The 57,671-nt window shown below is 34.8% G+C and carries 46 protein-coding genes (2 of these 46 cut by a window edge); 33 read left to right on the top strand and 13 right to left on the bottom strand.

Annotated elements, in window-relative coordinates:
• Positions 1-4,690, bottom strand: the 5' portion of a protein-coding gene (locus ACYSNV_RS00765; RefSeq protein WP_461760658.1) for an alpha-2-macroglobulin family protein. Its footprint begins 839 nt before the window's first position; 4,690 of the gene's 5,529 nt are visible here — the first part of the coding sequence; it begins with the start codon at positions 4,688-4,690; its stop codon lies off the left edge, out of view.
• 112 nt (positions 4,691-4,802) lie between these two features.
• Positions 4,803-5,243, bottom strand: coding sequence for a nucleoside deaminase (locus ACYSNV_RS00760; RefSeq protein WP_461760657.1), 441 nt, complete (start codon positions 5,241-5,243; stop codon positions 4,803-4,805).
• Between the two features lie 72 nt (positions 5,244-5,315).
• Between ACYSNV_RS00760 and ACYSNV_RS00755 the strand changes: the two genes are divergently transcribed.
• Genes ACYSNV_RS00755 through ACYSNV_RS00745 form a run of 3 tightly spaced genes read left to right on the top strand, consistent with a single transcriptional unit; the run spans position 5,316 to position 9,036 of the window.
• Positions 5,316-7,079 (top strand): 1-deoxy-D-xylulose-5-phosphate synthase, encoded by a 1,764-nt coding sequence (locus ACYSNV_RS00755; protein ID WP_461760656.1) that lies wholly within the window; start codon positions 5,316-5,318, stop codon positions 7,077-7,079.
• Positions 7,080-7,095: 16 nt separating this feature from the next.
• A complete protein-coding gene (locus ACYSNV_RS00750; protein ID WP_461760655.1) occupies positions 7,096-8,313 on the top strand; it encodes a DUF3078 domain-containing protein in 1,218 nt (405 codons plus the stop codon).
• A 12-nt stretch (positions 8,314-8,325) separates the two neighbouring features.
• Complete coding sequence (locus ACYSNV_RS00745) at positions 8,326-9,036, top strand: porin family protein (RefSeq protein ID WP_461760654.1); 711 nt, start codon at positions 8,326-8,328, stop codon at positions 9,034-9,036.
• Positions 9,037-9,665: 629 nt separating this feature from the next.
• On the opposite strand, the gene rpoN is transcribed toward ACYSNV_RS00745, so the two are convergent.
• From rpoN to ACYSNV_RS00720, 5 genes are all read right to left on the bottom strand, one after another.
• Positions 9,666-11,126, bottom strand: coding sequence for an RNA polymerase factor sigma-54 (rpoN, locus tag ACYSNV_RS00740; RefSeq protein WP_461760653.1), 1,461 nt, complete (start codon positions 11,124-11,126; stop codon positions 9,666-9,668).
• A gap of 118 nt (positions 11,127-11,244) precedes the next feature.
• Positions 11,245-12,678, bottom strand: a complete 1,434-nt coding sequence (asnS, locus tag ACYSNV_RS00735) for an asparagine--tRNA ligase (protein ID WP_461760652.1) — start codon at positions 12,676-12,678, stop codon at positions 11,245-11,247.
• Between the two features lie 249 nt (positions 12,679-12,927).
• Positions 12,928-13,491, bottom strand: a complete 564-nt coding sequence (gene frr / locus ACYSNV_RS00730) for a ribosome recycling factor (protein ID WP_461760651.1) — start codon at positions 13,489-13,491, stop codon at positions 12,928-12,930.
• An 8-nt stretch (positions 13,492-13,499) separates the two neighbouring features.
• Complete coding sequence (gene pyrH, locus ACYSNV_RS00725) at positions 13,500-14,219, bottom strand: UMP kinase (protein ID WP_461760650.1); 720 nt, start codon at positions 14,217-14,219, stop codon at positions 13,500-13,502.
• Between the two features lie 46 nt (positions 14,220-14,265).
• Entirely contained in the window at positions 14,266-15,060 is a 795-nt protein-coding gene (locus tag ACYSNV_RS00720) for a patatin-like phospholipase family protein (protein ID WP_461760649.1), read from the bottom strand.
• A 60-nt stretch (positions 15,061-15,120) separates the two neighbouring features.
• Between ACYSNV_RS00720 and ACYSNV_RS00715 the strand changes: the two genes are divergently transcribed.
• Both ACYSNV_RS00715 and ACYSNV_RS00710 read left to right on the top strand, forming a co-directional pair.
• Entirely contained in the window at positions 15,121-15,726 is a 606-nt protein-coding gene (locus ACYSNV_RS00715; protein ID WP_461760648.1) for a thioredoxin family protein, read from the top strand.
• A 143-nt stretch (positions 15,727-15,869) separates the two neighbouring features.
• Positions 15,870-16,247, top strand: a complete 378-nt coding sequence (locus tag ACYSNV_RS00710; RefSeq protein ID WP_461760647.1) for a hypothetical protein — start codon at positions 15,870-15,872, stop codon at positions 16,245-16,247.
• A 130-nt stretch (positions 16,248-16,377) separates the two neighbouring features.
• Here ACYSNV_RS00710 and truB read toward each other — a convergent pair whose 3' ends face one another.
• From truB to ACYSNV_RS00690, 4 genes are read right to left on the bottom strand one after another with little or no spacing between them, the layout of a single operon-like run.
• Complete coding sequence (truB, locus tag ACYSNV_RS00705; protein WP_461760646.1) at positions 16,378-17,091, bottom strand: tRNA pseudouridine(55) synthase TruB; 714 nt, start codon at positions 17,089-17,091, stop codon at positions 16,378-16,380.
• A complete protein-coding gene (locus ACYSNV_RS00700; RefSeq protein WP_461760645.1) occupies positions 17,091-17,897 on the bottom strand; it encodes an undecaprenyl-diphosphate phosphatase in 807 nt (268 codons plus the stop codon). The genes truB and ACYSNV_RS00700 overlap by 1 nt, the downstream gene beginning before the upstream one ends.
• Positions 17,898-17,929: 32 nt before the next feature.
• Entirely contained in the window at positions 17,930-18,157 is a 228-nt protein-coding gene (locus ACYSNV_RS00695; protein WP_461760644.1) for a DUF3098 domain-containing protein, read from the bottom strand.
• 9 nt (positions 18,158-18,166) lie between these two features.
• Positions 18,167-19,048, bottom strand: coding sequence for a cell division protein FtsX (locus ACYSNV_RS00690; RefSeq protein ID WP_461760643.1), 882 nt, complete (start codon positions 19,046-19,048; stop codon positions 18,167-18,169).
• Between the two features lie 176 nt (positions 19,049-19,224).
• Between ACYSNV_RS00690 and leuS the strand changes: the two genes are divergently transcribed.
• Complete coding sequence (gene leuS / locus ACYSNV_RS00685) at positions 19,225-22,038, top strand: leucine--tRNA ligase (protein WP_461760642.1); 2,814 nt, start codon at positions 19,225-19,227, stop codon at positions 22,036-22,038.
• Positions 22,039-22,116: 78 nt separating this feature from the next.
• On the opposite strand, the gene ACYSNV_RS00680 is transcribed toward leuS, so the two are convergent.
• On the bottom strand, positions 22,117-22,497 hold the full coding sequence (locus ACYSNV_RS00680; RefSeq protein ID WP_461760641.1) for an SPOR domain-containing protein: 381 nt from the start codon (positions 22,495-22,497) through the stop codon (positions 22,117-22,119).
• 217 nt (positions 22,498-22,714) lie between these two features.
• Between ACYSNV_RS00680 and ACYSNV_RS00675 the strand changes: the two genes are divergently transcribed.
• The 27 genes from ACYSNV_RS00675 (at position 22,715) to tsaB (ending at position 56,905) form a co-directional block, all read left to right on the top strand.
• Positions 22,715-23,992, top strand: coding sequence for a cytochrome c3 family protein (locus tag ACYSNV_RS00675; protein WP_461760640.1), 1,278 nt, complete (start codon positions 22,715-22,717; stop codon positions 23,990-23,992).
• Positions 23,993-24,031: 39 nt separating this feature from the next.
• A complete protein-coding gene (locus ACYSNV_RS00670; RefSeq protein ID WP_461760639.1) occupies positions 24,032-27,082 on the top strand; it encodes a TAT-variant-translocated molybdopterin oxidoreductase in 3,051 nt (1,016 codons plus the stop codon).
• 38 nt (positions 27,083-27,120) lie between these two features.
• A complete protein-coding gene (gene nrfD / locus ACYSNV_RS00665) occupies positions 27,121-28,530 on the top strand; it encodes an NrfD/PsrC family molybdoenzyme membrane anchor subunit (RefSeq protein WP_461760638.1) in 1,410 nt (469 codons plus the stop codon).
• Positions 28,531-28,536: 6 nt separating this feature from the next.
• On the top strand, positions 28,537-29,058 hold the full coding sequence (locus ACYSNV_RS00660; protein WP_461760637.1) for a DUF3341 domain-containing protein: 522 nt from the start codon (positions 28,537-28,539) through the stop codon (positions 29,056-29,058).
• A 7-nt stretch (positions 29,059-29,065) separates the two neighbouring features.
• Positions 29,066-29,617, top strand: a complete 552-nt coding sequence (locus tag ACYSNV_RS00655) for a c-type cytochrome (protein ID WP_461760636.1) — start codon at positions 29,066-29,068, stop codon at positions 29,615-29,617.
• A 28-nt stretch (positions 29,618-29,645) separates the two neighbouring features.
• On the top strand, positions 29,646-30,956 hold the full coding sequence (locus ACYSNV_RS00650) for a quinol:cytochrome C oxidoreductase (RefSeq protein WP_461760635.1): 1,311 nt from the start codon (positions 29,646-29,648) through the stop codon (positions 30,954-30,956).
• Between the two features lie 17 nt (positions 30,957-30,973).
• Positions 30,974-32,095: a cytochrome c oxidase subunit II gene (locus ACYSNV_RS00645; protein WP_461760634.1), complete on the top strand. Its 1,122-nt coding sequence runs from the start codon at positions 30,974-30,976 to the stop codon at positions 32,093-32,095.
• Between the two features lie 28 nt (positions 32,096-32,123).
• Entirely contained in the window at positions 32,124-33,920 is a 1,797-nt protein-coding gene (locus ACYSNV_RS00640; protein WP_461760633.1) for a cytochrome c oxidase subunit I, read from the top strand.
• A gap of 103 nt (positions 33,921-34,023) precedes the next feature.
• Complete coding sequence (gene ruvB, locus ACYSNV_RS00635) at positions 34,024-35,031, top strand: Holliday junction branch migration DNA helicase RuvB (RefSeq protein WP_461760632.1); 1,008 nt, start codon at positions 34,024-34,026, stop codon at positions 35,029-35,031.
• A gap of 25 nt (positions 35,032-35,056) precedes the next feature.
• Complete coding sequence (gene queG / locus ACYSNV_RS00630; protein ID WP_461760631.1) at positions 35,057-35,983, top strand: tRNA epoxyqueuosine(34) reductase QueG; 927 nt, start codon at positions 35,057-35,059, stop codon at positions 35,981-35,983.
• A 63-nt stretch (positions 35,984-36,046) separates the two neighbouring features.
• Positions 36,047-38,326 carry an NADP-dependent malic enzyme gene (locus tag ACYSNV_RS00625; protein ID WP_461760630.1) on the top strand — a complete coding sequence of 760 codons (2,280 nt, stop codon included), beginning with the start codon at positions 36,047-36,049 and terminating at the stop codon, positions 38,324-38,326.
• Positions 38,327-38,416: 90 nt separating this feature from the next.
• Positions 38,417-38,998 (top strand): Holliday junction branch migration protein RuvA, encoded by a 582-nt coding sequence (gene ruvA / locus ACYSNV_RS00620; RefSeq protein ID WP_461760629.1) that lies wholly within the window; start codon positions 38,417-38,419, stop codon positions 38,996-38,998.
• Between the two features lie 180 nt (positions 38,999-39,178).
• Positions 39,179-46,627: a T9SS outer membrane translocon Sov/SprA gene (gene sov / locus ACYSNV_RS00615; protein ID WP_461761066.1), complete on the top strand. Its 7,449-nt coding sequence runs from the start codon at positions 39,179-39,181 to the stop codon at positions 46,625-46,627.
• Between the two features lie 59 nt (positions 46,628-46,686).
• Positions 46,687-47,067 carry a glycine cleavage system protein GcvH gene (gene gcvH, locus ACYSNV_RS00610; RefSeq protein ID WP_461760628.1) on the top strand — a complete coding sequence of 127 codons (381 nt, stop codon included), beginning with the start codon at positions 46,687-46,689 and terminating at the stop codon, positions 47,065-47,067.
• Positions 47,021-47,452 (top strand): VanZ family protein, encoded by a 432-nt coding sequence (locus ACYSNV_RS00605; RefSeq protein ID WP_461760627.1) that lies wholly within the window; start codon positions 47,021-47,023, stop codon positions 47,450-47,452. The genes gcvH and ACYSNV_RS00605 overlap by 47 nt, the downstream gene beginning before the upstream one ends.
• A gap of 29 nt (positions 47,453-47,481) precedes the next feature.
• Positions 47,482-48,234 (top strand): deoxyribose-phosphate aldolase, encoded by a 753-nt coding sequence (gene deoC, locus ACYSNV_RS00600; protein WP_461760626.1) that lies wholly within the window; start codon positions 47,482-47,484, stop codon positions 48,232-48,234.
• Positions 48,235-48,340: 106 nt separating this feature from the next.
• Positions 48,341-49,243 carry a heme o synthase gene (cyoE, locus tag ACYSNV_RS00595; RefSeq protein WP_461760625.1) on the top strand — a complete coding sequence of 301 codons (903 nt, stop codon included), beginning with the start codon at positions 48,341-48,343 and terminating at the stop codon, positions 49,241-49,243.
• Positions 49,244-49,246: 3 nt separating this feature from the next.
• The gene (locus ACYSNV_RS00590; RefSeq protein ID WP_461760624.1) at positions 49,247-49,831 is read left to right on the top strand and encodes a cytochrome c oxidase subunit 3; all 585 of its coding nucleotides are present in this window, start codon (positions 49,247-49,249) and stop codon (positions 49,829-49,831) included.
• 44 nt (positions 49,832-49,875) lie between these two features.
• Positions 49,876-50,871 (top strand): cytochrome c oxidase subunit 3, encoded by a 996-nt coding sequence (locus ACYSNV_RS00585; protein ID WP_461760623.1) that lies wholly within the window; start codon positions 49,876-49,878, stop codon positions 50,869-50,871.
• Positions 50,872-50,890: 19 nt separating this feature from the next.
• Positions 50,891-51,244: a cytochrome C oxidase subunit IV family protein gene (locus tag ACYSNV_RS00580; protein ID WP_461760622.1), complete on the top strand. Its 354-nt coding sequence runs from the start codon at positions 50,891-50,893 to the stop codon at positions 51,242-51,244.
• A gap of 82 nt (positions 51,245-51,326) precedes the next feature.
• Complete coding sequence (locus ACYSNV_RS00575; RefSeq protein ID WP_461760621.1) at positions 51,327-51,983, top strand: hypothetical protein; 657 nt, start codon at positions 51,327-51,329, stop codon at positions 51,981-51,983.
• A 2-nt stretch (positions 51,984-51,985) separates the two neighbouring features.
• On the top strand, positions 51,986-52,609 hold the full coding sequence (locus tag ACYSNV_RS00570; RefSeq protein WP_461760620.1) for an SCO family protein: 624 nt from the start codon (positions 51,986-51,988) through the stop codon (positions 52,607-52,609).
• Between the two features lie 3 nt (positions 52,610-52,612).
• A complete protein-coding gene (locus tag ACYSNV_RS00565) occupies positions 52,613-53,158 on the top strand; it encodes a DUF420 domain-containing protein (RefSeq protein ID WP_461760619.1) in 546 nt (181 codons plus the stop codon).
• A 10-nt stretch (positions 53,159-53,168) separates the two neighbouring features.
• A complete protein-coding gene (locus ACYSNV_RS00560; protein WP_461760618.1) occupies positions 53,169-53,405 on the top strand; it encodes a hypothetical protein in 237 nt (78 codons plus the stop codon).
• 88 nt (positions 53,406-53,493) lie between these two features.
• Complete coding sequence (locus ACYSNV_RS00555) at positions 53,494-54,927, top strand: TolC family protein (protein ID WP_461760617.1); 1,434 nt, start codon at positions 53,494-53,496, stop codon at positions 54,925-54,927.
• A gap of 12 nt (positions 54,928-54,939) precedes the next feature.
• Entirely contained in the window at positions 54,940-56,217 is a 1,278-nt protein-coding gene (locus ACYSNV_RS00550) for an efflux RND transporter periplasmic adaptor subunit (protein ID WP_461760616.1), read from the top strand.
• 7 nt (positions 56,218-56,224) lie between these two features.
• Positions 56,225-56,905, top strand: a complete 681-nt coding sequence (tsaB, locus tag ACYSNV_RS00545) for a tRNA (adenosine(37)-N6)-threonylcarbamoyltransferase complex dimerization subunit type 1 TsaB (protein ID WP_461760615.1) — start codon at positions 56,225-56,227, stop codon at positions 56,903-56,905.
• Positions 56,906-56,919: 14 nt separating this feature from the next.
• Here the strand turns inward: tsaB and ACYSNV_RS00540 are convergent, their stop codons facing one another.
• A protein-coding gene (locus ACYSNV_RS00540) for a mechanosensitive ion channel family protein (protein ID WP_461760614.1) crosses the window boundary here: on the bottom strand, positions 56,920-57,671 show its 3' portion. It continues 10 nt past the right edge of the window; 752 of the gene's 762 nt are visible here — the last part of the coding sequence; the start codon falls outside the window, past its right edge; its stop codon occupies positions 56,920-56,922.

Below are 57,671 nucleotides of genomic sequence, written 5' to 3'. Positions count from 1 at the left end.
ACTCTACATTATTTAATAAACTTAATGCTACATCGTTTTGTGAGATTAGACTATAAGCTGCAGCTAATCGAATACGAGAATTGTTTGTTATTCTTGGGGTTTCACGTAGTCGGTTCATAGCCGCTAGATCTGGCTCAGAGGCTAAAGCTAGAGTATATAATCGATAGGCTTGATTAAAGTCGTTACCAATTTTTGGATCAAAGCTCCATTGTCTACTTTGACTTTTTTGATATTCTATCCATTTTTGCTTACTTCCAATAGGCAGAACATAACCTTGTTTTTCTGCTTCTAAGAAAAAATGGCCTATGTAGGTTGTGGTCCAATCATCTGCAGAGCTTGAGTTTGGCCAGTAGCGAAATCCGCCATTGCTGATCTGTCTTTGACCTAACTGATTTAATGCTGCTTTGACATTTGTTTGGATACTTTGTTTTTGCGACTCATTTAAATTTACAATGGCATTTAAAAAAAGTTGAGGAAATCCTGCTGAGGTTATTTGTTCACTACATCCATGTGGATAATGAATTAAGTAATTTAATCTTGAATTTAAGTTTATAGAAGGGAAATTCGATATAGTTAAATTAGCATGATTGGTGTTTTTTATGCCCAACAACTCCCAAGTTAGTTCTTGTGATTCCATGGGTTGAAGTACAATGCCATGATTGGTTGTACTAATAGGGTTAGGATTTAAAACATCTAATTCTATATTATAATTTGCTTGGTGTTTTTGTGATTTGGCTTGGATTTCAATTTTAGATATCCCAATTATATCTTGAACTTTTAATTCAAAATATACAATCTTCTCACCTTGTATCGGACCGGTGATGGTTTTGGTGTTTTCTCCTACGACTTTAAACTTATGGTCTGTTTTTAACTCAACACTTACTTGTTTTAGAGTTGGGTCTTGACTAAATATAGTTACTGGCAAGGTGATTGTTTCCCCGGTTACAGCTCTACGAGGTAGACTTCCCAATATCATTAAAGGGCTTTTAACCGGAACTGTTTTCTCTATACTTCCGTATGCTCTTTCTGATGTATTTGCCGCAACAACCATCGCTTTTACAGAGCCAATATATTTTGGTAATTTTATCGTGTGATTACCCGTTTTACCTGCTTGTAAGGTAAATGGACCTAAGAATACCACCACGGGATCAAATCGATTTGCATTTTTAACCTGGCCTACTGCAAGATCTTCATCTCCCCCGATACTAAAAATCTGATTAATTGTTCCTCCATATGCTCCTATTACTTGATCATAAATATCCCAAGTACGAACCCCAAGAGCTGCTTTACTATAAAATTTGTCCCATGGATTTGGGGTTTTGAAATTTGTCAAATCAAGTAAGCCCTCCTCCACAATGGCAATTGTATAGCTCATTTTTTGATTGTTTTTTTCTTTTACCTCCAGGGTGAACTCTTGCTCAGGCTTTAATTGCTCGGGCATTTTAATTATAGGTTCTAGTTTTGTTTTGGCATCATAGACTGAAATAGGTACAATGCCATATAGGCGTATAGGTGAGTTATTTATTGTAGAGCCATGTGGTTGAATTAAAGTTACATTAATATATATATTAGGTGCCATTTTTGAGGTTACAGGAAATTCAAAATTAGTCTCCGAATCTGTTGTTGACACCCAAAAGGTTTGCAAAACTCCGATACCATCCTCAATGGATATTAAGGCTCTACCTCCTGAACTAGAAGGAAAAGATAATTTTACAATTTCATCTGTAGTGTATTGTTTTTTATCCGTTGCTATATTTAAAATCGTAGCCTGTTTATTATCGGATTGATCATTTTTAGCCGACCAATATGGATAATCGACATAAAAGGATTTAGAACTTATATGGCCACTATTTACATCTAATGCAACTAGTTCATAATTTCCCCAGTCTTGTTCAGCGAAATTTACAGTATAAGAGGCCAAGCCATTTTTGTTGGCTTTAACCAAACGATTCTCAATTAAAGTATGATTTGACGAATTACTATAACTTGATATTCCTATTTCATTTTGATTCCACCACCAATATCCAGTTTTTCGATATAAAAACACTTCAATATCTCCGGAGATTCCAATGCCTGATTGATCAACTAACGCAAGAGAAAAATCTAAATTGCTATTAGTTGGGTAATAACCATATTTATTTGGTTGTGGGATTTTTATTCCAACGTAGGAATCAAAGGGGGATACCTGTATAGAGGATACATTTATAGACATGTCTCCCGCATTTTCGAATACTTTAGTGGTAAGTATTGCTTTTAGCATTCCAGCATTTTTTGGAGCTAAATCCGTTTTAATTTCAAAACTAAAATCTCCGTTGGAATTGGTTTTTCCATTGAAAATGTTTTGTTGCATATTGGCTGGAGTTTCCAGACTATTGTTGAAATCATACTTGTCAAAATTTTTAAATTTTGTTATTTGATTCAGATATTTAATATCCACTGTAGCTTGTAAATTTGCCGCAATGCTTCCCTGCAACCATTGAACAGAATAATTCACAGGTTGTTTTGTATTTGACAATAATAAGTGGTTCTCTTGATGATTTGTTATTTTTAATCTATTGGGTTTAATAGTCTCTACTTTAATTGTTTTATTAAATTTAATCCCCCCAACATTAATAGTGGCCTGATAGTTACCTGTTGGTGCTTCAGGGTATGTTTTTAATGTAAAAGCATATTGATCTGCGTTATTTTTCTTTTGGGTTGACTCCTGGACAACTTTGCCAAAGGGATCTGTAAGGGTAACTGTTATTGGGTGGTTATTAGGAAGAGGATTGGCCAAATCATCTAAAATAAATCCTAGATGTATACTATCCCCAGGTCTATAAACTCCACGCTCGGTATAAGTATAACCTTGAATTCCTTGTTCCAGGGTGGTTCCATCTACATCAAAATTACTCACCGATAATGCCGTGGCATTATCAATTTTAGTATAGGTGGTAGATTGATTATTTCTAGCAATGATAAAATATGGAGTGTTTTTGTCTAAATTGATAGTTAAAAGTCCATAACTATCGGTTTTAGCACTAGCGAGTAATTGTTGTTGATAATCATAAAATTCAATAGTTGCTGCACCAACTACCGAGCCAGTAATCAAATCATTGGTAACAACTGTAAATATATTATTGTTTGCCCTTTTTACAATAACTCCAAGGTCACTAGCTAGAATATTGGTAGAAGGGAAATCATAGTAGTAATAGTAACTAGGGTCACATGGATTGTCTTTTTGATTCCAATCATAATAGGTATAATCATAATAATCATAGTAATCTTGATCATCGTATTTAATATAGTAATCTTTACTTTTTGTTTTGTTAGGTACTTGTTCAGCTTTGGAATCGCTACATGGATACAAGGAATATTCTTGTTTAAAGGAAAATTCCACATGATAAATAGCCCCTGGTTGTGGTGTAATAACAGTTGATAGATCTAAGGCGTAGGAATTCCATTTTAATAACCCTTGCTTGGATGAATTTTCAAGAACCATTGTTGTCTGGGCAATGGGTTTGGCTACTTTAGTTAGATTATAACTTGTTTGATAATTGTTGTCTTGTAAAAATTGTAGGACATTGTTGGGATATATTCTATAGACTTTTACATCTACAGCTTTTAAAGTAGTGGCCTGAAAATTTAATTTTAAATTTGTTGAACTCGGTAAAATAGTTCCACTTTTAATTAATCTTACCTCTGGCTTTTGTAATTCAAACTGTACCGAATCGGTGTAAGTTGTATGTAATTTTTGGCCATTCACGCTTTCTATTCCTGGATGTAGAGTAACTAAGATGTCTTGGGTAAAAGGCACCTGAGTATAGAGTTTAACAGTGTTTCCCGAGGTGGTAAAAATTAGATTATCAAGGGCCGGATCTAAGGTAATAAGGCCTTGTAAATCCTGATTTTTAGTAATTGGATCGCTGAAATTTATTTGTATATTTTGATTGTCATCTGCAATTTTTCTAATATCAATTACTTGAAACATATCTATTTGTGGTATGTTGACTTCTTTAGAAAAAGTTTGTTTTGATCCAGCAGTAGTATTGTCAATTCGTATCTCTAGTGTACTTGGGGTATCAAGTCGTTGGATATCTGAAATAATGACATTAAATTCCTTAGATAAGGTTTGTTGGTTTTGGGTTATCTGAACTTCAAGTTTGGTCTTGCCTTGCATGGCTGTTACCATTTTAAGTAAATCGGATTTACTTATTAGATCACTTGTGAAAATTTTAGCGTTCAAATTATAGGTATTACTTGCAATGGATTGCAGACTCTGTATATCTAATGTTATACTTTGTGGCATGGTGGTGGCTACAAAGTTGAAGGTCGAATTTTTTAACTCGGATTTATCGATGTATTTATCCAAGTTTAGACTCATATAATAAGTTTGATTTTGCTTAAGAGCGTGTTTAGGTATAAATCGTATTACACCAGATTCTGTATAGATTAGTTCTCCAGGTACATTAGGAACTATCTTCCACATTTTATTGGGTAGAGTCTGATTTGCTTGCCAATTACCAAGATTGGAACTCAGGGCAATATCAATATTTGCGTGTGCCGATATAATTCCCGAGGTAAATGAAACAATATATTCTTTGAAATCCTGTGGGTTGGATACTTGAAAATCTTTAGGCTTTGATTTATCACACCCGGTTAATAAGTAAATAAGGGTGAAAATGGTAATACATAGTTTAAAAAACCTCATAGCAATATCTTTTTGTTATTACCCTTTGTAGGGTCTGTTTTGGACGTATTATATCTAATAATAAGTAGTTTTCTAGCTAAGATATTGCTTTTTAGTGGGATTTTATAAAATATTATTTTCGTTTATTTTGAAAAAAATCTTGCATTAGTTCACCACATTGCTGTTCTAAAACACCAAATGTGATTTCTGTCTTAGGATGTAATTGTCCACCCATGGCTCTGTAACCTCTTTTTGGATCTGAGGCTCCACATACTATTTTAGAGATTTGGCTCCAGTATAAAGCCCCCGCGCACATTTGACAAGGTTCTAGGGTAACGTATAAGGTGCAGTTTTTTAGATACTTAGCTCCTAGGTGATTAGCTGCTGCGCTGATGGCTTGCATCTCGGCATGTGCAGTAACATCTATTAATAATTCTGTTAAGTTGTGACTCTTGGCAATAATTTGGTTGTTGGCAACAATAACTGCGCCTACAGGAATTTCCCCATTATCAAAAGCTTGTTTAGCCTGGGTTAAAGCAATGTTCATAAAGTACTGATCGGCTAATATGTTCATAATATAGGATTGGTTAAATTAAAAGCCAAAAGTAAAAACAAAATCGTAATTTTGTTTTTATTTGTTATAACTATGTCTAAAACATTACTTAAAACTATTAATACCCCGGAAGACTTAAAGCAAATCCCAATTGCGGATTTACCTGTGGTGGCTAAGGAGTTAAGAGATTTTATTATCGATATCGTAGCTACAAAGCAAGGGCATTTAGGGGCCAGTTTAGGAGTAGTAGAGTTAACCATTGCATTGCATTATGTTTTTAATACTCCTGAAGACTTATTAATTTGGGATGTTGGGCATCAAGCCTACGGGCATAAACTTTTAACAGGACGAAAAGACCGTTTTAATACCAACCGCACCAAAGATGGAATTAGTGGTTTCCCAAAACCAAGTGAAAGTGTATACGATCCCTTTGGAGTAGGACACTCTTCTACAGCAATTTCAGCAACTTTAGGTATGGCCATTGCCTCGAAGTTAAACAAAGAGTTTGATAAAGATCATATAGCAGTAGTAGGGGATGCATCTATTGCCTCTGGCATGGCTTTTGAAGGCTTGAATCACGCCGGGGTTAGTCAAGCAAATATCTTGGTTATTTTAAACGATAATGCTATAGGCATTGATCCTAGTGTAGGAGCTTTAAAGCAATATTTAACAAATGTAAAGCTTGGGAAAAACCCCAAGGTAAATAATATGATTAAAAGTTTGAATTTTGATTATACCGGACCTATAGATGGCCATGATTTACCCAAGTTAATTGCCGAGTTAAAACGTTTAAAGAAAAAAAAGGGTGCGAGATTTTTACATATTATTACAACCAAGGGAAAAGGGTTGAAACAGGCCGAATTAGATCAAGTTAAGTATCATGCGCCGGGGAAGTTTGATAGTAAAACTGGTGAGATATTCCCCAAAACAGAGAGTGAGTTTCCTAGTAAATATCAAGATGTTTTTGGTCATACTTTAGTAGAGTTGGCTAAAGAAAATGAGAAAATTGTTGGAATTACTGCTGCAATGCCTACCGGAACTTCTTTAAAATATTTTATGCAGGCTTTCCCAGATAGGGGAATAGATGTGGGTATTGCCGAACAACATGCAGTTACCCTTGCAGCAGGTATGGCAACTCAGGGCTTAATTCCATTTGTAGCCATTTATTCTACTTTTCTACAAAGAGCCTATGATCAGGTCATACACGATGTGGCCTTACAAAATTTACCGGTAATTTTTTGCATGGATCGTGCCGGACTTGTAGGCGAGGATGGTCCGACTCACCATGGGGTTTTTGATATAGCGTATTTGAATTGTATTCCCAATATGACTATTGCTTGCCCTTTAAATGAACTGGAGCTAAGGAATTTGCTGTATTTTGCCCAAAGTGGAATACAATTCCCATTAGCTATTCGTTATCCAAGAGGAAAAGGTGTGATTGCAGAGTCGTGGGAAAAAGAATTTGAAAAAATTACTATTGGATGTGTTAAGGAGTTGCAAAAAGGAGATAGATTTGCAATCCTATCTACCGGAACAATAGGTAATAATATCATAGAGGCTTTTAAAGAGAGTAACAATACAGATTGGTCTCATTACCACTTTATGTTTGTTAAGCCATTAAATGAACAAGTCTTAGGTCAAATTTGTCAAGAGCATCAAAAAATTGTTACTTTCGAAGATGGGGTTATCAGTGGTGGTTTTGGAAGTGCGGTGGCAAGTTTTGTTGCCCAAAACTATCCAGATGTCCAAGTAGAAATAAAAGGGATACAGGATGAGTTTATAGAACATGCAACTGTTTTGCAACAACAAGAGCATTGTTTTATAGATACCCAAAGTATCGTATCAATAATTAATTAGTTATATAGTTAGAGATTTGAAAAGGTTTAGTATTTATCTGTTAGCCATACCAATTTGTTTTTTAGCAACAAATGTATGGGCTCAAGAAGTCAATTTAATTCCAGGTGTGGTGCCTGTTGTGGAACAAGATACTGTAAAAAGTGCAACTGGGGTAAACTTAGGGAATTCTGCCCAAAGTAATCCATTTAATCCAATTATGCGCTTTGAGCCACCCAAGGATTATAGTCCAGGTTTAAGTGTAAACAATCCAGATGTAGGTGATGTAGCCTACTTTAAACCTGAGATTTTTGTAAAGTCTAATAAACCCAAGATTTCGAAAGTGAATATTCATTACGATCCGAAAAAAAATTTAGAAGTTCTTCGTATCAACAATGATATTGTTGGCTATTGGGAGGGACATAATTTAATTGGGTTAGATTTTAATCAAATTGCCTTTGTAAATTGGTCTTCAGGAGGGGATAATTCAATTTCAGGTCTTTTAAAAGCTGATTTAGGGCGTAAATATATAAAGGGTCGTTTAGTTTGGGATAATCGATTAAATGTGCGTTATGGTGTAAATAAGCAAAGCGACAGAGAGTTGCGTAAAAGTGATGACGTAATCGATTTTAATTCTACCTTCGGATACAAGAGTACAGCAGTTTCGGATTGGTATTATGTTGCCAAACTTAACTTTAAAACTCAATTAACAAACGGATATAATTACCCAAATACAGATGAGCCTGTTTCTCGTTGGTTTGCCCCAGCATACTTATTTGTCGGGATTGGAGCCGAGTATGTGGCTCCTAAATCAGGTATGAAGTTTTACCTTTCTCCAATTACTTATAAAGCAACATTTGTTAATGATCAGCGCTTAGCCGATCAAGGATCTTTTGGTATGGAGAAAGCTGTTTTAGATGGCTTTGGAAATATAATCAAGCATGGACAAAGATACCGCGCAGAATTAGGTTTTTTGTTTAGTACCGAGTGGCGTAAAGAAATATTTAAGAATATTCTTTTTGAGCATAAGTTATCTTTGTATAGTGATTATGTAGATCGTTTTGGTAACATAGATGTTGCATGGGATGTTAAGATTGATTTAAAGGTAAATAACTATGTTCGAGCCAATGTTGGTACTAACCTAGTTTATGATGATAGTATCAAAACAAATGTAGATGTAGACGGACAACAAGTTATGAAAGGTCCTCGCGTACAATTCAAACAAGTTCTAGGGGTAGGATTAGTATATACTTTTTAATAAGCATTTTTTATGGTGAAGTCGACTTGGTTAGTACTTTTTGCTTTTTTTTACAGTGGATTGTTTTTTACATCTTATGGGCAAGAACTTGTATCTGAAGATCTCAATAATGTTAATGTGGATAGCGTTTTTGTAGATTTGAAATACCGTGAAGATCAGTTTTACTTTGGTCTTACTCACACTTTAACTCAAAGTAAGCCTCAGGGTTTCTCACCATATTCATTTTCCTTGGGTTTAAACGTTGGTTTTTTAAGAGATATGCCCATTAACAAGCAAAGAACTTTTGCCATAGCTCCAGGGATTGGTTTTTCTTATAATAATCTACGCTCTAACCTTGGTATAACACCAGATAAGGTCCATGTAATATTACCCGAGTATAAGAAAAGTTCTCTCTCGCTTCATTATTTGGATTTTCCTTTAGAGTTTAGATGGAGAAACTCCAATGCTACAAGTCATAAGTTTTGGCGTGTCTATTTAGGTATAAAGGCCAGTTATTTGTTATCTGATCGAACCAAGACAATCACCCAAGATTACTCAGTTATTTATAGAAAAGATCCAAAAATAAACAAGTGGCAATATGGTATTTATGCCTCAGCTGGGTTTAATACCTGGAATTTTTATGTTTACTATGGACTCAATGAAATTTATAAAAGTGATCTTTTTGCCAATGATGCGCAAAGAGTTAGGATGTTGAATTTAGGCTTGATGTTTTATATTTTATAATAGATAGTAAATCAGACCAATGAACACGCTAATTAAAATTTGGTAAGAATCATGCGCCTTAATAAGGAGCTGGTAACTAGCTTTAAAACCCAATAGCAATATAAAAGAGATTAAAAGCACTAAAGTTGTCTGACTAAAAGTGATATTTAAATAGACAATAAAACAGATTGAATTAACCCCTATAGCAACTTGCTGACTTATGTTTTGGTTCTTTAAAGTAAACCCAAAGAGTAGCAAATAGGTGATAAACAAGCCCCTGAAATAAAAATGTAATTCATAAGCGCTTGTGTTTTTTAGCATAAAGAAGAACAAACAAAAAAGCACTATACTGTAGATTAAGTAAAAGTACTTTTTAGCCTGTAAAGAGTTTGTTGTGCTTTGATTAATGTTATAACCTAAAGATTGTAGAAAAACATTTATTGTTATGGGTAACACCATAGTGGTTAAAAACACTTGACCAAGTGTTATATATATCTCAAGAGTCGGGAAAAAATTTCTAGCAAAATAAAAGTATATACCCGTTAATATAGTTGGTATAAAATAAGGCTGGTAGACCGTGGTGGTTAGGACTAATTTATTTAGCATAGAAAAAGTAACATTGTGCTACAAATAAAGTTATTTCTAAAAATTTAAATACGCTTTCTCATTCTAGCAACTGGTATGTCTAATTGTTCTCTATATTTAGCTACTGTTCTTCGAGCAATCGGATATCCTTTCTCTTTCAAAAGTTCTGCTAATTTATCATCGGGTAAAGGTTTGCTTTTATCTTCTTCAGCGATGATATTTTGTAAGATTTTCTTAATTTCTATGGTAGATACTTCTTCTCCTTGATCGTTGATCATAGCCTCTGAGAAAAAGTTCTTAATTAATTTAGTACCATAAGGTGTTTCCACGTATTTGCTATTTGCGACCCTAGAGATTGTCGAGATATCCAAGCCAATTATATCAGCGATATCTTTTAGAATCATAGGTCTTAATTTGGTTTCATCTCCGGTTAAGAAGTAATCTTTTTGGTATTCCATTATGGCATGCATGGTATAGAAAAGAGTTTCTTGTCTTTGTTTTATTGCATCTATAAACCATTTAGCACCGTCTAACTTTTGTTTAATGAATTGTACTGCGTTTTTTTGATCTGTACTAGATAGGTTACTTTCTTTGTAGGTCTGTAACATTTCTTGGTACTCTTTAGAAACATGTAATTCAGGCGCATTCCTTCCATTAAGAGTCAACTCTAATTCATTTTCAACTATTTTTATAGTGAAATCTGGAATTATATGCTCTACCATTCTTGTGTTTTCACTGTAAGCACTTCCTGGTTTTGGATTTAATTTTTCGATTTCATCAATGGCATGTCTAAGCTGTTCTTTAGAAATCGCATATTTTTGTAAAAGTTTGTCGTAGTGTTTTTTTGTAAAAGCATCAAATGAATTCTCGATAATATCTATAGCTAACTCAATTTGTTCTGAAGTTGTTTTGTTTTGTAATTGCAGCAATAAACACTCTTGTAAATCTCTTGCACCTACACCGGCTGGCTCTAATTGATGAATAATATTTAAAATGCGGCCAATGGTTTGTTCATCGGTATAAATTCCTTGGGTAAATGCTAAATCATCTACAAGATCTTGTAGATCTCGTCTTAAATAGCCCATATCGTCAATACTTCCCACTAAAAATTGTGCAATAATACGATCTTGGTCACTTAAAATAAAGGTGTTGAGTTGATTTAAAAGGTCTTGTAAAAAACTCTCTGAGGCAACTATAGGGGCCTGATAATCCTCGTCATCTTTGCTATAGTTATTTGCCTGTAGCTTGTAATCAGGCGTTTCATCATCACTTAAGTACTCGTCAATATTAATGTCATCCGCCTCTATATGCGAATTGTCAAACTCTTCATAATCATCTTGGGAAAACTCATCTTCACTTGTGTTGGAATCTGATTCTTTACCGGTCTCCAAAGCTGGATTTTCAATCAACTCTTCTTTTAACCTTTGCTCAAAGGCTAAGGTAGGTAATTGAATTAGCTTCATCAACTGAATTTGTTGAGGTGATAGTTTTTGCGATAGTTTTAATTGAAGACTTTGTTTTAGCATGGGAATCTATATGGATGTGAATTTAGGCAAAAAAAAAATGTTTACTTTAAAACAATTTCTTTTCAAAATTAAGAAAAAAATGTGATAAAGTAAACATTTATACTATCCTTAAGAATCTTTAAAACTCAGCGTTATTCGGGGTTCTTGGAAAAGGGATCACGTCTCTGATGTTTGTCATTCCTGTTACAAAAAGAACAAGTCTTTCAAAACCTAGTCCAAATCCACTATGAGGCGCTGTTCCAAATTTACGAGTATCTAAATACCACCAAAGTTCTTCTTTGTCAATACCCATTTTCTGTATTTTATCTAAAAGGACATCGTATCTTTCTTCTCTTTCTGAACCACCAACTATCTCACCAATTCCAGGGAAAAGTACGTCCATGGCTCTTACTGTTTTACCATCGTCGTTTAATCTCATGTAAAAGGCCTTGATTTCTGCTGGATAATCAAAAATGATTACGGGACATTTAAAATGCTTTTCAACTAAGAATCTTTCATGTTCACTTTGCAGGTCAATTCCCCAATCTGTAACTGGATATTTAAATTTCTTGTTTTTATTTGGTTTGCTATTCTTTAAAATATCAATAGCCTCGGTATAACTTACTCGTTTAAAGTTATTATCTACTACAAACTTAAGTTTATCTAACAATGACATATCACTTCGCTCGGCTTGAGGTTTATTCTTCTCCTCATCTTTTAAGCGTTGTTCTAAGAAAAGTAAGTCATCATGACATTTATCTAATGTGTAATTTATAACATTTTTAATAAAATCCTCGGCAAGATCCATATCTTGATCAAGCTTGATAAAGGCCACTTCTGGTTCAATCATCCAAAACTCAGCTAAGTGACGTGAGGTATTGGAGTTTTCTGCTCTAAAAGTTGGTCCAAAGGTATAAACTGATCCCAAAGCCATTGCATAAGTTTCAGCTTCAAGCTGTCCAGAAACAGTTAAGTTGGTTGTTTTTCCAAAGAAATCTTGGGAGTTATCTACCTTTCCATCTTCGGTTTTTGGTAAATTATTTAAATCAAAATTCGTAACGCGAAACATCTCTCCGGCTCCTTCGGCATCCGATCCTGTGATAATAGGGGCGTTAAAATAAAAGAATCCGTTTTCTTGGAAATATTTATGAACAGCAAATGCTAGGGTGCTTCGTACTCGCATTATAGCACTAAATACATTAGTTCTTATACGTAGGTGGGCATTTTCACGTAGAAATTCTAATGAATGTTTCTTAGGCTGGATAGGATATTCTTCTGGATTGGCCTCTCCATAAACCTTTAATTTGTTTACTTGGATTTCTACTGTTTGTCCGGCTCCTTGGCTCTCTACCAATGTACCTGTAATAGACAATGCTGCACCAGTGTGAATTTTTTTCAACAAATCAGCTGGAAACTTATCTAAATCAAGAACACATTGAATGTTTTTGATGGTTGATCCATCATTCAAGGCAATAAATTGGTTGTTTCTAAAGGTTTTAACCCAACCCTTAGCTTTGACTTCGTGCAATAGGTTTTTACCTGTAAGAAGATCGATAACTTTCGTATGTTTCATTGTGAATTATATTTTTATCTGGGTATCGTTTAAATTGAAAATATTAAATACCGGCAAATTTAATAAAAATCTATCGATATACGAAGATTATTGTAAAGAAGGCTCAATGGTAATTTGATTATTTTCTCTGTGATGATTTTATTAGATAACAACTTAATGTTAGCATTTTAGATTAATGCAAATAAAAGCATCTGTTTATTGTAAAAAATAAGAATAATAAAAAAAAATCCGCTTACTAAGCGGATTGATTTAAACTTTCATTATTTCTGCCTCTTTAGCAGCAAATATTTCGTCTATTTTCTTTACGTAAGCGTCAGTTAATTTTTGAATTTTATCCTCTGCTAATTTGCATATATCTTCTGAGGTACCATTTTTTTCCTCTTTTTTGATATCGGTATTGGCATCTTTACGAGCATTGCGAATTACAATTTTTGCATCATCCGCCTCTCCTTTAGCCTGTTTTGCTAGTTCTTTACGTCTTTCCTCTGTTAATGCAGGTACATTGATAATGATATTATCTCCATTGTTCATTGGATTTAAACCTAGATTTGCAATCAAAATAGCTTTTTCTATTGGTTGAAGCATTGCTTTCTCCCAAGGCGTAACACTTAATGTTCTTGCATCAGGTGCATTTACGTTTGCAACTTGTGAGAGAGGAGTTTGAGATCCGTAGTAATCTACAAAAACAGAACCTAACATTTGGGGAGAAGCTTTTCCTGCGCGAATGTTTAAGAAAGTTTTCTCTAAATGCGCAACTCCATTATCCATAGATTCTCTAGCACTGTCAATAATAAGTTCTAATTCTTCTGTCATAATTTTAATTAATTAATGTTTACAGATACAGTTGTACCAACGCTTTGTTCTCCTTGGCAAACTTTTAATAAATTATCCTGTTTATTCATGTCAAATACAACAATAGGAAGGTCATTTTCTCTACTTAAGGTAAAGGCTGTGGTATCCATTACATTGAGTCCTTTTGTTAAAACATCTGCAAAAGATATTTTTTCAAATTTAATAGCTGTTGGATCTTTTTCCGGATCTGCTGTATAAACACCATCTACTCTTGTTCCTTTTAAGATTACATCTGCACTGATTTCAACACCTCTTAAAACAGCTGCAGTGTCGGTTGTAAAATATGGGTTACCAGTTCCTGCTCCAAAAATAACAATTCTACCTTTTTCTAAGTGACGAACCGCTCTTCTTTTAATATAAGGCTCTGCTACAGCTTCAATCTTTAATGCAGTTTGAAGTCTTGTTTGCATTCCAGCTGCTTCTAGAGCTCCTTGTAAAGCCATTCCGTTAATTATTGTAGCTAGCATTCCCATGTAGTCTCCTTGTACACGGTCCATTCCTACATTTGCACCCGCTACTCCTCTAAAAATATTTCCTCCACCGATTACAATTGCAATTTCAACACCTAAGTCATGAACTTTTTTGACATCCATAGCATAAGCTGCTAATTTTTTAGGATCAATACCGTATTGTTGATCCCCCATTAGGGCTTCTCCACTTAATTTTAGTAGAATTCTTTTGTATTTCATCGAGATTATATTTTAAAAGTTTTGCAAATATAGAGATATTATACCACTATGAAATAGCTTTTTGCAATTTATCTTGTTTTGTAGCAAAGCTATCACTGGTATGTTGATAGCCTAGTTGATATATTTCATCCATTTTAGATTTATTTCTTTCGAAGGTTGAATATTTACTTAAGGTGTTTGGTTCAATTAGCCAGTCACATAATGTTCCTTGTTGTTTGTTATACATGGCTGACATTAGTTCATAGGCACGTAGGGTAACAGCTCTTATGGTTGTTAAATCTTTGCTTTCTACTTGTTCAATAGGACAGGCATTGATTCCAATTACATATTCGCATTTGGTTTTAAGTACGTCGGTTGGGAAATTGTTTAATACCCCACCATCACTATAAAGGGTGTCTTGTATCTTGTAGGGAGAGAAAATTCCTGGAAAGGCGCAGGAGGCTAGAATAGCATCGGTTATTTTCACCTGGCTATCAAATACATGTAATTTTCCAAGGGTAATATTTGTGGCTGTAATATGTGTTTTTATATCTAAGTCTTTAATCTTTTGGTTTCCAAATACTTGATTTAAGTATTTATCAAAGGCATATACATCAATAAGTCCAGGTTTACTAAAAGTAAAGTGAGACCATCGGAAAAGATTTACGGATTTAAAAAAGTCTAAAATTTCTAGGGGGCTCATTCCAATTGCGTAAAGACAACAAACAATTGCTCCGGCACTTGTTCCTGCTAATATGTTTGGTTTTATATTTTGCTCTTGTAAAAATTGCAACGCACCCGCATGAACTAATCCTTTATATCCGCCTCCGGACAAAACTAGTCCTATAGATGGTTTTTTCATAGTGTGATAATTTTCAGTTTTTAGAAATAGGTTATCTTTGATTTTTTAAATTTAATGAAAATGAAATACATTGACCCTACTATAATAGGAAAAAGTTTAACCTATTTAGATTTCCGTGAATTTGTAACTAATGCGTTGCAGAATAATCCAGAGGCTTTGCAATTAAGTGAAGATTATTTACAATATGCTATATTAAATCAATCTCGTTTACATCGTTTAGATAAAACATTAGTGTTAGATTCAGCTGCTAAGCAAGCTCTTGAATCTCTTGAAAAAGAATATATATGGCTTGTTATCACAGAGAGTTGGTGTGGAGATGCTGCCCAAAGTGTACCGATGTTAAATAAAATGGCAGAGTGTAGCTCTAAGATTCAAATGAGAGTTGTTTTTCGAGATCAAAATCTTGAGCTAATGGATGCTTTTTTAACAAATGGGGGTAGAGCGATTCCAAAGATGTTAATATTGGATCAGCAAACAAATCAAGTACTTGCGACCTGGGGTCCAAGACCTGTGGGAGCTCAAAATTTCGTGGATCAATACAAATTGGAGCATGGTGGATTTGATATGCAAGGTGCAAATGATCTGCAGTTGTGGTATACAAAAGACAAAGGTAAACAAGTAGAACTAGAGGTGGTTGAGATAATGAAAAGCTTGGAGAATCTATAAGCAAGGTTTTTCATGATAAAAACTATAGAAAATGACCTTTACTCAGTTTTTTACGGTATAGGGATATTTTATTATTGTTTAGAATCAAGTATGTAATACTTTCACGAAGTTTTAATAAAAATTAATACTTGGCTTATTTAAGTATGAAAGCTGTTTTTTACTCGATGCGCTGTTTGTTGGGATTTTCACTGCTGTTTTTTAGTTGTAGTAAAACCACTGAGCAAACTAACATTTATCAAACTTCTAATCCCACAGTATTGCCTTCTTATTGTGAGTTAATCCATGATCCATTAGGGGTTCATGAGAGTTCCGCATGTTATCCTGTTTTAGCTGTTGATAAGATGGGGCGTCGTTACAATGGCAAGGTTTTATTTAAAGGGGACTTCGGGGCTGGATATATTAATTTATCACAGGTAGATTCTGTTTTTATAAATGTTAGGTGCGCAATTGATGTGAGTTATATCGCATTAGATTTACAAGGAAATAAGTACCAGGTTTTTTTAAAAAGTGAAGATATTTGAAAAAAAACACCAGGTAGATTACTAAAGTTCTAATGATTTTAATAATCTACCTGACATGTTATTTCTATTGTAGTAAAAACACTTTTCAACTCACATTAGAGGTGTTTTTATTTATTTAAAAGAGTTTTAATTAAACCCCTGGACTATTGTTTATTTGTTGTTCAAATTCCTGTATACTTAGCGCATCATCCACTTGGTATTGTCCAATTTTTGTTCGTCGTAAACTAGTTAAGTGTGCTCCGTTGTTTAAAGCTTTGCCAATATCATGAGCCAATGAACGTATGTAAGTACCTTTTGAGCAGTCAACTTTAAAATCAATTCTAGGAAGTTCTATTTTCGTAAATTCTAGTGATTCAATGGTTATTTCTCGGGCTGGAATCTCTACTTCTTCTCCTTTTCTAGCGTGTTCATAAAGGCGTTTCCCATCCTTTTTAAGAGCTGAAAAGATTGGTGGGATTTGCATTATTTTTCCAATAAATAATGGCTTGATATTCTCTACATGTTCCCTAGTAATATCTGATATATCAAAGCTTTGATCAACCTGGGTTTCTAAATCATAAGAAGGAGTTGTGCCTCCGAGTTGGATACTTCCTGTGTACTGCTTTTGTTGTCCTTGTAATTCGGATATTATCTTAGTCATTTTTCCAGTACAAATTAAAAGTAATCCGGTGGCTAAAGGGTCTAAGGTACCGGCATGGCCAACTTTTATTTTTTTGAGCCCATAGTGTTTTTTTATCAACCACTTAATCTTATTTACCGCTTGAAAGGAAGACCAATGTAAAGGTTTGTCAATTAGTAGTATCTGACCAGCTTCAAAGGCTTGTTTGGTGAATTGTATTCCCATTATTTTAAATATCCAAAATAGATTAATAATATCACCCCAGCTATAATTCTATAGTATCCCCATGGCTTAAATCCATATTTACTTATTATATTGATAAAGAATTTAATGGCTAGAATGGCAACAAAAAATGCAATAACGTTTCCTAGTAAAAAAAGGTTAAGATTGGTAGGGTTATCCATTAAAATTTCATAACCTATTTTTCCAGACTCATATTTTTTTAGAGCTATAGAGTATACTGTTACAGCAAGCATAGTGGGTACCGCTAAAAAGAAAGAGAACTCGGCAGCTACTTTTCGTGATAAACCTTGTTGCATTCCACCAATGATAGATGCCGCGGATCTACTTGTACCTGGCATCATGGCCAAACACTGCCAAAATCCAATGGCAACGGCTTGTTTGATTGTAATGTCTTTTTCGCTTGTTGTTTTAGGGTTTTTAAAGTATTTATCAATAAATAATAGGACAAACCCCCCGAGAATTAGCATTATAGCAATATAGATTGTTTTTCCAAGTACGGCATCTATCTTATCATCTAATAATTTTCCGAATACTAAGGCTGGTATGACTGCTAGAAATAGTTTTAAATAAAAATTTGCACGCGTGAAGTCGAAAAATTTTCTCCAGTATAAGACCACTACTGCTAAAATTGCTCCAAATTGGATGGCGGTTTGAAATAGTTTTACAAATTCATCGTCCTGTATTCCATAATATGAGCTTACAAAAATCATGTGTGCTGTGGAAGAAACAGGTAAATATTCGGTTAATCCTTCAACGATTGCAAGAAGAATTGCTTGTATTAAATCCATGTAAAATTAGGTTGTTATAATATTTATGAGTGTTATTTTTTAAATACTGCGTAAATAGCTGTTGCGATTCCTATAAAAAATACTGTAGGAGCTAAATGTATTCTTCTAAAGCTGTATATGTCTTCATTGAATTGGGCCGGGTCATCGTTTGCCGAGCCTGACATTAGGATAAAACTTAATGCAATTATGGCTAAACTAACTAAAAGTATAATGTAGTTTTTTTTATGAAACAGTAGATTAGATTTTGTTGGATTTTCCATGAGATGTGATTAATAAAGTTGATCTGATTTTAAATTAAGGAATCTTTGGGTTGCGAAAAATGTACTGATTGTAGTAATTATAATTCCAACAAGTAGTAATCCTAAAGATACCACAACTAATGGAATATAGTCTTGCCTAGGGTTTAGGTTTAAATCAGGGAATTTATTGTTGATATAAAAGCTTATCCCTACAAGAGAGATAATGGCCAATAAGGCTCCAATTAATCCAAGTTTTACGCTATGAAATATAAAAGGTCTACGGATGAATTTCTTAGTAGCTCCTACCATCTGCATGGTCTTGATAGTAAAACGGCTACTATATATTAGTAATCTTAACGAGCTGTTTATAAGTAGCATAGAAACTAGTGTTAGCACTGCTGTTGCAATTAAAACCCATTTTGTAATTGTTTTTATGTTTTGGTTTACTAAAGTAACTAGTTCTTTATCGTAAGTCACTTCTTTTACTGCTTTGGACTTATAGAATTCTTGTTCGATTTTTGAAATACTATCTGTCTCTACATAGTTTCCTAGTAAATGTATGTCAAAGGAATCTTGTAAGGGATTAAAGCCTAGAAACTCTAAGAAGTTTTCTCCTAAATCCTCCTGGTGCTGCAATGCTGCATCTTGTTTGGATACAAATTTGTAATCTTTGATATAGGGAAGCGTAGAGAGCTTTTTGTCAAAATCTTTCAATTGTTTTTCATTTGCATTTTTTTCAAAAAAAACTGTCATTGGAATGTTTTCACGAAAATTATCTGATATTTTTTGAGAATGTATAACAAACAAGCTTAGGCTTCCTAGTAGAAACAGAACTAGGAAAATACTAAAAATAACAGAAAAATACGATGAGATTAATTTCCTTTTTTGATATTTTTCATACGAGCTAGCCATAATGTACTTTATAATTAAGGTGTAAAAATAGCAAACAAAAATGTTTTTATGGGATTATGAGCATTAAAGTTTTCTAATTGTTAGAAATATAGTTTATTTTTGCCCTTAAGGCGTATTTATTTTTTTTGATTCTGCCTAAAGACAATGTATTGTAAAATCTATTTATAGAAAGTAGTATGAAATATAATCCCCAAGAAGTTGAAGCTAAATGGCAGAAATTTTGGAGTGAAAACCAAACCTTTAAAACTGATAATGTTTCTAGTAAACCCAAATATTACGTATTAGATATGTTTCCCTATCCATCGGGAGCTGGTTTACACGTTGGACACCCTCTGGGGTATATTGCCTCAGATATATTCGCGCGATATAAGCGCCATAAAGGCTTTAATGTATTACACCCTCAAGGATACGATAGCTTTGGGTTACCAGCCGAGCAATACGCTATTCAAACGGGTCAACATCCAGCTCTAACAACAGAACAAAACATCGAACGATACCGTGAACAATTAGATCGTATTGGTTTTTCTTTTGATTGGAGTAGAGAGGTTAGAACCTCTAATGCGGATTATTATAAACATACCCAATGGATTTTTATCCAACTGTTTAATTCATGGTTTAATTTAAAGACAGATAAAGCTGAGCATATTGATACTTTGATTGAAATATTTGAAAAACAAGGTAACAAGGATCTTCAGGCTGCTTGTCAAGAAAACATGGAGATTTTCGATGCCAAACAATGGGCTGGATTTACAGAGAAACAAAAGCAAGAGGTTTTGTTAGGGTATCGCATGACTTATTTAGCAGAAACAGAAGTAAACTGGTGTGCTGAATTAGGGACTGTTTTGGCCAACGATGAAATTAAAGATGGCTTATCTGAACGTGGAGGATATCCTGTTGTTAGAAAAAAAATGAAACAATGGAGTATGCGTATTTCTGCCTATGCTGATCGATTATTACAAGGATTAGAAACTATTGATTGGACGGAGAGTTTAAAAGAGAGCCAACGCAATTGGATAGGTAAAAGTGTTGGTGCTTTGGTTAGTTTTAAAGTAAAGGATAGTGATAAAAAAATCGAGGTTTTTACAACAAGACCCGAAACTATTTTTGGAGTTAGTTTTATGACTCTAGCTCCAGAACATGAGTTGGTTAGCCAAATCACTACTCCAGAGCAAAGACAAGCAGTAGATAATTATATACAGGCTACTAGTAAACGTAGTGAAAGAGAGCGTATGGCTGATGTGAAAACTATTTCAGGTGTTTTTACAGGTGCCTATGCGGAACATCCTTTTACAAAAGAGCCTATAGAGATATGGATTGGTGATTATGTTTTGGCAGGATATGGTACAGGAGCAGTGATGGCTGTTCCCTCTGGAGATTCTAGAGATTACCTGTTTGCTAAACATTTTAATATTCCAATTAAAAATGTGTTTGATCAAGATATCAGCGAGCAGGCCTATAGTGAGAAAACAGGTTTTAAATTAATTAATTCTGATTTCTTAAATGGACTTTCTCATGAACAAGGTGTTCAGAAAGCTATTGAGGAATTAGAAGCTATTGGACAGGGTAGTGGCAAGACTAATTATAGGTTACGAGATGCTGTTTTTTCTAGACAAAGATACTGGGGAGAGCCTTTTCCTGTTTATTATAAAGACGGTTTGCCTCAAATGATAGATGCAGCTTATTTACCTGTGGTATTACCAGAGGTAGAAAAGTACTTACCAACACCAGATGGACAACCTCCTTTGGGGAATGCTAAAGATTGGGCTTGGGATAGTGTTGATAATAAAGTAGTATCAAACACACTTATTGATAATGTTAATGTGTTTCCATTGGAGTTAAACACCATGCCAGGGTGGGCTGGATCTTCTTGGTATTGGATGCGATATATGGATCCGAATAATTCACAAGAATTTGCAAGTAAACAAGCTTTAGATTATTGGCAAGCTGTTGATTTATATATAGGGGGAAGTGAACACGCCACTGGGCACTTGTTATATAGTAGATTCTGGAATAAGTTTTTAAAAGATTTGGGATATGCGCCAACAGAAGAACCTTTTAGTAAACTAATTAATCAGGGAATGATTCTTGGAACTTCTGCTTTTGTTTATCGAATAGAGGGAACCAATACTTTTATCTCTAAAGATATGATTACGGATCAGAAAGTTCAGCAGCTTTATGCTTATGTTGGTTTTGTTAATTCTTCTTCGGAATTGGATATCGATGCCTTTAAGGCTTGGAGACCTGATTTTGCTGACGCGGAGTTTATATTAAATCAACATGGCAAGTACATTGTGGGACATGAGGTTGAGAAAATGTCTAAGTCTTACTTTAATGTGGTGAATCCCGATGATATTTGTCAACAATACGGTGCAGATACACTTAGGCTATACGAAATGTTCTTAGGTCCTTTAGAACAAGCTAAGCCTTGGAATACTGCTGGTATATCTGGTGTGGCTGGTTTTTTGAAAAAGCTATGGAAGTTGTATGTGGATGACAATGGACTTCGTGTAGTAGACCAAGGTGCTACTGCAGATATGTATAAAAGTTTACACAAGACAATTAAAAAGGTGACAGAGGATATAGAAGGTTTTTCCTTTAATACATCCGTGTCTCAATTTATGATTTGTGTAAATGAATTAAGCCAGCAAAATTGTCACCATCGTGAAATTTTGGAACCTTTGACAATTTTAATTTCTCCTTATGCGCCACATATCGCTGAGGAGTTATGGTCGTTGTTAGGTCATAAAGAGTCTATTTCATTGGCGAAATTTCCTGAGTTTGAACAAAAGTATTTGGAAGAAAGTTCTAAGGAGTATCCAGTTTCCTTTAATGGGAAGATGCGATTTAAAATTGAATTAGGACTTGACTTAACTCAAGATCAGATTCAAGAAATTATTTTGGCAGATGAGCGCACCCAAGCTCAACTTCAAGGTAAAGAACCTAAGAAAATAATTATTATACCTGGAAAGATTATTAATATTGTAGGATAAAAATTTTTATCTAAATAAAAAGGTCCTTTTTTACAATTTGTAAAAAGGACCTTTTTTTTTTGACTGTTTACAGGTGAATTATTTACCTGGGCGAATTATAAATGAATTGGGGAAATTTTCTTTTATAATTTGTATGTTTTTTTCAGCTTCTAATCTAGTTTTATAACTTCCAACCATCACTTTATAAGATGGCGTACTGTAGATAATAGTGGCATCTGTTTCCGGGTATAACATTTTAAATTTTTGAAGTGCTTCTTGAGCTTGGGTGTTCTTACCATAGAAAACTTGAATTCGGTATTTGTCCACAGTAGATAGTGTCGAATTGTGAATTTTCTTGTTTTCAAGTAGATTAGTTATCGCTGTAGACTCATTTATAATAATTTTTTTTTCTTGTCCGTAGAATGTGGTAATGCTAAAAACTAGTGTGCTATACGCTAATAAAACTCTTAAAATTCTCATAATGAAAAATATTTTAGACAAAATTACAATTATTCTCTAAAAACAAGCAAAAAGCTTTTATTTAGAATGCGTATAAATTAGATTTAAAGGGCTGTAAAGGTTTTAAGAGTAAGGCATAAATTGTATTTTTGTCCAAGTTTGTAAATAAGGTGTATAAGATAGCGGTCTAATTGGCTGTTAAATAAGACCAAATTTAGTTGAAAATCATTTTATAACTATGAAAAAAGTGGGTAACCATAATTCGTTTTCAAAGATTTTATTCTTTTGTTTAGCGTTAATGCTATCGTTTACTACAATTTCGTTTGCTCAAGATGTAGCAAAAGGTAAGGAATTGTTTAATTCTAACTGTGCTGCATGTCACAAGTTAGATGGTGCTGCTACTGGACCAGCTCTTCGTGGAGTAGTTGATCGTCACGATGGAGACGTAGAATGGCTGCATAAATGGATTAAAAGTAGCTCTTCTTTGATTAAGTCAGGGGATTCAAGAGCTGTGAAATTGTTTGAGGAGTGGAATAAAGTGGTTATGAACGACTTCCCTGCATTGTCAGATGAGGACGTTGATAACATTTTAGCATATACTTCTCAACCTAAAGCTGAGCCTAAGGTTGCAGCAGCAGGAGCACAAGCACAAGGAGGTGGGGATTCCGATGGGGTTTCTAACGTTGTTGTTCTTGGGGCTTTAGTTGTTGTATTGCTACTTTTGGTGACAATGCTGTTCTTTGTACGTAAGGTGCTGAACAAGATTGTTGAAGCTAATGGTTTAACCGTAGAGGTTGAAAAGACAATTCCTTTATGTAAGGCTTTCGTTAAGAATCAATTCTTAGTAATTGTTTCGGTAATCGTAATGGTTTTAGTAGGGTCTTATTTTGCGTTTGGATATTTAATGCAAATAGGAGTAGATCAAGGATATGAGCCTGTACAGCCAATTCATTTCTCTCACAAGATTCACGCAGGTGATAATGGGATAGATTGTAAATACTGTCACTCTTCTGCTAGATCTAGTAAGACTTCAGGTATTCCATCTTTGAATGTGTGTATGAACTGTCACGAAAACATCAGTGAGTTTACTGGAGAAGAAGGTAAAGATTATGGTGTGTATACGCCAGACTTCTATACGGCTGAAATTCAAAAGTTATATGATGCTGTAGGATGGGACGTAGCGACTCAGAAGTATACTGGAAAAGAAAAACCAGTTAAGTGGGTGAGAATTCACAACTTGCCAGATTTCGCATACTATAACCACTCTCAGCACGTAAACGTTGCAGGTTTAGAATGTCAAACATGTCACGGTCCAGTTGAAGAAATGGAAATTGTTAGACAATATTCTCCATTGACTATGGGATGGTGTATAGACTGTCATAGAAAAACTGACGTGAAAATAGAGGATAATGAGTATTACGCAAAAATTCACAAAGAGTTATCTGAGAAATACGGTGTTGAGAAATTAACTGTAGCTCAAATGGGTGGATTAGAGTGTGGAAAATGTCACTATTAATATAATAAATCAAGAATAAGAAGCTAATATATATATACAATGGCATCAAACAAAAAATACTGGAAAAGTGTTGAAGAGCTGAACGAAAACAGTTCTATTGTTGAGACGCTTAGAAACAATGAATTCGTTGAGGAGATCCCAACCGATGAGTTTCTTGGTGATAAAGACGCGTTATCTTCGTCTTCTACTACTCGTCGAGACTTTTTGAAATATGTAGGGTTCTCTACTGCAGCGGCTACCTTAGCAGCTTGTGAGGGTCCTGTTGTAAAAGCTATCCCGTATGTTGTGCAACCTGAGGAGATTATTCCAGGTGTTGCGGATTACTATGCTACTACAATGGCAGACGGATTCGACTTTGTTAACGTTTTAATTAAAACTCGTGAGGGTCGTCCAATTAAAGTTGAGAATAACAAATTAAGTGGAGCTTACTCAGGTGCTAATGCTCGTGCAAATGCATCTGTACTATCTTTATATGATAGCTTACGCTTGAAGGGACCTAAGATCGGTGGAGCTAATGCTTCTTGGGACGAGGTTGATGCAAAAGTAAAAGCTAGCTTACAAGAGGCTAAAACAAAAGGTGGTAATATTGTGTTGTTAACCAATACAATGGCTAGTCCATCTACAGATAAATTGATAGCAGAATTTATTGCTGCTTATCCTACGGCTAAACAAGTAGTTTACGATGCAGTTTCTTCTACAGCATCTTTAGACGCTTACCAAAAAGCTTATGGAACTAGAGGTTTTGCTGATTACGATTTCGCAAAAGCAGACGTTATTGTTTCAGTAGGAGCAGATTTCCTTTCTGATTGGCAAGGTGGTGGATATGATGCTGCTTATGCACAAGGACGTATTCCGAAAAATGGAAAAATGTCTAAGCATATCCAAATGGAGGCTAACATGTCTTTAGCGGGTGCTAATGCTGATGTTAGAATTCCATTGACTGTAGCCGAGCAAAAAGCTGCATTAATTAAATTATATAACACTGTAACTGGATCATCGGTAAAAAGTGCTTCAACTGCACAAGATGAGAAAATAGTTAAAGCTGCTCAGCAATTAAAAGCTGCAGGTTCAAAAGGTGTTGTTGTTTCAGGTATTGAAGATGAAAATGCACAGTTAGTTGTTTTTGCAATTAATGAAGCGTTACAATCAGAAGCTTTTATGCCAGAGCAAACTAAGTATGTTAGACAGGGTAATTCAGCAGAAGTTGCTCAATTAGTTAAAGATATGAACCAAGGTAAAGTTCATACTTTAATTATGGCAAATGTTAACCCAGTTTACACTTTAGCTAACAGCGAGGCTTTTGTTGAAGGTTTAGCTAAGGTTAATACATCGGTTAGCTTCACAATGAAGGATGATGAGACAGCTTTGCATAGTACAATTGCAGCTGCAAGTCCTCACTACTTAGAGTCATGGGGAGATGTAACAATTCACAAGGGACATTACTCTGTAATGCAACCTACTATTCGTCCTTTATTTGATACTCGTCAATTCCAAGACGCATTATTATTGTGGACTAATAATAATACTTCTTATTATGATTACGTAAAAGCTGTAGGTACAAATATTGCATCGGGTGTTACTTGGAATAAATTAGTACATGATGGTTTTGCTAACTTAGATTCATTAACTAAGGTTAGTTCAAATATTGATTTATCTGGTGCAGCTACGGCATTGAGTAATTCTAAAAACGTAGAAGGAAAAGAGTTAGTTTTCTATACAAAAACTGGTATGGGAGACGGACAACAAGCAAACAACCCTTGGTTACAAGAGTTTCCTGATCCAATCTCACGTGTTTCTTGGGATAACTATGTTACAGTATCAAGAATAGATGCTGAAGAGTTAGGAATCAAGAATTACCATGTTGCCAATGGAGGTTTAAATGGTAGCTACGTTACTTTAACTGTTAATGGAGTTACTATTGAAAACGTTCCAGCTCTTATTCAACCAGGACAAGCTCCTAATACAGTAGGATTAGCTTTTGGATATGGTAAAAAAGCTGGTTTAAAGAAGGAGATGCAAGTAGGGGTGAATGCTTACTCTTTATACAACAATTTCGATGCTGTTCAGTCAGTTACTATCGAAAAAAGTAAAGGGGATCACGAATTTGCTTGTGTACAATTACAAAATACATTGATGTCTAGAAGTGATATCTTAAAAGATACTACTTTAGATATTTACAATACGGTAGAACCTGTAAAATGGAATATTCCTGCAGTTGTTTCTTATGATCACCAAGAGGTGAAAGCCAATACAATTGATATTTGGGAATCATTTGATCGTAATACAGGTCATCACTTTAACTTATCTATTGATTTAAATGCTTGTACTGGATGTGGAGCATGTGTTATCGCATGTCACGCTGAGAATAACGTACCGGTAGTTGGAAAAGATGAGATTAGAAGAAGTAGAGATATGCACTGGTTACGTATCGATAGATACTATTCTTCAGAGGCTACATTTGCTGACGATCTTCAAAAGAAGAAAGATACAAGTGGATTTGGAGAGTACCGTGAAGCATTCCAAGAATTGGAGCACCCTGCAGATAACCCGCAAGTGGCTTTCCAACCTGTAATGTGTCAGCACTGTAATCATGCTCCTTGTGAGACAGTTTGTCCAGTTGCTGCTACATCTCATGGACGTCAAGGTCAAAACCAAATGGCTTATAACCGTTGTGTTGGTACTAGATACTGTGCTAATAACTGTCCTTACAAAGTAAGACGATTTAACTGGTTCTTATATGCTCAAAATGATGCATTTGATTACAATATGAATGACGATTTAGGTCGTATGGTATTAAATCCAGATGTGGTTGTGCGTTCAAGAGGGGTAATGGAGAAATGTTCTTTATGTATCCAAATGACTCAAGCAACAATTTTAAAGGCTAAGAACGAGGGTAGAGCCGTTCGTCCTAATGAGTTTGAAACAGCTTGTTCTTCTGCTTGTTCAAGTGGAGCAATGGTGTTTGGTGATGTTAACGATAAAGAATCAGATATTACAGAATTAGCTGAATCTACTCGTGCTTACCACTTATTAGAGCACATTGGTACAAAACCAAACGTATTCTATCACGTGAAAGTTAAAAACGTGTAATTAAAAGTATTATTAATTAAAGAAACATATAAAGGATTATGTCGTCACATTACGAAGCACCCATTAGAAAACCTTTAGTTATTGGTGAGAAAACTTATCACGATATAACTGTGGATGTGGCTAGACCTGTAGAAGGAAGAGCAAATAAACTTTGGTGGAGAGTTTTCATTATTAGTTTGATTGCGTTTCTATGGGGAGTAGGTTCTATGGCTTACACAGTAGGTACAGGAATTGGAACTTGGGGATTGAATAAAACTATTGGATGGGCTTGGGATATTACCAATTTCGTTTGGTGGGTAGGTATTGGTCACGCCGGTACACTTATCTCAGCTGTATTATTATTATTTAGACAAAAATGGAGAATGGCCATTAACCGTTCAGCAGAGGCTATGACAATTTTCTCTGTTGTTCAAGCAGGTTTATTCCCAATTATACACATGGGACGTCCATGGTTAGCGTACTGGGTTTTACCATTACCGAACCAATTTGGGTCATTGTGGGTTAACTTTAACTCACCATTACTTTGGGACGTTTTTGCGATTTCAACTTATTTATCCGTATCATTAGTTTTCTGGTGGACGGGTCTATTACCTGACTTTGCTATGTTACGTGATAGAGCTATTACGCCTTTCACAAAAAGAGTATATGGTATTTTATCTTTCGGATGGTCTGGTAGAGCAAAAGATTGGCAACGTTTTGAAGAGGTGCATTTAGTGTTAGCAGGTTTAGCTACTCCTTTGGTACTTTCTGTGCATACGATTGTATCTTTTGACTTCGCTACGTCAGTTATTCCAGGATGGCATACAACTATTTTACCTCCGTATTTCGTAGCTGGAGCTATTTTCTCTGGATTTGCGATGGTAACTACGTTATTGATCATCATGAGAAAAGTATCTAATTTAGAAGATTATATTACAGTACAACATATTGAATTGATGAATATCATTGTAATGATTACTGGTTCAATTGTTGGGGTAGCATATATTACGGAATTATGGGTAGCTTGGTATTCGGGAGTTGAGTACGAACAATACGCATTCTTAAACCGTGCTTCTGGTCCTTACTGGTGGGCATATTGGTTAATGATGACGTGTAACGTAATTTCTCCGCAAGTTATGTGGTTTAAGAAAGTAAGAACAAGTATCATGGCTTCTTTCATTATTTCTATTGTTGTTAACATTGGAATGTGGTTTGAGCGTTTTGTGATTATCGTTACTTCTTTACACAGAGATTATTTACCATCTTCTTGGACAATGTTCCAACCAACTTTTGTGGATGCAGGTATTTATATCGGTACTATTGGATTCTTCTTTGTATTATTCTTATTATATTCAAGAAGCTTCCCTGTAATTGCGCAAGCAGAGGTAAAAACTATCTTAAAGTCTTCGGGAGAATACTATAAGAAAGAAAGAGATAATAAAGCGAATCATCAATCTTTAAATCATTAATTCGTTATGAGTAATAAAGTAATTTACGCTATATACAATGATGATGATGTATTGTTAGATGCAGTAAAGGAAACTAGATCTGCTCATCATCATATTGAAGAGATTTATACTCCGTTCCCTGTACACGGCCTTGATAAGGCTATGGGATTAAAACCAACTAGATTAGCTATTTGTGCATTCTTATTCGGATTAGTAGGTTTAGCATTTGGTACAACTATGATGTACTACATTATGATTGTAGATTGGCCTCAAGATATTGGGGGAAAACCAAGCTTTAGCTTCATTCAGAACATGCCTTCATTTGTACCAATTATGTTTGAGATGACGGTGCTTTTTTCTGCTCACTTAATGGTTATTACTTTCTTTTTAAGAAGTAAATTATGGCCTTTCAAAGAAGCGGAAAATCCTGACGTTAGAACAACAGATGATCACTTTTTAATGGAAGTTGCTCTTAAAGGTGATGAGGATGCTGCTGTGGAGTTCTTCAAGAATACTGGAGCAGTTGAAGTAAAAGTAATTGAAAAGTAATTGTAGAATGAAGAACATATATAAAATAGTAGCTTTAGTAGGAGTATCTGTATTGAGTGCTTCTTGTTTTAATAAAGAGCGTCCTAACTATCAGTTTATGCCAAATATGTACCAAGCTGTACCATACGAGGCTTATTCTGAAGTGCCTACAACTGTTTTTGCAGATGGGATGGAAGCTCAATTACCAGCCGAAGGTTCAATCCCTAGAGGATTTGAGCCAGAGGTTTACCCTAATACACCAGAAGGTTTAGCATTGGCAAGATTAAATCTGAAATCGCCATTGGCAGATACGCAGAAAAATCTAGAGAAAGGTCAAGAGTTATATACAATTTATTGTTCTGTTTGTCACGGATCTAAAGGTGATGGTAAAGGTACTTTAGTTAAGAGAGAAAAATTCTTAGGGGTACCTAGTTATGCAGATCGTGATCTAACCGACGGTGGGATTTACCAAGTGATTACTTATGGTTTGAATTCTATGGGTTCTCATGCTAATCAATTAACACAACATGAGCGTTGGTTAGTAGCAGATTACGTTTTAAAATTGAAATCAGAATTATAAATTGTAAAACTTATTTGAAAGTTTAGATATGTATACATTATCAAAAAATTTAAAAACCTTCGCAATGGTCCTTATGGTTTTAGGATTAGTAGGGATTGCATATGGGTTTTTTAGTGCACCAAAGACAACTGCCGAAGTAGAGCAGATCCTTACGGAGCAAGCACACCATGATGGTGATGCTCACTCAAGTGAGCATACTGGATCTGTTTCACAAGCAGATCAAGCTGCTCATGAACAGCATTTAGAGCATGTTTTATCACAATTACAAAACAAGCCTTGGGCTGCTGTTTATACAGCTTGTATATTTGTGATGTTTGTTTCTTTAGGTATTCTTGCCTTCCAGGCTATTAATCAGGCAGCAAGTGCAGGATGGTCTCCAATACTTTTTAGAGTAATGGAAGGTTTATCAGCTTACTTGTTACCAGGGTCAATTATCTTTTTTATAATCTTAGTAATTTCTGTTCTAGGAGGTAACCATTTGTTTATTTGGGCTGATCCTGAAGTAGTTGCTAATGATGTTATTATTCAAGGTAAAACAGGTTACTTAAATGTTCCGTTTTTCTTAATTCGTGCAGTTGTGTACTTAGTAGGATGGAACTGGTACAGACTTTATTTACGTAAGCAATCCATTGGTTTATGTGAAACAGGAGATTTATCTTTCCATAAAAGAATCTTTAAAGCTTCTGCTTTATTCTTAGTATTCTTTATTGTTTCTGAATCTATGGCATCTTGGGATTGGATAATGTCAATTGATACACACTGGTATAGTACTTTATTTGGATGGTACGTTTTCGCTAGTTTCTTTGTAACTGCTATTACTACTATTGCATTTGCTACTTTGTACTTAAAAGGACAAGGTCATTTAAAAGACGTAAACACTAGTCACATCCATGATTTAGCTAAATTTATGTTCGGATTAAGTATTTTCTGGACTTACCTTTGGTTCTCTCAGTTCATGTTACAGTGGTATTCTAATATTCCAGAGGAAGTAACTTACTTTATTTTTAGAATTCAAGAATTTAACTTACCTTTCTTTGGTATGTTATTATTAAACTTTGCTTTACCTTTGGTTTTATTGATCAATACAGATTTCAAACGTTTAGGTTGGATTATTGTGATGGCAGGTACTTGTATTATCATAGGTCACTATCTTGACTTCTTTATGATGATCATGCCTGGTACAGTAGGAGGTTCTTGGTTTATTGGTGTTCCTGAAATAGGTTCATTAATGTTCTTCATAGGTTTGTTTATCTATGTTGGATTTAGTACTATTGCTAAGGCTCCACTTGAGATCAGAAATCATCCACTTATGGGGGAAAGTAAACATTTTCATTATTAATATATAAAGATAAACAGATGACAAGTTTATTAATAATAGCTGTAGTTGTATTATTAGGAGTTGCTATTTGGCAATTGACTAAGATATTTGATTTAACTCAAGTAGGGTCTGGTTCTAAGGATGCATCTTCAGAAATCGCTAATGACAAGGATAATAACATTAATGGTTATTTGAATTTCGCTTTCTTAGGATTTATCTACGTCTTTACTATCTTTAACTTAGTGGAGTATGGTAGTTTTCCTTTAATGAGTGATGCTGCTTCAGAACATGGTAAAACTGTAGATAACCTGATGTGGATTTCTATGGGACTAATCGGTTTCGTGCAAATTGTAACTCAATTTCTTTTATACTGGTTCTCGTTCAAAGGACGTGGAGTAGCAGGTAGAAAAGCTTTATACTTTTCAGACAATGACAAGTTAGAGGCTGTTTGGACAATTATTCCTGTAATTACTTTATCAGGTTTAATTCTATATGGACTTTTTGCTTGGAACGACATTATGTTTGTTGACGAGGAAGAGGATGTATTAATTGTAGAGGTTTACGCTAAACAATTCGGATGGGATGTTCGTTACTCAGGTAAAGACAATGTTCTTGGAAAGGCTAACGTTAGATTTATCGAAGGAGTTAACGTGGTAGGTGTAGATATGTCTGACCCTAACTCTTTGGACGATCAGATGGCTAAAGAATTACATTTACCTTTAGGTAAAAAAGTAGTTTTAAAGTTCCGTTCTCAAGACGTTCTTCACTCTGCTTATTTACCTCACTTTAGAGCACAGATGAACTGTGTTCCAGGGATGGTAACTCAGTTTGCTTTTACTCCAACTATTACAACACAGGAGATGAGAGCTAAAGAGGATATGATTACTAAGGTGAACAATATTAATAAAATTAGAGCTGAGCGTAGTCAAGAGTTAATAGCGAAAGGTGAAGAGGCTTTAGATCCTTATGAATTCGATTATTTAATCTTATGTAATAAAATTTGTGGTGCTTCTCACTACAACATGCAAATCAAAGTTGTTGTAGAAACTCCAGAGGAGTTTGACACTTGGGTTAATGCTCTTCCTACTTTAGGAGAGCAAATCGCTCAAACAAAAGAAGATACTAACACATCGGATGAATTTGCTCAAGTTGTAAAGTAAAACACTCGTATTAAAATCTAATTATACTATGTCAGCAGTAGGACACGAAATAATTCATGATCATGACCATGATCATCACGATAAAGGGAATTTCTTTACTAAATATGTTTTTAGTTTAGATCATAAAATGATTGCTAAGCAGTACCTAATCACGGGTATTATTATGGGGATCGTTGGGATTATGATGTCTCTTTTATTTAGAATGCAAATCGCTTGGCCAGAAGAGTCTTTCACACTTTTTAAATGGTTATTAGGCGAAAAAATGGCTCCTGATGGAGTAATGAAGAATGACGCTTACCTTGCATTGGTAACAATGCACGGTACTATTATGGTATTCTTTGTATTAACTGCAGGTTTAAGTGGTACGTTCTCGAACTTACTTATTCCTTTGCAGATTGGAGCAAGAGATATGGCTTCCGGGTTTTTAAACATGTTATCTTACTGGATATTCTTTGTTTCTGCAGTAATTATGATTATCTCATTATTTGTAGAAGGAGGACCAGCTTCATCAGGATGGACAGTTTACCCACCACTTAGTGCTTTACCACAAGCTATTCCTGGTTCAGGAAAAGGTATGACACTTTGGATTATTTCCATGGCACTGTTTATTGTATCCTCTACAATGGGGTCTTTAAACTACGTTGCTACTGTAATTAATTTAAGAACTAAAGGAATGTCTATGACTAGACTTCCATTGACAGTATGGGCTTTATTTACAACTGCTATTATCGGTATTGTTTCTTTCCCAGTATTATTGTCAGCGGCTTTGTTATTATTCATGGATAGAAGCTTTGGAACTTCTTTCTTCTTATCAGATATTTACTTAGCTGGTGAGGTTCTTCACTATCAAGGTGGATCGCCAGTTTTATATGAGCACTTATTCTGGTTCTTAGGTCACCCTGAGGTATATATTGTAATTTTACCTGCAATGGGGCTTACTTCTGAAGTAATCGCTTGTAACGCTCGTAAACCAATTTTCGGATACCGTGCGATGATTGCCTCTATATTAGGTATCGCTTTCTTATCTACAATTGTTTGGGGTCACCACATGTTCGTATCGGGAATGAATCCATTTTTAGGTTCAGTGTTTACCTTTACAACACTGTTAATTGCAATCCCTTCAGCAGTAAAAGCTTTTAACTATATTACAACTATTTGGAGTGGTAATATTCAAATGAACCCTTCCATGTTATTCTGTATTGGATTCGTTTCAACATTTATCACTGGAGGTTTAACAGGTATTATCTTAGGAGACTCTACATTAGATATTAACGTTCACGATACATATTTCGTAATTGCTCACTTCCACTTAGTAATGGGTATATCTGCTCTTTACGGAATGTTTGCTGGTATTTACCACTGGTTCCCTAAAATGTTTGGTAGAATGATGAATAAAAACCTTGGTTATATTCACTTCTGGGTAACTGCGGTTTGTGCTTATGGGGTGTTCTTCCCAATGCACTTTATCGGATTAGCTGGTTTACCACGTCGTTATTATACAAATACTGCGTTCCCATTATTTGATGAATTCTATGATGTTAACGTTTTAATTACTGTATTTGCTTTAGTAGGAGCTGCATTCCAATTAGTATTCTTATGGAACTTCTTTTACAGTATTTTCTACGGTAAGAAAGCTCCTCAGAACCCTTGGAGAGCAAATGGTCTTGAGTGGACAACTCCAGTGGAGCACATTCATGGAAACTGGCCAGGAGAATTACCTGTGGTTTACAGATGGCCTTATGATTATAGTAAGCCAGGCTTACCAGAGGATTTTGCGCCTCAGAACATGCCTTTATTAGAAGGTGAAGAAGAATTACATCATTAAGATATTCTTTGTAAATATTATACAAAAAAAGGTCATCCACTATGGGTGACCTTTTTGATTTATATGGTATTTTATTGGTTGGTATTTTATTTATCTTTGTACTATGAATGAAAATTTAGATCCTAGCAAAAAGCATCTCTCCTTAGAGGAAATTGATGTTGAGAAACAATTAAGACCATTGTCTTTTGATGATTTCGCTGGTCAAGAAAAGGTTTTGGAAAATTTGCAGATTTTCGTAGAAGCTGCAAACAGACGTGGTGAAGCTTTAGATCATACTTTGTTTCATGGACCTCCAGGTTTAGGAAAAACTACTTTGGCCAATATCTTAGCTAATGAACTAAATGTTGGAATTAAAATAACCTCGGGCCCGGTGTTGGATAAACCAGGGGACTTGGCCGGATTACTTACCAACTTAGAAGAAAGAGATGTGTTGTTTATCGATGAGATCCATAGACTTAGTCCTGTGGTGGAAGAGTATTTGTATTCTGCCATGGAGGATTTTAAAATTGATATTATGATTGAAAGTGGTCCTAATGCTCGTTCTGTACAAATTCATTTAAATCCATTCACTTTAGTGGGTGCTACTACACGTAGTGGGCTTTTAACAGCGCCAATGCGCGCTAGGTTCGGTATTTCTAGTCGTTTACAATATTACAATAAAGAATTATTGGCAGGAATTATAGAACGTAGTTCATCTATTCTTGGAGTACCCATTGAGATACAGGCAGCCATAGAAATAGCTGGTCGTAGTCGTGGTACGCCTCGTATTGCTAATGCTTTGTTACGCAGGGTACGAGATTTTGCGCAGATAAAAGGTAATGGGCGCATCGATCTGGAAATATCTCGTTATGCTTTAGATGCTTTAAATGTTGATAGTTATGGATTAGATGAGATGGATAATAAGATTTTATTGACTATTATAGAAAAGTTTAAAGGTGGTCCCGTGGGACTTTCTACTTTAGCCACAGCAGTTTCTGAAAATGGTGAAACTTTAGAAGAAGTATATGAGCCGTTTTTAATCCAAGAGGGTTTCATTGTAAGGACACCACGTGGGCGTGAGGTGACTCAAAAGGCTTATACACATTTAGGATTAAATTATCCTGAGAAATAATTTTGCCACAAGATTAAAGATAAAAATGGGTAACCAAAGGGAGTTTTATAGTCAGTTAATAAAAAAGGAGGCAAATAGGCTTGGTTTTGCTTCATGTGGGATTTCAAAGGCGGATTTTCTAGAAACGGAAGCTCCCCGTTTGGAATCTTGGTTAAAGCAAAATATGCATGGTCAGATGAGCTATATGCAAAATCATTTTGATAAGCGTTTAGATCCTCGTTTACTTGTTGATGGGGCAAAGAGCGTTATTTCTCTTACCTTAAATTATTATCCCCAGGAAAAGCAGAATGAAAGTAGTTTTAAAATTAGTAAGTATGCCTATGGGGAAGATTATCATTTTGTTATAAAAGATAAGCTTAATGAGTTACTCGTTTTTTTGCAAGATAATATTGGTCAAATCAATGGGCGTGCGTTTGTGGATTCGGCTCCCGTTCTGGATAAAGCTTGGGCCGCTAGAAGTGGTTTGGGTTGGGTTGGTAAGAACAATAATTTAATTAATAAAAAGGTAGGTTCATTTTTTTTTATAGCCGAGTTAATTGTTGACTTAGATTTGTCTTACGATACAATAACAACAGATCATTGTGGTACTTGTACCAAATGTATAGAGGCTTGTCCTACCGGTGCCATTGAGAGTCCATATATTGTTAATGGAAGTAAATGTATTTCCTATTTAACCATTGAATTGAAAGACGAAATACCTAAGGAATTTAGTGATAAATTAGATGATTGGATGTTTGGTTGTGATGTTTGTCAAGATGTTTGTCCGTGGAATCGCTTTGCTTTACCTCACAATGAGCCTAGATTTTTACCTAATCAAGCAATTTTGGACAACGATAATTCGCAGTGGAAGGAACTAACCAAAGAAACTTTTAATATTATTTTTAAAAAATCGGCAGTTAAAAGGTCCAAGTTTGATGGATTTATGAGAAATATACAATTTTTGGAGCCTTGATTTAAGGAAGCTTGATTATTAGCTAAAAATACTATCTTTGTTTTAAACGTAAAACTTTTTTTTATGAACAAAGATAATTTCCGTAGGGAAGCATTAGATTACCATGCTAAACCAACTCCTGGAAAAATTCAGGTAGTCCCTACAAAAAAATATTCTTCACAAAGAGATTTATCTTTAGCCTACTCTCCAGGGGTAGCAGAGCCGTGCTTAGAGATTGCTGCCAATGTTGATAATGTATATAAGTATACGGCTAAAGGAAATTTAGTTGCAGTTATTTCAAACGGAACAGCAGTTTTAGGGCTTGGTGATATCGGGCCAGAGGCCTCTAAACCAGTTATGGAAGGTAAAGGTCTTTTATTTAAAATTTTCGCAGATATTGATGTTTTTGATATTGAGGTAGATGCTACCGACGTGGATAAATTTATAGAGACAGTAAAGAATATTGCTCCAACTTTTGGAGGTATCAATTTAGAAGATATCAAAGCACCTGAGTCTTTTGAGATTGAAAGACGTTTAAAGGAGGAACTTGATATACCTGTTATGCATGATGATCAGCACGGTACAGCTATTATTTCTGCTGCTGCGTTATTAAATGCTGTAGAACTTGCCAATAAGGACATTAAAGACGTTAAGATGGTAATTTCTGGGGCTGGATCAGCTGCGATTGCCTGTGCGAAGCTTTACGTTGCTTTTGGTGTGAACAAGGATAATATCCGTATGTTTAACAGTAAAGGAGTACTTAAAAAATCAGATGATCGTATTTCCGAGATGCAAAAAGAGTTTGCTGTGGATACAGACATATCTTTAGCAGATTCACTTGTGGATTGTGATGTTTTCATTGGTTTGTCCACTGCAGATGTTTTAAAACCTGAGATGTTGTTAACCATGGCTGAGAATCCTATTGTTTTTGCCATGGCAAATCCTTCACCTGAGATTGATTACAACCTAGCTATTGAAACTCGTAAAGATGTGATTATGGCAACTGGACGTTCCGATTTTCCTAATCAAGTTAACAATGTGCTTGGATTCCCATTTATCTTTAGAGGAGCATTAGATGTTCGCGCAACCAAGATTAATGAGCAAATGAAAATGGCCGCCGTAGTAGCTTTGGCTAAGTTAGCGAAAGAACCAGTACCAGAACAGGTAAATATAGCCTATGGTGCTACTAAGTTATCCTTTGGTAGAGAGTATATTATTCCAAAACCTTTTGATCCACGTTTAATTAGCATTGTTCCACCAGCGGTTGCTTTAGCTGCTATGCAAAGTGGTGTTGCTAAGGCTCCAATTACAGATTGGGAAGCATATAAGCAAGAGCTAAATTTACGTATGGGAAGCGATAATACCCTTGTTCGTATGTTGATAAATCGTGCCAAGACTTCTCCAAAAAGAGTTGTTTACGCAGAGGCTGACCATTTAGATGTATTAAAAGCAGCACAAATCGCCTATGACGAGGGAATGACTATTCCTATTTTGTTGGGAGATAAGGCTACTATCTTAGAACTTAAACATGAAATCGGATTCTTAGCCGATGTGGAGATTATAGATCCAAAGAGTGATGCGGAGAAGCAAAGAAGATCTAATTTTGCAAAATCTTACTGGCAAACCAGACAACGTAAAGGTATTACTTTGTACGCGGCTGAAAAACTGATGTTTGAGCGTAATTATTTTGCAGCAATGTTGGTTAACGAAGACCATGCAGATGCTCTTTTAACGGGATATTCTCGTGCTTATCCTACAGTGGTGAAGCCAATATTAGAATTAATTCCTAAATCTCCAGGAGTTAGTAAAGTTGCAACTACTAACTTAATGATGACAAAACGTGGACCTATGTTTTTAGCTGATACAGCTATTAATCCAGACCCAAGTGCTCAAGATATAGCAAAGATTGCAGCTATGATTGACAAAACAGTTAGAATGTTTGGCATGGATCCCGTTATTGCATTGTTATCTTATTCCAATTTTGGATCCGCTTCCCAGGAATCACCTCGTAAGATGAGTGAAGCTGTAAATATCTTACATGAGCAATATCCAGATATGATTGTAGATGGCGAAATTCAAATAGATTTTGCGCTGAATAAAGAGATGTTAAAAGATAATTTCCCATTCTCTAGACTTGTAGATAAACAGGTTAATACCTTAATATTTCCAAATTTAGACGCGGCAAACATCACTTATAAAATGCTTAAAGAACTAAATAAGGCTACCTCAATAGGGCCTATAATTTTAGGATTAGAAAAAGCTGTGCATGTTTTCCAACTGGGAGCAAGTGTTGACGAAATGGTTAATATGACTGCCGTTGCCGTTGTAGATGCCCAAGTTAGAGCAACTCGCAAAAAGAAATAAAAATAAAACATACTAGTTTTACCTTGCTATGGGCATATTGTCAAAAGAATTGATTTTTATTAGTATTTTTGACTTTAAATAAAAGTTAAGATGATAGCACATATTGAAGGTAAATTAGTTGAAAAAACACCCACAGAGGTAGTAATTGATTGCGGGGGAGTAGGATATTTAATTCATATTTCCCTGCATTCATATTCTCAGATTGGCACCTGTGAGCGATTACGCCTTTACACTTACCTACAAATAAAAGAAGATGCCCATACTCTTTTTGGTTTCATCGATAAGATAGAGAGAGAGTTGTTTAAATTACTTATTTCTGTTTCAGGAATTGGAGGTAATACAGCTCGTAATATGCTATCTTCTATTAGCCCTCATGATCTTTTAAGTGCCATAGCCAATGCAGATGCTAAAACAATTCAATCCGTTAAAGGTATTGGAGTTAAGACAGCTCAGCGAGTTATTTTAGACTTACAAGAAAAAGTTATCAAATTATATAACATAGACGAAGTTTTACCAACTATTAACAATACAAACATAGATGAAGCGTTATTAGCTTTAGAGGTTTTAGGTTTTACAAGAAAGGTTTCTGAAAAGGTAGTAGCTAAAATTGTCAAACAAGATCCTCAAGCCTCTGTTGAAGTTATTATAAAATTAGCTTTAAAAAACTTGTAGAGATTGAAAGGGTATACACCTAATTTTAAATTAATATGTTGTGTAACAGTAATTCTTTTGCTTTGGACTTGGAAGAGTTTAGGGCAGAATATCCCTATTCTTGAAGTTGAGCAAGAAAATTCACAAGGACAAGAAATAATTTCCTCTGAACAACAACAACAGTCTTTGTGGGAACAAGAAATGCAAGAACAGTGGGAGGAGTTTGAGCAATCACAAGATACAATTCAAAGAAGGTATGATCCCGGACAGGTGCGTTTGCCAGATCCTAGTTTTATTCGTGAATCCTATAGTTATAATCCTGTAACTCAAAGGTATTATTATGCTAGGGGATTTGATTCTTATGATATTTCTCTTCCTGCAATTCTTACTAAAGAAGAATTTGAACAACTTGTAATTCGGGCTGAAATACGCAAGTATTTTCAGATGAAGTTCGATGCCATGCATGGGCGTTTAGATGACGAGGAAGCCTTAAGGGATATGTTGCCTCGTTATTATGTGAATTCAAAACTTTTCGAAGGTATATTTGGATCTAATACTATTGATGTTAAGCCATCGGGGTCGGTTGAGTTTGATATGGGAATTCGTTTAACCAAGCAGGAAAATCCAGTTATTTCGCCACGAAACAGACGCAATATGATGTTTGATTTTGATCAACGTATCAGCATGGGATTACACGGAATGGTTGGAACTAGAATGGGAGTTAATATTAACTACGACACCCAAAGTACATTTGATTTCCAGAACATGATGAAGTTGGCCTATGAGCCAGATGAGGATGCTATAATAAAAAAGATTGAGGTTGGTAATGTTAGTATGCCTATTAGTGGCTCGTTGATTCGTGGAGCTCATAGTTTATTTGGTGTACGTACAGAGTTACAATTTGGACGAACCACGATAAGTGGAGTTTTCTCTGAGCAAAAAAGTGAAACTAGTACAGTAGTAGCTCAAGGAGCTGGTACTTTAGAAGATTTTGAATTATATGCATTAGATTACGACGAGGATCGACACTTTTTCTTATCGCAATATTTTAGAAATAATTACGATAAATCCTTACAGAACTATCCCTATATAAACTCCAGGGTTCGAATCACTCGCGTGGAAGTGTGGGTAACCAATAGGTATAGTAGAATGGGGAGCACAAATAACAACTCTAGAAATTTAATAGTAATTCAAGATCTTGGAGAGGGAAAAAACCCTAAAGGCAATGGAGATCGAGTGGTTTCAAATTCAGATCCTAACTTTTTTGTGAATTCGGCAAGTAATGCTTATCCAGATAATGGTAATAACTTATACGACCCTAATAAAATTGGGGTAGCTGGATATTTTTTAAATTCTGCTATTAGAAATAGTACTTCAGGAACTCAAGGATTTAATGTACCTGTGCAAGAGGGAAGAGATTTTGTGAAGTTGGAGAGTGCTAGAAAGCTAAACAGTAATGAATATACCTATCACACACAACTTGGATATATTTCATTAAACCAACGTTTATCCAATGATGAAGTTTTGGCAGTAGCTTTTCAATATACAGTGGGAGATAAAGTTTATCAAGTAGGAGAGTTTGGAACCGATACACAAGTGGCTCCGGAGAACTCAGGGAGCGTTACTCCAGGTAATGATAATGTGTTACTATCTCAGGGTATTGTAGTAAAAATGCTTAAGAGTAGTTTAACCCTTACCCATGCTCCGGTTTGGAATTTGATGATGAAAAATATATATCAAATACCTAATGCTTCTTATGTCACTGCTGAAAAATTTAGATTTAATATTTTATACACAGATCCAAGTCCTTTAAATTATATTTCGTCTGTGGATGGTAATGCATTACCTGAAGGAGTCGAGCGAACTCCATTATTAAATGTATTCCATTTAGATCAATTAAATTCGGTTAATGATCCTCAAAAAGGAGGGGATGGATTTTTCGATTTTTTACCTAATGGAAATCTGCAAAATATTTATGATCCAAATAATCCAACATCTTCATTTACTGGGAATAATAATAATTCTGGGTATGGCTCTGGCTATGGTGGTAATAATGGATTTGGTAGTAATGGAAACTTGAACAATAACCAAGGTTATGGATCAAATCCCGGATATGGAAATTCCAATTATGGGTCAAGTGGTAATAATTCCAATAGAAATAGTTTTGATGGAATTACTATTGATGCTGTTAATGGGCGAATTATTTTTACCACTGTAGAACCATTCGGACAGTATTTGTTTCAAAAATTAGATGAATCGGCTTTAGGTGGTAATTCGGACGATTATTATAATGAAGCCTCTTATAATGCTAATCAGAAAAAGTATGTTTTTGCCGAGTTGTACCGAAGTACCAAATCTACGGCTATTAGAAATCAAAGTAGTAAAAATAAATTTCTTTTAAAGGGTAAATTCTCAAGTCAAAACGGTGAGGGTATACCTATTGGGGCATATAATGTAGCCCAAGGATCTGTTGTGGTAAAAGCCGCAGGGAGAGTTTTAGTAGAGGGAATTGATTATACAGTGGATTACAACAGAGGAAGGGTAATGATTCTAGATCCATCCTTACAAGGTTCAAATACCCCTATAGAGGTGTCCGTGGAGAACAATACGATGTTTGGTCAACAAACAAAACGCTTTTTTGGACTTAATGTAGAACACAAAATAAGTGAAGATTTGATTTTCGGTGGAACTTTCTTAAGACTATCTGAAAGACCAATGACTCATAAGAGTACCTATGGGCAAGAAGCTGTGAATAATACTATCTGGGGACTGCATGCACAATATTCCACTGAGGTGCCTTTTTTAACTCGAATGGTAAATAAACTTCCTAATATAGATACTGATGTGGAGTCAAGAGTTTCCTTACGAGGAGAGTTTGCATATTTAAAGCCTGGAAGCTCTAAAATTGATCAAATGAATGGTGAGGCAACTAGTTATTTAGATGATTTTGAGGCTGCACAATCCAATATTGATATTAAAGGTAGTTTAGCATGGAAACTTGCATCTGTACCGTTGGGATTTTTTACCGAACAGTCTACCGATGCGGAGAATACTATTGGAAATTACTCCCTTGTAGATGGCTTTAGACGTGCTAAATTATCTTGGTATATGATTGATCCAACATTTTACGTAGGATCTCGTCCTAACGGAGTGGATGAATATGATTTGAATTCAAGTAAAACAAGACGTATTTATAGTGAAGAGCTTTTTCCAACCAAGGATATTGCTTATGGCGAAAGTCGTGTAATTAATACTTTAGATTTAACCTATTATCCTTCAATTAGAGGTCCGTATAATTTCAACCCAAAATATAGAAACACCAATGGTAGTTCTAATTTAGATTCTTCTAGGAACTGGGCGGGAATTATGAGAGGATTAAACGCTACTAATTTTGAGCAAAGTAATATTGAATTTGTTCAGTTCTGGATGATGGACCCTTTTGTTGGTACATCAGTAGATCGTTTCTCCAATGAGTATTTAACCGACAAAGGAGAAGTACGATTTAATTTTGGTTTAATCTCAGAGGACGTGTTACGAGATGGTTATAAACAATACGAGAATGGATTGCCTGGAAGCTCACAAAATCCTGTAACTACAATTGAAACAATTTGGGGTAGAGTTCCCGCGGCTCCTTCTTTAATTTATGCCTTTGATGTAGATGCTTTAAGTCGCGAGTTACAAGATGTAGGTTTAGATGGATTAGATGACGATCAAGAACGAATATGGTTTAAAGATTTTGCTCATTTGCAGGATCCAGCTGGAGATAATTTTGTTCATTATTTAGATGCTCAAGGAGGTATAATAGAACGATACTTTAACTATAATGGTACCCAAGGCAATAGCCCTGTTTCCGGTTCAAGGGGTGGGGATAATTTGCCTGATACAGAAGATATTGATTCGGATAACACGATGAATACCATTAATGCTTATTTGGAATACGCAATTCCTGTTCATGCTAATTTAAAGGTAGGAGACCCTTATGTTGTTGATGTACGTGAGGAACAGGCACAACTTGCTGATGGTAAATTAGAACGTGTTCGATGGATTCAATTTAAAATTCCTATTGATAAAAATGGGAAGGCCAAAGGAGATATAGCCAATATGGGCGGGTCAGATGATGCTTCTTTTGAGGATTTAATTCGTTCGATGCGTTTTATGCGTATTTATATGACAGGATTTAAGACTCAAATAACATTGCGTTTTGCAACTTTGGATTTGGTTCGTTCTAACTGGAGAAGATCCGATAGGGATATGCAAATAGGGTCCAATGGTCAATTACCCGATGAGTCACAACCAGAGAAGATATCTAATACAGGTTTCGATGTTTCGGCTGTTAATACCCAGGATAACTTTGATAGAAAACCTATACCATATGTTACTCCACCTGGGGTACGAAGAGAACAAGCCTATATAAATAACACTTTAATAAATCAAAACGAGCAGTCTTTATCTATTCGTTTATATCCAAAAAATGCAAATGCACAGCCAAATGGATTAAGACCAGGTGATGCCCGTGGAGTATATAAAGGATTTAATGTAGATATGAGGCAGTATAAAAAACTTAGGATGTTTGTGCATGCTGAGTCTTTGGCAGAATCCTCATCTAAACGCTTATTGGATGATCAAGCCTATGCCTTTATTCGTTTGGGTAGTGATATTACTGATAATTATTACCAAGTAAGAATCCCTCTTAAAGTTACAAATCCTGGAGCAAGTACTCCGGAGGAAATTTGGCCAGAGATTAACGAGTTTTTAGTTGATCTAGATTTGTTAACAAAGATTAAGATTCAAAAAATGAACGACCAACAACAATCTGGTAGTACCAACAATGGGATTAATATCTTCTATGAAAAAAGCGCTGAAGATTTAGGGGGTGATCGTCCAGATATGTATGTTGGAATTAAAGGGAATCCGAATTTTGCTAATGTGCGAATGATGATGCTTGGTATCCGTAATGAGAGTCTTACGGATTTAGCTGGAGAGTTCTGGTTTGATGAATTAAGATTGTCTGATATGGATAATAAAGGGGGATGGGCTGCTACAGCTAGTATAGATGCAAATATTGCTGATTTTGCTACTATTTCTGCTACTGGGATGCGTTCTACATCAGGATTTGGTGCTTTAGAACAAGGACCTGAACAAAGAAGTAAGGAAGATTATAAATCATATAGTTTGGTTACTAATGTGAATTTAGGGCATTTACTTCCAAAGAAATGGGGAGTTGTAGTGCCATTTAATTATGCCGTTAGTGAAGAGGTTGTTACCCCAGAGTATGATCCGGGGAATTTGGATTTGAAACTAAGCCTAGTAAAAAGTAATGCAAAGAGTTCGGCTCAGGCCGAAGCTATTGAGAAAAGAGCTATTGATTATACCAAACGAAAAAGTATTAATTTTATTGGGGTAACTAAGCAACGAAACTCAGATAGAAAACCAACTCCAATAGATGTAGAAAACTTTACCGTATCTCACTCTTATAATGAAACAAAACATCACGATTATGAGATTGAATCAATGCTAGAGCAGCAAGTTAGAACAAGTTTAGATTATGCGTACTCTTTTAGTCCTAAAGTAGTTGAGCCTCTTAAAAAGGTAGGTTTTTTACAAAATGAATATTTTGCACTTTTTAGAGATTTTAATTTTAACTATCTACCTTCGAATATAAATTTCAGTAGCAATATATTACGCCAGTTTAACAGACAGCAATTCAGACTCATTGAGGTACAGGGAATAGGCTTAGATCCGTTATATCGTCGCAATTACTTTTTTAATTATAATTATGGTTTTAATTTTGATTTGACTCGCTCTTTACGTTTAACATATGTTGGAGGTAGTAACAATGTGGTGAAAAATTATTACGAGAGTAAAACTGGAATTGTGGATAATAATAATACAATCTGGGATGATTACTTTGATATTGGAACACCAAATCAGTTCACTCAACAGTTAAACCTTACCTATGATTTACCTTTTGACAAGATTCCTTTTCTGTCCTTTATCAGGTCTTCCTATAACTTTACAGGGACCTATAACTGGCAAAAAGCTTCTGAGTCTTTTTCTCAGGTAGAACTAGAGGGACGATTTTATAGTTTAGGTAATACAATTCAAAACTCCAGAACTCAGGCTTTAAATACCTCTTTCTCCATGGAGGCATTATATAGATATATTGGTTTGGTAAAAACTGACAGATCTAGACAAAACAGGGTTAATAATAACACTAAAAAAGCAGCTATTGTTCCTGGACAAAAAGTGGTACAAACAAATCCTGTTACTCAAAATAAAGAGTCGGTGGCAGGGAAATTTAAAGATGTTTTTATTGGATTAATTACTTCAATAAAAAACATTCAAATTAATTACAGCGAGAACAGCGGTACCATGCTACCAGGATTTATGCCTGATGTAGGATTCTTTGGTACGAGTAAACCAACCCTTGGTTTTATATTTGGTGGACAAAGCGATGTTCGTCAAATTGCAGCTCAGGGTGGTTATCTAACAGATTTTCCGAATTTAAGTGACCCTTTTCTTCAAATCTCTAATAAGACATTAAATATAAATGCCACTTTAATGCCTATTCCTGATTTGATTATTGATGTGTTTGCTATGCGTAGTAAATCTGACAATTTCTCAGAGCAATTTACAGTGAGTGATTATAATTATATTTCTCTAGCTCCTTACAATTATGGGAACTTTAATATATCTACAAACCTTTTGGCCACATCTTTTTCAAGTTCATCATTGAACTCTTCTGCGGCTTTTGATAAAATGTTAGACAATCGTTTAGTTATAGCCAATCGCTTAGCCTTGCAAGATGGTATAGATATATTGAATCCAGCTAATTTGGATCAAAATGGATATCCTATAGGTTATAGTTCAAAAAGTCAAGCAGTTATTTTGCCAGCTTTTTTGGCGGCTTATTCTGGATCTAATGCTTCTTCTGTTTCAACAGGGATGTTTAGAGATATGCCATTGCCGAATTGGAACTTAAAGTACAACGGATTTATGAAAATTGGCTTTATTCGTGAAAATTTCAGACGATTTTCAGTATCCCATGGATACCAGGCTACTTATAGTTTAGGCTCCTATACTACCAATATTGCGTTTTATGATAAAGATGATTCTAATGATTTAACTAAAGATAAACCTGTGAAGGATATCATTAATAATGCAACTTTGTACGAGCAATTTAATCCACTTGTAAGAATTGATTTAGAAACTCGCTCGGCCATTCGTTTTTTGGCTGAGGTTAGAAAAGATCGTATGTTATCTTTGAGTTTTGATAATAATTCATTGACAGAAACTCATGGTCAGGATTTTATTCTGGGATTAGGATACCGCATAAAAGATGTAGGTTTTAATTCTTCTTATGCCAACAATGGTATGGGGGGTAGAATATCTAGTGATGTTAATATAAAAGCAGATATAACATTAAGTAAGCGCGAAACTTTAATACGCTATTTAGATTATCAGAATAATCAAATGGGAGGTGGTCAAAACACTTGGTCACTTCGTTTAACGGCTGATTATATGCTGAGTCAGAACTTAACGGCTATTTTCTTTTATGATCATTCGTTTTCCAAAGCTATTATTTCCACAATGTATCCAATTACTAATATCAGGACTGGAATAACTATTCGATACAATTTTGGAAATTAATCATTACAGACTTTAGTTTATTGTAATATTATTATACATTTGCTAAAAACTAAATTAAAATGAACATACCAGCTAATTTAAAGTACACAAAGGACCACGAGTGGGTTTCTATCGAGGGTGATATCGCAACAATTGGAATTACTGACTTTGCACAAAGTGAGTTAGGAGATATCGTTTATGTTGAGGTGGAGACATTAGATCAAAATCTAGATAAAGACGAAATCTTTGGATCAGTTGAGGCAGTAAAAACCGTATCAGATCTATTTTTACCATTAACAGGTGAAGTTATTGAGTTTAATGAAGGATTGGACACAGAGCCAGAATTAGTAAACACAGATCCTTATGGAGCTGGATGGATGATAAAATTAAAGATTTCTGAGCCTTCAGAAATTGATGGTTTACTTTCAGACGAGCAATACAAAGAGATCATTGGGGCGTAATATTATTTTAGGTATAGCTCTTTTGTGGACTATACTTGTTATAATTTTATGTTTAGTAGAGGCAGAGAACTTAAACTCTGAATCTATTTTTGATGTTCCATATAAAGATAAAATCGCACATTTTGTATTTTACTTTACTTTTAGCTTTCTGTGGTTGATGTATTTATTAAAAAGTCAACTAAAAGCAAGTAAAAGTATATTAACATTTCTTATCTTTATGGTTGCGGTCTTACTAGGGGGAAGTATTGAGTTTGCTCAGTATTATTTCACAAGTAGTAGGAGTGCAGAATGGGCAGATTTCTTTGCTAATTGTTTAGGGAGTTTCTTTGGAATACTACTCTGCTTAACAATAACAAAAAAAAATAACAAAAAAAGCCCCTGTTAAGGGGCTTTTTGCTTTAATACACAGTAATTATGTTAGAGAAAGATTTAAAGGAATTTATGGATTCTACTTACTTAAAAACACCACAACAAGCGGGGTTGTCGGTAGAGGATAATAACCAACAAGTGAAAGATTTGGTTAATGAGGCTGTATCTCACGGATTTAAATTGGCAATGATTCGCCCCGAGCAGGTATCCATGGCAAGAGAACTTATTGATAATGCCAAGAGTTCTGTGTTAGTCGGTACGGTGATTGATTTTCCTTTGGGAGACGCAGGATTGCAAGAGAAATTAGATCAAGCACAAAAAGCCATTGCTGATGGAGCTGATGAACTTGATTTTGTGGTTGATTATAACAGCTATATCAAAGGGGATTTAGCAAAAGTAAAACAAGAGGTGAAAAAGTGTACCGCTTTAGGCTTAAAAGCCTCTAAAGTGGTTAAATGGATTATTGAAACTGCGGCTTTAAATGAGCAACAAATTGCAGGACTTACCAAATTAATTAAAGAAGAAGTAATTGAGAACTTCCCACAAGAAGTTTTTGAGAAAGTATATGTGAAATCTTCTACCGGTTTTTTTAAAACACAAGATGGTAAACCCAACGGCGCTACTTATGAAGCAATTAAAATTATGCTAGAAAACGCAGGACCACTTCCTGTTAAGGCCTCTGGGGGAATTAAAGATCAAGATACTGCAATTAAAATGATTAATTTAGGTGTTAAAAGATTAGGAACTTCATCAGCAAAAGTCATTGTAGATGGTTTTGGGCAAGCAAATTCTTATTAAACCTTAAATAAAGGTTATAATCAAAGTAGGTATGCTTGTTTTTAAGGTTTGTTTTAAAATTTGAATTATATTTGCACTGCAATTAAAAAAATAAAATTAAACAGCTTTGAGTATAACTTCAAATAAAAACAACTCTGTATCAGTGTTGAAGGAATTTAAGGAAATGACCAAGATGGGTCTTGCTTTTAGTGTGGTTTTTTCCACCATAGCAGGTTATATTATTGCCGTTCCTGACTTAAGAAGTATCAATTACTGGGTAATTCTTGCCCTTGCAGTCGGTGGATATTGTATGGTAGGAGCTTCCAATGTCTATAATCAAATAATTGAAAAAGATTTGGATGCGAAAATGGATCGAACTAAAAACCGACCAATAGCCTCGGGAAGAGTTTCACCTGGTGCAGCATTTGTTTTAGCGGTTATTTTAACCTTAATAGGAATCGGGATATTATTTGCTGTGAATCCAAAAACAGCAATGTTTGGAGCGATTTCTATTTTTTTATATGCATGTGTATATACTCCATTAAAGACAGTTACTCCTTTATCTGTGTTTGTGGGTGCCTTCCCAGGAGCAATCCCTTTTATGTTAGGATGGGTTGCAGAGACAGATAATTTTGGTATAGAAGCTGGGACATTATTTTTGATACAGTTTTTTTGGCAGTTTCCTCATTTTTGGGCTATAGGATGGTTTTTATATGATGATTATAAAAAAGGCGGATTTTCAATGTTGCCTACCGGACACAGAGATACAAAGACTGCTATGCAAATTATTTTGTATACCATATGGCTAATAATAGTTTCTATATTACCAGCCACCGGGTTAACTGGACGATTATATTTATCGCCAATAGCTGCATTGCTTGTGTTTTTAGCAGGACTATGGATGTTATGGGCAGCTATTAAATTATATAAAACAAGAACAGCAAAAATGGCACGTTCTCTGATGCTTGTGAGTGTTACTTATATTTCGCTAATTCAAATTATATATATACTAGATAAAATTTTTAGATAACCAATGGATACTTTAACTCAACACGAAGAATACCTTAAAAAAGGTAAAGCCTTAAAGATAATGTTACTATTTGCAATAGGAAGTATTGCAATGGTATTTGCAGGACTTACTAGTGCCTATGTGGTTAGTGAATCTCGCCCAGATTGGTTAGAAAATTTCGTTCTACCATCCGCTTTTTTATACAGCACAATTGTAATTCTAATTAGTAGTTTGACATTTCACATGGCATATCGTGCTGTTTTGGTCAATCAACAAACAAAAGCGACAGTTTATTTACTTTCTACTTTGATATTAGGATTCTTATTTGTTTTTTTGCAGTTCGAAGGCTTTGGAGAAATTATTTCGGAGGGATATTTTTTCACTGGAAGTGAGAGTTCAGTTACAACTTCATTTTTATATGTCATTGTAATTGTTCATATTGCACACCTTGTAGGAGGTATGATTGCACTTATGGTTGTAATTTATAATCATTTTAAACAAAAATATAATGCACAGCAACACATTGGTATTGAGCTGTGTGGGTGGTTCTGGCATTTCTTAGGATTGTTATGGATTTACTTGTTTTTGTTTTTTACATTCTATAAGTAAAAAAAATAAACTAAATTTGAGAACTTTATAACTAACAACTTTTTATGGGAGCGACAGTTACTACAGCAGCTACTAAAGAAACAACATGGGGTGGAGGAAATGAGCCCTTTAAAGTAAGCTACGGTAAAATGATGATGTGGTATTTCATATTATCAGATTCATTAACCTTTTGTGGATTCCTTGTAGGATATGGCTTTACAAGATACAAGTTTATGAATTCTTGGCCAATCGCGGATGAGGTATTTAACCACTTCCCTTTCTTGCACGGGGTAGATGCACCAATGTACTATGTGGCATTGATGACCTTTATCTTGATTTTTTCATCTGTTACTATGGTTTTAGCTGTAGATGCAGGACACCAAATGAAAAGAAATAAGGTTGCTACTTACATGTTTATGACAATTATTGGAGGATTAGTTTTCCTTGGGTCACAAGCATGGGAGTGGAAAAACTTTATCAATGGAACATACGGTGCTGTTGAAACGAAAGGAGGTGCGATTTTACAATTCGTAGGTGCGGATAATAAACAAATTGCATTAGGTGATTTTGCTATTTTAGACAAAAATAGAGATGAGAGTACTTTAACAAGAAATGAAGGTTTCTGGTTTATGAGTGGACCTTCAGTTCCTACTTACTCTTTAGAGGAGGTTACTAAGGGATTCTTAGCTAATCCAGATCTTAAAATTAGAACTCAGTTTACTATTGAAGATCCAGCCACGGGACACAAATCTAAGGAGGTTTTAACCAGAGAGGAGTCAATTGCTCGTCTTAAGGATGGAAAGATTGTAGTTGAGGGAGCTAACCTTATTCGTAACGAATATGGTCACAGAACCTTCGGAGACTTTTTCTTCTTTATTACTGGTTTTCACGGATTTCACGTTTTCACAGGTATTTTAATTAATACTATTATCTTCTTTAACGTTCTAATGGGAACATACGATAGAAGAGGAAGTTATGAAATGGTTGAAAAAGGGGGATTATACTGGCACTTCGTTGACCTTGTATGGGTGTTCGTATTTACATTCTTCTATTTAGTTTAATTTTAAAAATATTATTGAAATGGCAGCAGAAGGACATCAATCAAATACAAAGAAAATCTGGAAGGTATTTATTATCTTATCACTTATCACAATTGTTGAGGTAGTATTAGGAATATATAAACCAGATATGTTACATCATGTACACCTTTTTGGTCTTAGTGTGTTAAATTATATCTTCATTATTTTAACAATTTGGAAAGCATATTATATCATGTGGTCTTTCATGCACTTAGAAGGTGAACCTAAAGGCTTTAGATGGTCTGTAGCAGGGATTTTATCTTTCTTATGTGTTTATTTAATTACATTAGTTTTAATCGAAGGAAACTACGTATTTGACGTTTATCAAGAATCCCAAATAAGATGGATTTTTTAATAACATATTATAATATTAAAAGGCGGTTTATTGACCGCCTTTTTTTATTTTTGTCTGTTACAGTAAGTAATTAGTTTATAGAATGAAAAAATACCTAGTTTTATCTTTGTTATTTATTATGCCTATTAGTGCATATTTGTTTTTTGCTACGGGTGTGAATCAATTTCAAAGATTACCAATTATCACAGAGGGGGTATCTGAACTCCCCCAAGGTAGTTCTTCTTTAGGAAATGATCCTAAATTAGAGGGTAAAATTACCGTACTTGGCTTTCCAGGTGCTCATTTATTTAAAGATAGAGGAGACGCTTTTAATTTGAATCAAAAGATATACAAGAGATATCAAGATTTTGAGGATTTCCAATTAATTCTTGTTCTTCCTAAAGGTAGTGAGCAACAAGCGCAAAAGGTGGTGGATGAGCTTTCGCCTATATCGGATATGTCTAACTGGAATTACTTATTTCTAGAGCCAGAACAAATCAAAGAATTTTATAACTCTCTTGGATTAGTTGGCAAATTAGATGAAGATTTGGCTAGCACAAATATTTATATTATTGATAAGAATCTTAATGTTCGTGGGCGTAATGGTAAAAATAAAAAAGGGGATTTTGAATATAAAGAGGGCTATTCTACTATTTCAGCAGCTGAACTTCATAACGATATGATGGATGATGTGAAGGTTGTCCTTGCTGAGTACCGAATGGCTTTAAAAGAATATAAACGTATTAATAAAGATAAATAAGTATGAAAGATAAGTCGTATATCTGGATTTCACTGATAATCCTAATTTTTGGAATTTGGGCTGTGCCGATAATAATTGATAAGTTTAAAGGCGCCGATTTACATGTTATGGGTAAGGCTCCAGGTTTTGAATTAACCAATCAAAATAATAAGCTGGTTACTCAAGATGATTATAAAGGAAAGGTTTACGTGGTGGAATTTTTCTTTGCCAATTGTCCAACTATTTGTCCGATTATGAATCAAAACATGTTAAAACTACAAAAGGAGTTCTATGGTAATATGAAGTTTGGAATTGCTTCTATCACCATTGATCCTACCAATGATACTGTAGAGGCTTTAAAAAGTCATGCGGATGATTTAGGAGTAAAGAATCCCTATTGGTATATGTTAACAGGAGATTCAAAGTATATTTACGATCTAGCTGCTCAGTTTAATTTATATACAGGTGTTAATCCAGAGGCACCGGGAGGATTTGAGCATTCGGGATTATTTGCTTTAATTGATCAGGATGGAAACATTCGCTGTAGAGAGGATGAGTTTGGTAATCCAATTTTGTATTACGATGGAACAACAGATGAAGGCTTAGAGATGATTAAAGAAGATATTAAGTTATTATTAGGTAAATAAAAAATGCAAGATTCAAAAGATTTAGAAAAAAAATATAATAAATGGATATGGACTTTATCCATTGTTATTCCAATTGTTGTGGCTATTTTATTTGGTGTAAATCTACAAAAATTAGGTTACGATGTAAAGCCACTTAGTTTTCTGCCTCCTATTTATGCTACTATAAACGGTGTTACTGCCGTATTGCTAGTTTTGGCAGTTCGAGCAATAAAAAATGGTAATGTGAAAGTACATGAGAATTTAATTAAGGCGTGTATAGCTTGTTCAGTTGCTTTTCTAGCTATGTATGTTGCTTACCATATGACTAGTATAGAAACAAAATATGGTGGTCAGGGAATTATTAGATACGTGTATTTTTTTATTTTGATTACCCATATTTTATTATCAATTATTATTATCCCATTTGTTTTAATAACTTTTGTACGAGGAATTGCAGGTTCGTATCAAAGGCATAAGAAACTGGCTCGTATTACTTACCCAATGTGGTTATATGTGGCTGTAACCGGGGTGATTGTATATTTGATGATTTCCCCATATTATATTCATTAAAATTTAAGCTATGATCAAAAAGTCTAAATGGTTTTTATTAGTTGGTTTTTTAGCAACTATTAGTGCTAATGCTCAGTGCGCCATGTGTAGAGCAGCTTTAGAGACCGAAGAGGGTGGAGTTAAGGCTGAGGCTGTTAATGACGGGATTGTTTATTTAATGATCTTTCCATATCTGCTAGTTGGATTAGCCTTCTTTTTCACCTATAGAGTTTATAAAGGTAAATCAATAGCTAAAAAAAGTTCATAAACCGCTACTTCTAGCGGTTTTTTTATTATTTTACATCAAGTGTAACAAAAGTGTATTTTGTGCGTCTTATTAGTAAAATGATCTAATTATGATAAGAACCTTTATTTTAGCTTTTTTGTGCTTGCTAGGTGGTCATTACAACGGTTTAGCACAATCTGAAAAGCAGGTAAAATGGGATTTACAGCAGTGTATTAATTACGCGGTAGAGAATAATATCCAAGTTAAACAGCTCGAATTGGAGCAAGAAATCGCCATTGTTAATAAGCAAAGTGCATCTTATGATTTTTTACCTAATCTTAGTGCTGGTTCCCAACACTCTTGGACTATAGTGGATAAATCTAATCCGAGGGAAAATTTTATTAATAGTCAAACCATGCAAGGAACAAGTTTTTCTGCAGGTTTATCTCTTGATATATATAAGGGTATGGAGAAGCAGCATCGCATGGTTAAATCGCGCTTAGATGCTCTGGCTTCAAGTTATTCAACCCAAAAGATTAAGGAAGATATTTCCTTGAATGTTATTAATTCTTATCTACAAATTTTATTCAATAAAGAACTGGTTTTAACCAACGAGAAACAATTGAATTACGATACAAGTCAAATGCAACGTACCGAGATTCTTGTAGATGCCGGTACGGTCCCTGCAGGAGATTTATTAGAGGCAAAAGCAACTGTAGCAACTTCAAATCAACGATTGATTATTTCTCAAAACGAGTTAGTGATGGCTAAATTGAACTTAGCCCAGCTTCTTCAAATTAAAGATTACGAGACCTTTGATATTTCTGATGAGCAATACGAGATTCAAGTAAGTGATGTTTTATCTTACTCTCCTTGGGAGATTACAAATCGTGCCTTTGAGAGTTTAACCGATATCAAGTCAGCAGTAGTTAAGCAAGATATTGCTCAGCGCAATGTGCAAATAGCCAAGAGTGCCATGCAACCTACTTTAAGAGGGTTTTATAACCTGGCTACCCAGATTTCTTATCAAGATCGTGTGGTTGGTCAAAAGGACCTAGGAGTACAAAGTACCATTGGTTTTGTTGAGGGTACCAATCAAGCTGTTTTAACCCAAAGTTACGGGCCAGTAATGGCAGGTCCAGATGCTTTTTTTGACCAGTTTAAAAATAATTTGAATTCTAATTTTGGGTTTGCTTTGTCAATACCTATTTTTAATGGTTTTAAAGCAAGAAATAATATTCGTATAAATAAACTTGTATTAAAGCAAGTGGAAAATGAAAAAGAACAGGCTGTTTTAAAATTAGAGCAGTTGGTTTTTAAAGCCTATACCGACACCCAAAGTTCTTTAAATAGTTTTGAGGCAAGTCAGGCGACTTTAGAATCGCGAAACAAGAGTTTTGAATATGCCAACGAGCGTTATGAAGTTGGTTTAATAAATATCTTTGAGTTAAATCAAAATCAAATGTTGCTTGTAAATGCTCAAAGTGAGGTGTTAAAAGCTAAGTATGATTACATATTTAAAACAAAAATTTTAGAATATTATTTTGGTATCCCTCTTTTTTAAAAAATGAAAATAATGAAGAAAAAGCATATTATATGGATAGTTATAATTCTTGTAGTAATTATAGCAATTGGTTTTAGTGGTGTATTTGACAAAAATGAAAAAATCATCAATGTAGATGTAGTAGAATTAGAAAGTAAAACTATTACTCAGATAGTTACAGGTACTGGAAAAATTCAACCGGAAATAGAAATTAAAATTTCCTCAGAAGTTTCTGGAGAAATTATAAATTTGCCAATTAAAGAAGGACAAGTTGTTCAAAAAGGTGATCTATTGGTGGAAATTAATCCCGATATTTACGAGTCTTCGGTAGATCGTAATAAAGCTCTTTTAGCAACGAGTGTGGCAGGATTATCTATGGCTGAGGCGCAATTAATTGAGGCCAAAGCAAATTATAATCGTAATAGTAGCTTAATTGAAAAGGGGGTTATTTCAGGATCGGAATGGGATAAGATTGTTTCTGCTTATGAGTCAGCCAAGGCCAATCATAATTCCGCTTTTTATAATGTAGAGAGTGCAAAGGCAGCTTTAACCGAGGCTCAAAGAAACCTTCTTCGAACAACTATCTATGCTCCAACTTATGGTACAATATCAAGGGTAGATGTAGAACTAGGTGAGCGAGTATTAGGTACCCAGCAAATGGCAGGTACCGAACTTCTACGTATAGCCAATTTATCTAAGATGGAAGTGGAGGTTGATGTAAATGAGAATGATATTGTTAAGATTAAAGAGGGTGATCCGGTTATAATAAATGTAGATGCATACAGTAAAAAGGAGTTTAAAGGAGAGGTTACTAGTATTTCTAATTCCGCTTCTAATACAACTTTAGCCTCAGATCAGGTAACAACTTTTAAAGTAAAAATAAAAATTTTAGAGGACTCTTATCTAGATTTAATTGATAAAGATGTGGAGAATTATTCTCCTTTTCGACCAGGTATGACTGCTGCAGTTGATATTATTACCCAGGTGAAAAAAGATATTTATGCTGTACCAATTTCAGCCGTTGTAGTTAAGACGGTGAATGATACTATAACAAAGTCAAGTGGTAAAGATGCTTTAGAAAGAGAAACGGCTCAAGAGGCAGTTTTTGTCAAACAAGGGGATATCGCAAAAATTAAGTTTATTAAAACAGGAATTCAAGACTCGCAATATATCGAGGTGATTGAAGGACTTGAGCCAGGCGACCAAATTATTACAGGTCCATATACGGTGGTTAGTCGTACTTTAAAGCAATCCGATAAGGTAAGTAGTCAAAATAAAGACAATACGCAAAATGACCAAAAGGTCGAATAATTAAATAATGATTACAATATTAAACATAGAAACAGCAACTAAAAACTGCTCGGTTAGCTTATCTGTAGATGGTAAGTTAGTTGCGGTAAAACAAATAGCTGAACAAAATTTTTCGCATGCTGAAAAACTACACGTATTTATTCAAGAGTTATTACAGGAAAATAAATTAGTTTTTAGTGACTTAGATGCAATTGCTGTAAGTCAAGGCCCGGGATCATATACGGGATTAAGAATTGGTGTGTCTTCTGTAAAAGGTTTGTGTTATGCTCTTGATATCCCTATGATTGCTGTAGATACCTTAGAGGTTTTGGCCCGTCAGGTACAAATTGACAAGGGATGGATAGTTTGTATGTTAGATGCTAGAAGGATGGAGGTTTTTTCGGCAATCTTTGATCAAGATTACAACCAAATCAGAGGTATTGAGGCCAATGTAATTGAACCTGGTAATTTTGATACTTTGCCCGATGATCAACCTGTATATTTTTTAGGAGATGGAGCCTTGAAATGCAAGGATATTTTACAAAGAAGTAATACGATATTTTTGGAGGATAACCTGTACCCATCTGCCAAAGAAATGGTGCAAATAAGTTATGATAAGTTTATCAAAAAGCAATTTGTTGATACGGCTTACTTTGAACCGTTTTATTTGAAAGATTTTGTGATGACTACAAAAAAAAGTAAACAATAAAAAAATAAGTGATGCTAAAGAGTATCACTTATTTTTTTTGCCATTAAAAGAACTTTAGAACATGTGAGTGTGTAATTGCTATTCTCAACCCAAAATTGGACCTGGTAGGTGATTTTAGTGTCTAATAACTCTTTAATTAATACTCTTGGTTTTGGTTGTGAAATTATATGTTCTACCTCATTTAATTCCTGAAGTAACGACTCGATAAATTTACTGGAGTCTACAGGTAACTTGCTTTGAAAGTTAACCTCGGCTCGTCGTAGGTTATTTTGAGTAACGTTTTTTATTTTACCATTAGATAATATCCCATTTGGTATATAAAGCATATTGTTTTGGTAAGTTACTATTTGGGTAGAAAAAATATGTATGGCCACAACTTTTCCGCTTTCTCCCTGTGCCTCGATAATATCACCAATGCGAAAAGGTTTAAAAAGAATAATCAAAACTCCTCCTGCAAAATTACTAAGTGAGCCTTGTAAAGAAAGTCCTATTGCTAAGCTCATCGCACCAACAATGGCTACAAACGAACTGGTTTGTATTCCCATTTTAGAGGCAATTACCACAAATAATAATACCCGTAGCCCCCAGATTAAAGAGTCAATTAAAAAACTTGCGAAAGTCGGGTCAATTCTTTTTTCTAAGAATATTTTTTTCGCTATTCGCTTTAACACCTTAATGATCCATATACCTATAATCAGGATTATAATGGAATTAAAGATATCGGGTATAAACTTGACTATTTTTTGTAAGTAGCCTGTTAAAAGTT

The sequence above is a fragment of the Myroides sp. LJL119 genome, from assembly GCF_054871605.1.
The sequence above is the reverse complement of the archived record's forward strand: the minus strand, read 5'-3'. Positions and strand labels throughout refer to the sequence as shown.

What these genes read in the sequence shown, in the direction of transcription:
- ACYSNV_RS00760 (WP_461760657.1), bottom strand. Translation starts at nt 5,243, where the DNA reads ATGAACATATTAGCCGATCAGTACTTTATGAACATTGCTTTAACCCAG.
- ACYSNV_RS00755 (WP_461760656.1), top strand. Translation starts at nt 5,316, where the DNA reads ATGTCTAAAACATTACTTAAAACTATTAATACCCCGGAAGACTTAAAG.
- ACYSNV_RS00745 (WP_461760654.1), top strand. Translation starts at nt 8,326, where the DNA reads ATGGTGAAGTCGACTTGGTTAGTACTTTTTGCTTTTTTTTACAGTGGA.
- rpoN (WP_461760653.1), bottom strand. Translation starts at nt 11,126, where the DNA reads ATGCTAAAACAAAGTCTTCAATTAAAACTATCGCAAAAACTATCACCT.
- asnS (WP_461760652.1), bottom strand. Translation starts at nt 12,678, where the DNA reads ATGAAACATACGAAAGTTATCGATCTTCTTACAGGTAAAAACCTATTG.
- frr (WP_461760651.1), bottom strand. Translation starts at nt 13,491, where the DNA reads ATGACAGAAGAATTAGAACTTATTATTGACAGTGCTAGAGAATCTATG.
- pyrH (WP_461760650.1), bottom strand. Translation starts at nt 14,219, where the DNA reads ATGAAATACAAAAGAATTCTACTAAAATTAAGTGGAGAAGCCCTAATG.
- ACYSNV_RS00720 (WP_461760649.1), bottom strand. Translation starts at nt 15,060, where the DNA reads ATGAAAAAACCATCTATAGGACTAGTTTTGTCCGGAGGCGGATATAAA.
- ACYSNV_RS00715 (WP_461760648.1), top strand. Translation starts at nt 15,121, where the DNA reads ATGAAATACATTGACCCTACTATAATAGGAAAAAGTTTAACCTATTTA.
- ACYSNV_RS00710 (WP_461760647.1), top strand. Translation starts at nt 15,870, where the DNA reads ATGAAAGCTGTTTTTTACTCGATGCGCTGTTTGTTGGGATTTTCACTG.
- truB (WP_461760646.1), bottom strand. Translation starts at nt 17,091, where the DNA reads ATGGGAATACAATTCACCAAACAAGCCTTTGAAGCTGGTCAGATACTA.
- ACYSNV_RS00700 (WP_461760645.1), bottom strand. Translation starts at nt 17,897, where the DNA reads ATGGATTTAATACAAGCAATTCTTCTTGCAATCGTTGAAGGATTAACC.
- ACYSNV_RS00695 (WP_461760644.1), bottom strand. Translation starts at nt 18,157, where the DNA reads ATGGAAAATCCAACAAAATCTAATCTACTGTTTCATAAAAAAAACTAC.
- ACYSNV_RS00690 (WP_461760643.1), bottom strand. Translation starts at nt 19,048, where the DNA reads ATGGCTAGCTCGTATGAAAAATATCAAAAAAGGAAATTAATCTCATCG.
- leuS (WP_461760642.1), top strand. Translation starts at nt 19,225, where the DNA reads ATGAAATATAATCCCCAAGAAGTTGAAGCTAAATGGCAGAAATTTTGG.
- ACYSNV_RS00680 (WP_461760641.1), bottom strand. Translation starts at nt 22,497, where the DNA reads ATGAGAATTTTAAGAGTTTTATTAGCGTATAGCACACTAGTTTTTAGC.
- ACYSNV_RS00675 (WP_461760640.1), top strand. Translation starts at nt 22,715, where the DNA reads ATGAAAAAAGTGGGTAACCATAATTCGTTTTCAAAGATTTTATTCTTT.
- ACYSNV_RS00670 (WP_461760639.1), top strand. Translation starts at nt 24,032, where the DNA reads ATGGCATCAAACAAAAAATACTGGAAAAGTGTTGAAGAGCTGAACGAA.
- nrfD (WP_461760638.1), top strand. Translation starts at nt 27,121, where the DNA reads ATGTCGTCACATTACGAAGCACCCATTAGAAAACCTTTAGTTATTGGT.
- ACYSNV_RS00660 (WP_461760637.1), top strand. Translation starts at nt 28,537, where the DNA reads ATGAGTAATAAAGTAATTTACGCTATATACAATGATGATGATGTATTG.
- ACYSNV_RS00655 (WP_461760636.1), top strand. Translation starts at nt 29,066, where the DNA reads ATGAAGAACATATATAAAATAGTAGCTTTAGTAGGAGTATCTGTATTG.
- ACYSNV_RS00650 (WP_461760635.1), top strand. Translation starts at nt 29,646, where the DNA reads ATGTATACATTATCAAAAAATTTAAAAACCTTCGCAATGGTCCTTATG.
- ACYSNV_RS00645 (WP_461760634.1), top strand. Translation starts at nt 30,974, where the DNA reads ATGACAAGTTTATTAATAATAGCTGTAGTTGTATTATTAGGAGTTGCT.
- ACYSNV_RS00640 (WP_461760633.1), top strand. Translation starts at nt 32,124, where the DNA reads ATGTCAGCAGTAGGACACGAAATAATTCATGATCATGACCATGATCAT.
- ruvB (WP_461760632.1), top strand. Translation starts at nt 34,024, where the DNA reads ATGAATGAAAATTTAGATCCTAGCAAAAAGCATCTCTCCTTAGAGGAA.
- queG (WP_461760631.1), top strand. Translation starts at nt 35,057, where the DNA reads ATGGGTAACCAAAGGGAGTTTTATAGTCAGTTAATAAAAAAGGAGGCA.
- ACYSNV_RS00625 (WP_461760630.1), top strand. Translation starts at nt 36,047, where the DNA reads ATGAACAAAGATAATTTCCGTAGGGAAGCATTAGATTACCATGCTAAA.
- ruvA (WP_461760629.1), top strand. Translation starts at nt 38,417, where the DNA reads ATGATAGCACATATTGAAGGTAAATTAGTTGAAAAAACACCCACAGAG.
- sov (WP_461761066.1), top strand. Translation starts at nt 39,179, where the DNA reads ATGCAAGAACAGTGGGAGGAGTTTGAGCAATCACAAGATACAATTCAA.
- gcvH (WP_461760628.1), top strand. Translation starts at nt 46,687, where the DNA reads ATGAACATACCAGCTAATTTAAAGTACACAAAGGACCACGAGTGGGTT.
- ACYSNV_RS00605 (WP_461760627.1), top strand. Translation starts at nt 47,021, where the DNA reads ATGGTTTACTTTCAGACGAGCAATACAAAGAGATCATTGGGGCGTAAT.
- deoC (WP_461760626.1), top strand. Translation starts at nt 47,482, where the DNA reads ATGTTAGAGAAAGATTTAAAGGAATTTATGGATTCTACTTACTTAAAA.
- ACYSNV_RS00590 (WP_461760624.1), top strand. Translation starts at nt 49,247, where the DNA reads ATGGATACTTTAACTCAACACGAAGAATACCTTAAAAAAGGTAAAGCC.
- ACYSNV_RS00585 (WP_461760623.1), top strand. Translation starts at nt 49,876, where the DNA reads ATGGGAGCGACAGTTACTACAGCAGCTACTAAAGAAACAACATGGGGT.
- ACYSNV_RS00580 (WP_461760622.1), top strand. Translation starts at nt 50,891, where the DNA reads ATGGCAGCAGAAGGACATCAATCAAATACAAAGAAAATCTGGAAGGTA.
- ACYSNV_RS00575 (WP_461760621.1), top strand. Translation starts at nt 51,327, where the DNA reads ATGAAAAAATACCTAGTTTTATCTTTGTTATTTATTATGCCTATTAGT.
- ACYSNV_RS00570 (WP_461760620.1), top strand. Translation starts at nt 51,986, where the DNA reads ATGAAAGATAAGTCGTATATCTGGATTTCACTGATAATCCTAATTTTT.
- ACYSNV_RS00565 (WP_461760619.1), top strand. Translation starts at nt 52,613, where the DNA reads ATGCAAGATTCAAAAGATTTAGAAAAAAAATATAATAAATGGATATGG.
- ACYSNV_RS00560 (WP_461760618.1), top strand. Translation starts at nt 53,169, where the DNA reads ATGATCAAAAAGTCTAAATGGTTTTTATTAGTTGGTTTTTTAGCAACT.
- ACYSNV_RS00555 (WP_461760617.1), top strand. Translation starts at nt 53,494, where the DNA reads ATGATAAGAACCTTTATTTTAGCTTTTTTGTGCTTGCTAGGTGGTCAT.
- ACYSNV_RS00550 (WP_461760616.1), top strand. Translation starts at nt 54,940, where the DNA reads ATGAAGAAAAAGCATATTATATGGATAGTTATAATTCTTGTAGTAATT.
- tsaB (WP_461760615.1), top strand. Translation starts at nt 56,225, where the DNA reads ATGATTACAATATTAAACATAGAAACAGCAACTAAAAACTGCTCGGTT.